This is a genomic window from Kitasatospora sp. NPDC087314, assembly GCF_044744365.1.
Taxonomy (GTDB): Bacteria; Actinomycetota; Actinomycetes; order Streptomycetales; family Streptomycetaceae; genus Kitasatospora.
In genome coordinates, this window is the sequence record NZ_JBIUYE010000013.1 from 1 (window position 1) to 57,671 (window position 57,671).

Sequence of the window (57,671 nt, forward strand, 5' to 3'; positions counted from 1 at the left end):
TCGGCCTCACCCACACCGACCACACCTGGACCCTCACTCCCGCCACCACATAGCACAGGGAGGGGGCTGTCCCCAGCCGGGACAGCCCCCCTTCAAGGCAAGATCTTCAGGAGCCTTCTAGACCGGGCTATTGGCGGTCTGCAAGGTTGGAGTCGGCCCCGCGCTCGCGGGGGTTGCTCCCCACGTCCGGGTCGCCACGGCGGAGGAGATCGGTCGGCCCCGCGCTCGCGGGGGTTGCTCTGGCTGGCCGACACGTGACTGTCACGTGATCCGGTCGGCCCCGCGCTCGCGGGGGTTGCTCCCGCGTCGAAGGCCGTCGCCCACGCGTCGGCGAGTCGGCCCCGCGCTCGCGGGGGTTGCTCCTGGCGGCCGCGACGGCGGAGCAGGAGGCCATCGTCGGCCCCGCGCTCGCGGGGGTTGCTCCTCGCCCTCGGCCCAGTCAGGAGCGCCGCATGAGTCGGCCCCGCGCTCGCGGGGGTTGCTCCGTCGTCGCCGAGCACACCCCGTTCGGCGGCCCGTCGGCCCCGCGCTCGCGGGGGTTGCTCCACAGTGATCTACAGCTGACCGAGGTTGAGTAGGTCGGCCCCGCGCTCGCGGGGGTTGCTCCAGGTCGCCCGTGACCACCCGCAGCATCGCCTCGTCGGCCCCGCGCTCGCGGGGGTTGCTCTCGCAATCGGATCCGCGAGCTGGCCGGGGTCAGGTCGGCCCCGCGCTCGCGGGGGTTGCTCCCGTCACGGTGGCGGTCGCCGAGTAGCCGATGGGTCGGCCCCGCGCTCGCGGGGGTTGCTCCTTGTAGGGCTACTCGTAGGGCAGCCAGCCGTCAGTCGGCCCCGCGCTCGCGGGGGTTGCTCCGTCGATTTCTTCGGTGATCCGGGCCTGCTTGCGTCGGCCCCGCGCTCGCGGGGGTTGCTCGCCCGCCCCGATGGACGCGCCAGCCCCGGCAAGTCGGCCCCGCGCTCGCGGGGGTTGCTCCCCGGTAGAGATGACCACCCCGTCTGTCGAGCAGTCGGCCCCGCGCTCGCGGGGGTTGCTCCGACCTCGCCCAGGAACAGCCGGCTGTCGCCAGGTCGGCCCCGCGCTCGCGGGGGTTGCTCCTCGTCGAGGAGCACCGGCTCGCCCCGGTTTGGGTCGGCCCCGCGCTCGCGGGGGTTGCTCCTCCGCCTCGGTCGGCACCTCGTCCGGCTCCTGGGTCGGCCCCGCGCTCGCGGGGGTTGCTCCTCCGCCTCGGTCGGCACCTCGTCCGGCTCCTGGGTCGGCCCCGCGCTCGCGGGGGTTGCTCAACGGTGCACCCTTGCACCACTTTTCCACAGGAGTCGGCCCCGCACTCGCGGGGGTTGCTCCGACCACCCAGGTGCGTCCGTCGTTGATCGTCTGTCGGCCCCGCGCTCGCGGGGGTTGCTCCGACTGACCAGCCACCCACCGTCGGAGCGCCCGGTCGGCCCCGCGCTCGCGGGGGTTGCTCCCAGTACCGGCACAACGGCGGCGTGGCCCGCATGTCGGCCCCGCGCTCGCGGGGGTTGCTCACTCGCTCGCCGGGTTGGCCCGCTCGACGGCATGTCGGCCCCGCGCTCGCGGGGGTTGCTCTGTAGCCCTCGCTATCCACCAACCCAGCCTGACGTCGGCCCCGCGCTCGCGGGGGTTGCTCCGCTTCGCAGGCGTCTGCGTCGTCACCGGCGTCGTCGGCCCCGCGCTCGCGGGGGTTGCTCCTCATGTCCGGCTCCGCTTGGGCCGGTGACCGAGTCGGCCCCGCGCTCGCGGGGGTTGCTCCGCCAGCCCCCAGTATCGCCCCCAGGCCCACCAGTCGGCCCCGCGCTCGCGGGGGTTGCTCCACGGTGCGGGTGCCACCGCTGAGGGTCCGGGTGTCGGCCCCGCGCTCGCGGGGGTTGCTCCGGGCACCGCCTCGGCCTCGGCCGGGGCGGTGGGTCGGCCCCGCGCTCGCGGGGGTTGCTCAGCGGCTACGGCCAATACCTGCTGAATCTGCTCGTCGGCCCCGCGCTCGCGGGGGTTGCTCCGGGATGACGCCGAGCGAGACGGCCGGCAGCGCGTCGGCCCCGCGCTCGCGGGGGTTGCTCCCACGCCGCGCTCTTGTCGTACTTGTGCGCCCAGTCGGCCCCGCGCTCGCGGGGGTTGCTCGGCCGACGCCGACGCCGAGCGGATCCGCAACACGTCGGCCCCGCGCTCGCGGGGGTTGCTCCAGGGCCTGAACCCGCCCGAGGCGGTGCAGGTGGTCGGCCCCGCGCTCGCGGGGGTTGCTCCAGGACACCCTGGACGGGCTGGTGAATTCCCGCGTCGGCCCCGCGCTCGCGGGGGTTGCTCCTGGGTCTGCGCCAACTTCGGGTCAGTCCAACGGTCGGCCCCGCGCTCGCGGGGGTTGCTCTCTGGGGTGGGAGAGGGTCTGGGAGAGTTGATCGTCGGCCCCGCGCTCGCGGGGGTTGCTCTGCGGATGACGTCGGCCGCCCTTTCCTTGTTCGGTCGGCCCCGCGCTCGCGGGGGTTGCTCTCTGTTCAGGCAGTGCCATGCTCTTCATGTCCAGTCGGCCCCGCGCTCGCGGGGGTTGCTCCACCCATGCCCTCAGCACGTCCGCCGCGGCCCGGTCGGCCCCGCGCTCGCGGGGGTTGCTCCGTCACGCTGACGACGTCGCCCACTCCCCTGCCGTCGGCCCCGCGCTCGCGGGGGTTGCTCCTAGCCAGCACAGCAGCAAGGGGGAACGCATGAGTCGGCCCCGCGCTCGCGGGGGTTGCTCCCCCCGAAAAAGCCACCATGACCCCGTATCAGAGTCGGCCCCGCGCTCGCGGGGGTTGCTCCCCCTGGTCAGGGCCTTGACCACCCATCTCTGAGTCGGCCCCGCGCTCGCGGGGGTTGCTCTGGATTGTGACCTATGGCCAGACGCCGAGGGTCGTCGGCCCCGCGCTCGCGGGGGTTGCTCCCGACCAGCCGGTGTAGGCCAGACGGTTCGTCAGTCGGCCCCGCGCTCGCGGGGGTTGCTCCAAGGGAGGGGCGAGTGCTCCAACACCTCATCAGTCGGCCCCACGCTCGCGGGGGTTGCTCCGCGATGCCCTCAAGGTCGACTCCGGTCAGCAGGTCGGCCCCGCGCTCGCGTGGGTTGCTCCCGCACCCGCGAGGGGTGGCAGTCCGGGCAGGGGTCGGCCCCGCGCTCGCGGGGGTTGCTCCGGATCCCAGATGAAGTGTGGGGCCGCTCCGGCGTCGACCCCGCGCTCGCGGGGGTTGCTCCCAGATCCGCCCGCACCGCACCAGGCCGATGGTGTCGGCCCCGCGCTCGCGGGGGTTGCTCCGCCTCCTGGGTCTCGGCGATCTCCTCCGCCGTGTCAGCCCCGCGCTCGCGGGGGTTGCTCGGCCTGGACGTTCAGGCGGTCCGCCTCGGAGAAGTCGGCCCCGCGCTCGCGGGGGTTGCTCCCGGTTCCCAAAGTCGTCGTGGCTGGCGCTGCCATCCCCGCGCACGCGCGGGGATGGCTCCAGCGAGAGCATGGACGTTGCCAACCAACTCCCCGTTCACGATGCTGAGGCAGCTCCCCCACAGGCTCGACGCTCTTCGGAACAGATGATAGGACAGCACCGAAGTCGCAAGTAAGCACATGCCCGCTGGCGGGCGCTGACATCGCAGCACCGGCGACTGCAAAGTCGCGGCCACCGTCGCGAAGTCGCCCGCTTTCTGGGCGGCAAGCAGGATCTCGACCACGTCGCTGACGGACTGGGGCGCGACAGAGGAGGGTGACATGCCCGCCACCCTACTTCGGCGGGAAGCCCCAGCTCGGGGCCGTCCCGCGCTCATGCCGACGGCGGGGCCCTCCGCCCCGCCCCGGGCTGCCACACTGGACGCCGTGACGCTCTACCACTTCACGAGCCGCGACAGCTGGGCCGGCATACGGACCAGTGGTCAGCTAGAACCGCGCAGCTACCAGACCTCCTCGCTCGATGGCCTCCCACTGCTGTGGCTGACCGACCGGCCCGACGGCGAGGGCACCGGAGCCGACCCGCAGCGCCTTCATGTCCGCATCGCCGTCCGTCCCGAGCGCGGCGTTCACCCCTGGCTGATCGCCAGGTTCGAGGCCTCGGTCGAGGGCCGCAACCTGGACATCGTCGGCGCCGATCCGGATTCCTGGTTCGTCACCACCCAGGTCGTACCCCGGGCACGGTGGCTGACCGCGGTTGATCACGAGACTGGCGAAGTGCTCTGGAGCAACGAGCACCCTCCCACCCTGCCTCAGGTGCCGGTCGACTGGAAGCTCACCGATTCGGACATCAAGGGGCTCGAGGACCGTTTCCGAGCGAGCCTGGCGGACCTGACCACGATGGATCTGCCAGAAGAGGACCTGTCGAAGTTACAACAGGATGGACGTTTCGACCCGTTTACGCTGCTCAGGAACCTTCCGGACCGGCTCGGGGCTCTTCGGGACAGCCGGTTGGACACCACCGAAGTCGGCCGGTATCGCACCTGGTTGTGCTGGCGTGCGCTGAACGAGGACGCTGCTCTGCTTCCCGGCTTCCACAACACTCTGCCCCAGACCTGATCCGCCACCCGTGGGTGGGCCCTGGTGTAGCTGTAGGGCTACACCAGGGCCCACCCGCCCGCGTCAGCGGCGGCTGAACAGGCGGTTGTCGTCCATGCCCTGCGCGAGCGCATCGCGTTGCCCGGCGCCGGCCAGCTCGGTCAGGCCGTGCACCGCAGCGTCCATGCGGTCCGGGGAGTCCATCCCGGCGACCCAGGTCACCATCTGCCCTTCCAGCTCCGGGTAGTGGCCGACGTGGTGGACCCGGCCCTGCTCGTACAGCTGCGCCACCGGCTCAGCCCTGAGCCTCTTGCCGACCTTGGCGTTGACCTCGACGATCAGCGGCATCAGCTGGCCGCGGGCCTCGCCTTCGCGGGCGAGCTGGTCCCATGCCTGGTTGAGGATCTGGCAGGCCATGTTGCCGCCGTAGTTCGCCTCGACCACGATCGCGTCCGCCTTCAGCGACAGCGCGAGACGGCAGGCGGTGAGGCCCCAGTCGTTGGCGCCGAGGGTGCCGGACTCGTCGGCGACGACGTAGAGGTCGTCGCCGTAGTCGAGGCCGAGGCCGACGATGCCGGTCTCGTCGTTGACGGAGCTGTCGCCGCCGGACGGGTCGACCGCGACGACCACCCGGGCCAGTTCGACGCTCGAGAACTCGACGGCGGTGATCCGGGCCGTGTCGATCCACGCCCGCCGCCACACCCCGCCCTCGACGGGGCTGGGCTTCTGCATGAACAGCGACCACCACACCCGCTCGCCGACGGCGCGCCGGATCCCGGCGAGCGCCTTCTTCCCGTACCGGGCCGGCCACAACGGCTCGCCGAGCTTCCGGCCGAGGGCGTCGTCCGGGCTGTCCGCGACGGCGGGCAGGTCGATGATCGTCCAGCCGGAGGCCGTCTCCCCCGCGAGGATGCGCCCAGCGAGATCATCTTCGTCCCAGCGCGTCTGGATAACGATGACGCTGCCGCCCGGCTCAACTCGGGTGAGGAGGACGGAAGTCCACCACTCCCAGAGGCGACGGCGCATCGCCGGCGACTGCGCGTCCGCAGCGTCCTTGATCGGGTCGTCGACGATCGCCAAGTGTGCGCCCTTGCCGGTGAGGCCGCCACCGACGCCAGCCGCGATCAGCCCGCCCTCCCGGCCCGCGATGTCGAATCTATTCGCGGCCTTCGAGCCGGGGTGCAGGGTGATGCCGAGCTGGGCGCCCCAGGTGGTGATCGCGTCCCGGATCCACCTGCCGTGGTCGTCCGCGAGGTCCGCCGAGTAGGACGCGATCATGACCCGGTGGTCAGGTCGCTGGAGCAGGTACCACAGCGGCGCCCACCGCGCGGCCCGCCGCGACTTGCCGTGCCGGGGCGGCATCGTCAGCAGCAGGCGGATCGTTTCTCCTGCCGCGATGCGACGGAACGCATCGTCGACGAGGTCGAGGTGCCGGGCCTGCATCTCCCGGCCGTCGGTGAGGACCGCGGCGAGCGAACCCGGGGAGTGGCGCAGCGCGAGGTCGCGTTCCACCGCCGCGAGCCGGGTGCGCAGTGCCGACGAGGCCTGCTCGGCGATGGCCCGGCGCCGCTCTGCGGGGAGGAGCCGGTACTGCTCGACCAGGCCGTCGGCCCCGGTCACTCCTCGTCCCGGGCGGCGGCCGGGTCGGTGAGGGCGATCAGCGCGGCCAGTTCGTCGCCGGTGGTGTCCGCCGCGACCTCGATCGGGCCGCCGTCGTGCCCGGTGATCTCCGTGCGCGCCGGCTGGTCCAGGCCGAGGAGCCGGGCCCGGCGCTCCATGATCCGCAGCGCCCGGTCGATCGCCTGAAGCTCGCCGTCGCGCACCGCCCGCCGGTAGGCGACGAGGAACAGCCGATCGAGGCGGGCGTCCTCCAGCGCGCGCAGCTCCTCGATGTCGGCCTGCGCGGCGGCGAGCCGGTGGTCGAGGGCCTGGGTGACGTCCCGGTTGACCGAGCGCACCAGGGTCTCGTCGTCCGGGCCAGGCCGCCCCTTGGAGTACAGCTCGTGCCCGTACCCGAACGGGTAGGAGATCCGATCCGAGTTCAGAGCCGGATCAGCGGCGAGCTTCCGGCCTACGGTCAGAGGGTCGGCGCCGGCAAGGCGCAGCTCGACAGCGTCGGCCCGCCGCTGAACGATCGCGGCGCGCTGGGCCCGAGTGGGGCGGGGCATGGGCGCAGGTCCTCCGTGGTGCGCCCCCGCGCCACCACCCATGATCCACCACAGGACGGCCCCGGCCAGCCACGTGCCGAGCACATCTCCCACAGCCGCGCCGAGGCCAGCGGGCGGGTCCCTTACTTACCTTACTTACCTTCCTTCCCGGCCCTTGGGCCTTCATCGGACGGCGCCTGGCCGCCCCAGCCGAACGGTTCGGTCAGGTCGCCGGTGGACTGACACTGCCGACGGCGCGTGATCGACGTCACATCAAACCCGCCCGAGGTCAGGAATCTGCAGGTACCGCCAGACACTGACCCCCTCCGACAGGCAGGAAGGGTAGATTCGGAGGTAACTTTAGCTAGAAAGTTGAGCTAAAAACCGAAAGGGGGTATCTTCGCAACCATGGAGGAGGTGCAGATGATGAATGAATCCATCCGGCCGGGTGAGACGCTGACCCGCCGACGGGTTCACGACCTGTTCGGCGGCCGGCTGCAGGGCGGGATCTCTCCGACCAAGGGGAACCGCATCCTGGTCTTCATCGACCTCGCCAAGCCCGGCAGCCCCGCCCCTGGCCTGTCGCCGGATGGCACCCTCCACTACGTAGGCGAGGGCGCGAAGGGTGACCAGCAGTTCACTCAGAGCAACAGGGCTCTCCTCCATCACAAGGAGGACGGACGACGCGTCCACGTCTTCCAGGACCGCGGCACCCGCCTCAGGGACAGCGCCGAACGTCTCTACAAGTACATCGGCGAGTTCGAGGTTGCCCCGGACAATCCCTACTACTACGCGGACGAGGTGGACCGGTACGGCCAGGCCCGTCGCATCATCAACTTCAGACTGCGCCCGGTCGGCGCCGACAACGCGCCGTTCATGGACCCGGCCAATGTCGCTCGACGCCAGCGGGAGGCCGCCCAGCGAAACAGCCCCTCAGACGACGTTCTGGGCACTCGGGCCCCCTTGCGAAACCATGAGGCCGAGCTCGTGGCAAGGTTCATCGCCTATCTCCACGCTCGCGGCCACAGGACCTCACGGATCGCGCTGCCCGTGCCGAACGAGACTGGCAGCGATCTCGTCGACCTGTTTGACGAGACCACCCAGACCATCTACGAGGTGAAGCCCTCGGCCGCCCGCATCTCGGTCCGCCACGCCATCGGACAGCTGATGGACTACCGCTGGCGACAGGGCGGCACCGCCTCCATGGGCATCATCCTGCCGTCCGAGCCATACCAAGACCTGCTCGACCTGTGCGCCAGCCTCTCCATCGAGGTCGTCTGGCCTGACCCGGACACCGGTTTCAGATCCAGTAAGAACTGATGCCGGAGGTGGGGACCCCCGGCATCAGACACAACCAGCCGCTCGCGTCGTTTCTCAGGCTCCGCGAGCCGGCCGCTCACCGCCCATCTCACTGAACAGGAGCAACCCCCAGTATGACCGGCTACTCCCACCTGCCGAAACCGTCGGCCAACGGGTGCTAGGCAACTCCCCCTTACGCGCGAAGCACCGAGCCGACACCGGCTCGGACAATCGAGGGTGCCCCCGAGCACACCACCATGGCCGGCTGCGGGCCGGGCAGTCGACACAGCTCCGCCTCCCTGGCGGAGATCAACACCCCTGGGGGAACGACGTGCACCACGTCCTCGAATCGCTGTGGTCCAACGCGAACGCAATGAAGTTGGCCGTGCCGGTCCTCGGCATCCTCCTGGACCTTCTGCGCCAGACCCTGGCGCAGAAGCGGAAGCGATCCGGCCGCCCGCTCCCAGGCCTCACAACAACACCGGACTCCGAGGCGGCGCAAGAGGTCGCCATCCCTGGCCCGCTGTACCCGTCGCGGCGGGTTGGCGAGCTGCACCGCGCCGCCGCGCGTCGCCGCCGCGGCCCGGCAACCCGCGAGCCGGTCGCCGAGGTCCGGATCGTGACCCAGAGCCAACGGCCACCTGCACCGAAGGGGCGTAGCGTGAACCGCCGACGCCCCGGCAATCGGCGGCCGTAGCAGCACCTAGCCCCACCAGCGGCCCGGCACCACCACGGTGCCGGGCCACTGCGCTCTCGTCACCGAGACCATGCGGATCGCGGCCGACCAGTCCGATCGGTCGAGCCGCCCGCGTGCCGCGTCAGGCGCGGGTATACGGAGCAGAGAACGCCTTGGGGAAGCAGGCATTCGCGCGGTTCAACGAGGCCGCGTCGTTGAAGGTGTGGCGAGGCACTGGCGCAGGTCCTCTGCGTCACACCCCCTTACTGACCTCGGCGTTTCAAGGTGATGGCGGTGGGAGGTCGAGGGAGAGTCCGGTCCCGGTGAGGAAGCCGTTGAGGATGTCGGAGCGGTACTGCAGTCGTTTGAGTCGGTTGCGGACGAGGGCTTCGAGCCGATCGAGGGCGACACTGGCGAGGTTCGCCAGACTTCGTTTGACGTGGGCCCACAGGTACTCGACCGCGTTCAGCTCGGGTGCGTATGCGGGCAGCACGAACACCGTCAGCCAGTCCCGCGCGTCGATGAGGTCGCGCATGGCGTGGGAGACGTGGGTGTTCAGCCGGTCCCACACCAGCACGATCGGCGCCTTGACCAGCTGGTGCATCCCGTCTATCAGCCCGATGTAGTCGTGTTCGGACAGGCTGCGGCGTTCGCCCTTGCGCCCGGTGTGGCGCCGCAGCCGGTGGCACAGGCGGGTCCGCGAGCCCGGTCGCATCGCGATCAGCCCGGCGACGGAGATCCTCCCCGAGCGGCTGCCGCTCACCTTCACGATCGGGGTGCTGCCGCGTCGTCCCCACGTGCGTCCCTTCGGCGGTCTGCGGGTAAAGCCGGCTTCGTCCTCGAAGCAGAGCCAGCCGTCGCAGGCCGCCCGGGCGCTTTTACCTCCGCCCAGGTCGCCTCCTTCCACGCGGCCACGGCCTGCTCGTCGCGTTCCGCGGCTCGCCGCGCGGGGACCTGCGGGGTGAAGCCGAGCCGGCGCATCAGACGGGTGGCCCCCGAGACGCTGTAGGAGACGCGGAACTTGCGGCCGATCAGCGTCGCCACCCGCGCGCCGGTCCACACCTGGTCCTGGTCCCAGCCGTGCACGGCCGGACCCTGTTCGAGGTATTCGGCGAGCTTCTCCCGGCACCGCGCCGACAGCTTGGCATCGCTGCCCACCCGGTCCCCGTGAGGCCAGCGCCCCGATCCCGTCCTCCCGCCAAGCCTGGTGCCACTGGTAGGCCGATTTCGCGGTCACCCGCAGCCTGCGGGCAACCTCCCTCGGCGGGACACCTTCGTCGAACAACATGGCGGCCTCCAGCCGCACCTCCTCGCGGCGCTGACGTGCCTTCGCCGTCGGCCCGCCCCCATCCGCATAGCGCATACCAACGACATAGCTCGCAAATGACCATCAGTCAGCTACACAAACAGGCCAATCACCTTGAAGCGCCGAGGTCAGTAAGTGCGCGCGCTGGGCCCCTCCCAGCCGCGTCCGGCTTTGCCCTGCCACTCGCGCCAGAGCGCCTTCAGTCGCGTGCCGACCTCCTTGCCGGTACCGATCGCGCTGAACGCCTCGTCTCTGGGCAGTTCAGGCTCCTCCATGGCCGCCGCGGCAGCAGCCGCAAGGAGCCCTTCAAGGTCGACGAACAGCGCAGCCTGGGCCCGCAGGGCCTCCAGGTACTGCTGCTTCGAGGCGAGCTTCGGCTCCGCCCACTGCGTCAGCCAGGGGAACATGGCGATGGCGGCCCGGGCCAGGTGCAGGCTGGTAGCGGCTCCTCGCCAGGTCGACAGCACGCGTTCCCGCAGACGCTTCGCCTCGTCGCGCGCCTCCCAGTCCTCACCGTCCGGCTCCTCGTCACCCTCGTCGCCGTCGGGGGCGGCGATCGGCTCGACGGGATCGGTGCGCAGCAGGTCGGCGGCGGCCTGGACCTCGTCCTGCTCCCAGCAGTCGTCGGGGTCCGGTGCCGTGTACTGCTGCAGCCGGTACAGCAGCCCGACTCCGCCGAGCGCAGGGCCGTGGGCGACATCGGGGAACCGGTAATACTCGGTCGCTCGGTGCGTCCCCGCCTGCCCGCACGACGGGTGGGGGTCGTGTGCACGGCGAAGCGGCCGCTCCCGTCGAGTCCGTGGGGGCGGGCGCTTCGCCGTGGGTCGGCTCAGCCGAGGCGGAAGAGCGCGGTGTGGGTGGTGCCGTCGTTCAGGCCGAGGGTGAAGGTCTGGCAGGTGCCGGTCCAAGCCTTGGCGGTCTTCCACACGTAGGTGTAGGTGTCGCTGGCCGTGTCGTACTGCAGGGTGCTGCCGCCTGCGGTCTGGGCGGGGACGGGGGAGCCGATGGCGGCGCCGGTGGTGCAGTCGGTCTGTTGGACGGTGGGCTGCCCGGGGGCGAGGATGCCGGGGCCGCGGTCGCCGCCGAGGCTGAACTTGATCGGGACGGACCGTCCCGCGTGGACGGTGTTGACGGCGGGTGGGTTGTCGACCGGCGCCTGGAAGCCGCTGAAGGGGTAGAGGTAGCCGTAGTGGGCGGCCGGGCCGGTCCCGGCGGGGGTGGTGACCGTGACGTCGACCGTGCCGACGGTGCTCGCGGCGGGGGCGGTCGCGGTGATCTGCGTGTCGCTGTCGACGGTGAACGAGGCGGCGGGGACGGTGCCGAAGGTGACGGCGGTGGCGCCCGTGAAGTCGGTGCCGGTGATGGTCACCGTGGTGCCGCCGGCCAGCGGTCCGTGGTCGGGGGCGAGGGCCGTGACGACGGGCGGCGGGACCTCGTAGGTGTACTGCCCGGCGGGCACGGTGCGGCCCTTGGCGGTCAGGGCGACGCCGACGGTGCCGGCCGCGTGCGGCGGGGCCGTCGCGGTGACGGTGGAGTCGGCGACCACGGTGACGGCGGTGGCGGGGGTGCCGTCGAAGGTGACGGCGGTGGTGCCGGTCAGGTGGGTGCCCGTCAGGGTGACGGTGGTGCCGCCGGCGGTGGGGCCGTGGTCGGGGGCGAGCGAGGCGACGGCGGGCGCGGCGGGTGCGAGCACCATGTCGGCCGGGTTCGCCCTCGTGGCGGTGGCGCGGATGACGGCGTTGGTCCGGGCGTCGATCACGACCATCTTGCCGGTTCCGGTGATGACGTAGAGGTGGTTGCCGTCCGGGTCGGCCAGCACCTTGTTCGGGGAGCCGGCGATCGGGATCGTGCCGGTCACGGTGGCGGTCGTGGTGTCGACCACCCCGAGGAAGCCGCCCATGCTGGTGGTGACGTAGGCGCGGGTGCCGTCCGGGCTGAGCGCGAGCGTGCCGGCGGACTGGGCGACCTTGACGCTCGCCGCGAGCGTGCCGGTGGCCACGTCGAGCACCGAGAGAGTTCCGGTGTTGGCGTTCGTCGCGTAGACCTGCGCGCCGTCGGGGCTGATCGCCAGACCGCCGATGGACCGGTTGTCGGCGGTGGGGATGCTGGTGGTGACCGTGTTCGTGGCGGTGTCGATCACCGCGACGGTCCCGTTCCCGGACACGGCCGCGTAGAGACGCTTGCCGTCGGGGGTCGGCACGAGCTGCGACGCCGTGTACGCGACGGGGACGGTCGCGGTGACCGTCAGGGTGGCGGTGTCGTACACGTCGATGCCGGTGTGGCCGGCCCTGTTGTCGGCGACGTAGGCGTGCGCGCCGTCCGGGGAGAAGGCGATGGCGCTCGGGAAGCGGCCGACCGGCAGGGTCACGGCGACCGTGTTGCTGGTGGTGTCGACCACTGACACCGAGTTGCCGAACTGGTTGCCGACCCACACCTGCGAGCCGTCCGGCGAGACCGCCACGGGGCCGGGCATGGTCCCGACCGGGACGGTGCCGACGATGCTGTCGCTCGACAGGTCGTAGGTGACCAGCGAGTTGCTGGCGTAGTCGGTCATGTAGACCAGCTGCGCCGGGCCGGCCGCATGCGCGGGTACGGCCGGCAGCACCGCGGCGATCGTGCCGAGCGCCGTAGTGGCCAGCACCGCAGCCGCACCGCGCCGAAGGCGGCGCAAACGGCCTTCAGGCGCGGTTCGGCTGTCAGAAGCCAGTGGCATAGGTTCCGCCTCTCGAAAGGGCTCTACCGGAAGCTGCTACTCCGGCTTCAACTCATGCTATTCACAACTTTCTTGATTAATCGTCAGGTGCTTGGCACTGGTCGAACAGAAGGCTTTTGCGACCGAATTCGATCGGGCCAGATCGGCGCAGGGTCCTTCGGCCGCGGCAACGCCCCCCGGGAGGTCGGGGGCGGGCGGTTCGGCCGAAATCGCGGGCCCGGCCCGGGGCAGACCGACTCGACTGATCGAGAAGGCGGTGGCCCGCCCGGATGTGTCCCAGGCGGGCCTCGACGGCGTGCGGTTCACGCGGACCGTCGGTCGCGGTCCCTTCGGGGGGTCAGGCCGAGTGGTGGCCCCTTACCTGCACCAGGGGCGGCGGCCAGCTCGCGGGAATGTCGCCGGTGCGCGGCGCGTACAGCCGCAGGGTGACGGAGAAGTTCCCCTTGGTGTCGATGGGGAGCCAGTTGGTCGCCCGCAGCTCCGTGTCGGCGATCGGGTCGGCCTGGATGTACAACGTGGTCGCCCCCGTGGCCGGGTCGGCCACGGGGGCGACGTAGTGGCCGACAGCGTAGATGTCGGCGGGGTTGGCGATGAGGAAGCTGTCGGAGTCGTAGGCGGTCAGCGACCAGAACCCGTTGACGGGCGGCAGCTGGCCGGCGGGGAAGGTGAGGGTGTAGCGGAGCGGAGCCCCGGTGTCGTCGGTCGCCGCGCCGGCGATGCTGGGGTAGAGGGCGTCTTCGGGAAGGTTGGCCCCGAGTCCGATCGCGGTGATGTAGGCGCGCTGGGTGTAGTCGGTGCCGTAGTAGCCGATGTTGGTTTTGGTGAAGGTCCAACCGTTGACCGGCTCGGAGGCCTTGTGTCGACTGATCCTGGACAGGCCGAGGTGCTTCGCCAGCTCCAGCTGGGCGTCGGAGGGGAGCTTGGAGCGGTCGTACGGGTGGACGCCCAACTCCTCGAGCATGGCGGACATGGCCGCATCCGGCGGGTTGAGCGGTGTGCGGGTCAGCAGGGCGGCGAGCTCCTCGAAGAACTCGGGGCCGGTCATCGTCACGTTGACCAGCTCGGATGGCGGCGTGCTGGGGACGTCAGGGTCGTAGACGCCGTCCGGAGGAACGTAGCTGCCGTTGTTGGGCCACGCGCTCAGTGGCAGCAGCCGCATCAGGTTCTGGTAGCCGGTGACGGTCCGGATCTCTTCTTCGCTGGTGTTGTATATCTCCGTGCGGCCGAGCAGCCAGATCGTGTTGGTCGGCATCCGCAACCGATGGACACCACTGGGGAGTTCACCCTGCCAGTCGGGTCCGGTCAGCGCGTAGGAGTAGACCTCGGCGCCGGTGGCCGGGTCGGTGACCGGCGTTGCGAGCGGCTTGATGCTGTTCGGGTCGCCGACGACGTTCGTCCACGCGTCCAGGAGCTCCATGAGCCAGTAGCGACCCTCGTCCATGACCGGCACCTCGAGCACCATCGGCTCGGCCGTCAGGTCCAGCCACGCCTGCGTGTAGAGCGTGTCGACGTTGGGTCGCACCACGTCCTTCATCTCGGGCGTGGGTGGCGCGGAGTACTGGAGGAGCTGGTTCGGCGGCGCCTGCGTCGAACCCACCTTGACGGTGTTCGTCTGCAGCCGGCGGGTCAGCTCCATCGTCACCAGCGAGTAGCCGAAGACGTACACGTCTGTTGCCGGTCCTGCCGAGTGCTGCGCGGAGTCGTGCGGTAAGGCCATGTCATCGCCCCTTCCAGGTACTTGGAGACGCCGACGTTACAGTCCGAATCCGGGCGCCTACAGAAGCAGAACAAGCCATTTGTGGAGGCCATCCTCAAGCGGAGTCTTCAAAACCTGTTAGTAGGCAAGTAAATTGACTGAGCATCAGTTCGGCGATGAGGCGATTGCGGCAGGTCTGTGACTGTGCCGGACCGGCTCAGCCCCACTGTGAAGGACTGGAGGAAGCGGACGGACACGCGTCGTGACCGGGCCGTGCGACTCGGGCGCGAACTCCTCGTGGACCTCAAGGCTGCCCTTGCCGATAACCTCATCCGCCCTGGTGAGAAGCACTCGCGAGAGTGCAGAGAAGTGCCGACCCTCGTCGGTCGAGCCGGCGCTGTGGCAGAGTCGCCATGCTCCCGGCATGATGACCGACCGTGCATCTGCGACTGGCGTACCTGGGTGTGACAAACGCGCTCGCGATCCTGCGACTTCTGCCGATGAGCGACCGCGCCAAGGACGTGGAGATCCTCGCCCTGCGCCATCAGATCACCGTGCTGGAGCGGCAGCTGAGCGGACAGCGGGTGCGGTTCGAAACGAGCGACCGGGCCTTCCTGGCAGCCCTGCTCCAGGGTCTGCCGACACAAGTGCTGCATCGGATACGGTTGCTGGTACGGCCGGACACCGTGCTGCGCTGGCACCGCGATCTGATCGCCCACCGTCACGCCACCCAGTCCCGGCCCAAGCGCGGAGGCCGACCGCGCACCGTGCGCTCCATCCGCTCCCTTGTCCTGCGCCTGGCCGCCGAAAATCCGGCATGGGGCTACCGGCGCCTGCACGGTGAACTGCTCGTCCTCGGCGTCAAGGTGGCCACATCCACCGTCTGGGAGATCCTGAAAGAGGCCGGCATCCCACCGTCACCCGAGCGCGCCCACGCTGACCGGCAGCGGCTCGGCCACCCACAGCACCAGCTTCTCGCTGGTCGTGGGCAACGGCCCGACCAACCCCGGCGGCACCTGGGCGGCCGGCACCACCTACCAGGCGGGCGACGTCGTGACCTACAACGGGGTCGGCTACCGCTGCCTCCAGGGCCACACCGCCCAGGTCGGCTGGGAGCCGCCGATCGTCCCCGCCCTGTGGCAGGCCGTGTGACCCGCAGGGCACCGGCCTGACACCGCATGAGCCGCTGCGCCGCGGTCCGTCGAGGGGGACGGATCGCGGCGCAGCCGTGTACGGGGTGCAGCCCGGGGGCGGGGGCTCAGCCCGGGTGGAAGGCGACCCGGACGGTGGCGTCGAAGGGGACGATCAGCCCGTTGCCCGTCTCCCAGGTCCAGTCGCGCGGAATGAGGAACATCCGGCCGCCGGAGTGGGCCAGTAGCCGCAGGCCCTCGTAGCGGTAGCGGAACCGCGCCCCCTGCTCGACGTCGGGCAGCAGCGTCTCCCGCACCCCGGCCCACCCCAGGTGGAGGCGTTCGGAGGTGTCGACGACGACCGCCGGACGCCGGTAGAGGTGGTGCGCGAGGTCCTCGGCGTCGGCCGTCCCCTTCTGCTGGGCGTAGCCGTCCACCGCCCAGAACGAGCAGAGCACGGTGATCGCCACGCTGATGCCGAGCGCCGCGCGCTCCCCGGTGAGCGGGTGGTCCGCGCCGGTGCGGCGCACGTACATCAGCCGCGCCAGGACCCCGAGCAGCAGCGCGCCGCCGATCAGCAGCGGGGTGCCCATGGGGCCGGCGTCGATCACCTCGAATCCGGCCAGGAAGCCGAGCACCAGGAGGGGGACGACCAGTGCGGTGACGGCCAGGCAGACCCGCCGGACCGTCCGGGCGGCGTCCCCGCGGCCCCCGGCCGCCCTGGTGACGAGGTGGTAGCCCAGCGCACCGGCCAGCGCCCCGCACAGGGCGACCCCGGCCGGGACGTAGAGCGCGGGAGAGCTGCGGAGCAACAGGTCCTGGGTGGCGAAGCCGATCGTGCCGGCGTCGATGCCGAAGTAGCTGTAGAGCGAGCTGGTGTAGGCGTAGCCGAAGAAGAAGAGCAGCGCGGTGAGGAGGGTGGTCGGGGCGACCCAGGTGGCGAGTTTGCCGATCCAGTCGGTCCAGGGCCGCGGCTCCGGCTGCTTCGGCCCGCGCCGGAGCTCCTCCTCGGCAGGGCTCAGGGGTTGCTCCCCGCGCCGGTCGGGGCACCGGTGGAGGCGCTGCTCTTCGGGCTCGCCCCGCCGCCGGGGGTCTTGCCGTTGCCGGGAGTGCTGCCGTTGCCGGAGGTGGCGCCGTTGCCGGGGGTGCTGCCGTTGCCGGGAGTGATGACCTCCACGGCACCCGCCGCCTGGATCCGCTTGCTGGACCCGTCGACGGTCACCGTGAGGCAGATCGTGCGGCTCGCGGCACCCGACGTCGGCTTCGGAAGGGTGAACGTGACCTGCTGGCCCTTGCCGTCGGTCACCGGGACCTGCCGCGAGGCGGGGGTGGCGTACGTCGAACTGCCGCAGTCGGCGACCTTGCTGATCGTGGCCTCGAAGCTGGTCTTCGACGGGAACGACAGCGTGATGAAAGCGGTTTCGTCCGAGCCCTGAACGCCGGCGGAGGGCTCGCCCGCGGTCCGGAACCCGCCCTGGTTCCCGGTGTCCTTGGTCCGCTGCCCATCGGATTGCCCGCCGCTTCCGCCCTGGCCGTTGTCGCTCTGCCGGGCCGAGCCAGAGCCGCCGCCGCCACCGCCACCGCCACCACCGCCGCCACCGCCGCCACCGCCACCGCCACAGGCCGCCAGGGCCGGAACGAGCAGGGCGGCTCCCAGCCACCGGGCCGCTCGGCGGCCCCTGCCGTATCCGATGTGCCGGGTCCCGGGCATGCCTTCTCCCATCCGCGCAGCGAGCAGGGGCCGGTCGGCCCCGCCGCAGGATACCCGTTCGCATACGGCCCGATGGGCTGCCGCGCGGACCCCGGCCGGGCCCGCCAGCCGTTCGGTGCAGCCCGGCCGGCCCACGCTCTGGCATAGAGTCGGGGCGGACGCGCCGTCAGCAGCCCGGAAGGAACCGACCAGTGAGCACGGACCCCCGCCCGGTACCGGAGTTGGGCCCCGAGGTCGTCGAACGGTGGCGGGCCGAGGAGGCCGAGCTCGTCGAGTTGCTGGCCCGGGCGCAGCGCGGCATCGGCGGCGTCGCCGCGTTCCGGCTCGGCCCCACCCCGACCGTCCTGGTCACCGACCCGGGCGCGGTGCAGCACGTGCTCGGCCGCCACCCGGACCGGTACGTCAAGCGCTCGCACCGCGCCCGGATGCTCGTCGGGGACGGCGTGCTGTCCGCCACCGGGGATGCCTGGAAGCGTCAACGGAGGCTGCTGCAGTCGCAGTTCACCGGCACCGGGATGCGACGCTACGAACAGCGGATCGCGGCGGCAGCACGCCGGACGGCGGCGCGCTGGGAGGGCCACCTCCGCACCGGGGAGACGTTCGACGTCGGCGAGGAGATGCGGCGCTTCGCCCTGGACACCGTCTGGCGCGCGCTCACCGGGCTGCCGCTGGACGACCGGACGGATCACGAACTCCGCGCGGTGGAGCGGGTGGTGGCCGCGATGCCGACACTGCCGACCAACGCGGCGGACGCCCGGGACGCGGTCGCCGGGGACCTGGCCCGGGTCGACGCCGTGGCGCATGCGGCCATCGCGGCGGCACGATCGGGCGGCCCGGTGGAGGAGCCCGGCGTGCTCCGGGTGCTGCTGGACGCGGGTGGCCAATCCCCGGACTACACCGATCGGTTGATCCGCGACGAGCTCGTCACCCTGCTCGTCGCCGGGCACGAGACCACCGCCACCACCCTCACCTGGCTCTTCCTCCTCCTCGACCGCCACCCCGAGGCGCGCGGCGCGGACCCGCAGGCCCTGGTCAGCGAGACCCTGCGGCTCTACCCCTCGGCCTGGCTGCTCCCCCGGCACGCCGTCGAGGACGACGTGATCGACGGCCACCGCATCGCCGCCGGCACCGACGTCCTGGTCTGCCCCTACCTCACCCACCGCGACCCGGCCCTGTGGCCGGACCCCGAACGCTTCGACCCCACCCGCTTCGCCGCCGGCACCCGTCCCACCCAGCTCGGTTCCTACGTCCCCTTCGGCCTCGGCGCCCGCGCCTGCCTGGGCACCCAGTTCGCCCTGCGGGAGACCACGGCGCTGCTGGAACTGCTGCTGCCACTGGGGGAATTGGAGTTCCGGTCCAAGCCGACGGGCGCCGCCTACAGCATCACCGTCCGCCCCGACGGGCCGACGCCGGCGGTGCTGCGCTAGGGCCGGACAGGCCCTATGCCGGCTCATTCGGCGGGAGGAAGTCGTCGGCCAGCTCCTCGCCGGCCAGGGCGGCGTCGACGCGGGCGTCGATGTGCGCACGGGTGACCGGGCACTCCAGGGCGCGGTCCCGGTGGCAGTCGAGCATGTGGGTCAGGACGGCCGCGGCGCGCTCCAGGCGGCGGGCGCGGGCGGTCATCTCGTCCCGCTGCGCCGCCAGCAGCGCCTTGCGTTCCGCTGCCTGCTCGCTGGCCCTCACGGCGGCCGTCCCGGCGAGCGGGATCATGCCGTCGACGTGCCAGAGCTGGACCAGGGCGAGGCGTTCCAGCGCCGCCCGGTCGTAGTGCCGCACGCGGCCGCGCCGGGCGGCCGGGGTGATCAGGCCGCGGTCCTCGCGGTGGTGGCCGTCTGCGTCCTCGGCCTGCTCGGCGTCCTGCTCGCCCCCGCCGCCGGCGTGGCGGCGGCCCAGGTCCTGAAGGCGGGCGGCAGGGGCTGACGGACCGGCCCCTCCCGCCCGGCCGCCGCACCGTGTCCGAGAACCGATGAGGCCGGCCGACCTCAGCCGGTGATGGCGCCGGGGGCGGTCAGCCGTTGCGCCAGCTCGCGCGGGCTCGGCATCGTCGCGATCTCGGCGCTGACCTCTCGCGCGGCCCGGGTCAGCGCGTCGTCGGTGAGCAACCGGTCGAGCAACGCAGGCCCGATCTCCTCGGCGCCCGCGCTGAGCCCGGCTCCCCGATCCCGTACCGCGTCCGCGGTGATGAAGCGGTCGGACCCGTCGGGCAGAACGAGCTGCGGGATGCCCGCGTCCAGCGCGCCGAGCGCGCTGCTGCTGCCGCCGTGGTGGATCGCGGCCGCGCAGGTCTCCAGCAGCGCCCGCCACGGGACCCAGCCGTACGGGCGGACGTTGTCCGGCAACGTGCCGAGCGTGCTGAGGTCGAGCTCGCCGGTCGCCAGCACGAACTCCGCGTCGACGTCGGCGGCCGCCGCGATCACCCGCTCGATCCTGGTCAGGCCGTCGGTCTTGGGCGGAACGGTGCCCAGCGTCACCGCCACGCGCGGGCGGTGGGCGGGCACGGCCAGGTCATCGGGGACCTCACCTTCGCCGTTGTAGGCGACGGGCCGCATCGAGCTGCCGTACCGCTCCTCCCCGGCCGTGCTCGGTGGCGCGAGGTCGATGGTGTCCGCCGGCTCGGGCAGCCGGTCGATTCCGTGCCGGGCGAAGGTGTCCGCCATCTCCGCGAGCATCAGCGCGCGCAGCTTCGGGGTGCGGACGAATCCCAGGTCGTGCTGGACCGCGGGCACGCCCAGGCGGGCCGCCGCGAGCAGGGCCACCGGGAACTGGTACTCGTACACCACCAGGTCCGGCCGCCACCGCGTGGCGAGCTCGACCATCTCGTCGGCCACCCGGCTGTTGACATGGGCGGCCAGCGGGACGAACGCCTCGCGATCGGCCGAATTGCTCTCGACCACCCGCCGCATCAGGTCGGGCCGCCGGGTGCGGCCGGCCTCCCTGATCTCCTTGCGCCAGTCCACGCCCGGCGCGATGGGCAGGTACGGCAGCCCGGACCCGGCGACCGGCTCGCCGCCGTCCATCGAGGCCACCGCGACCTCGTGGCCGAGCTCGCGCATCGCCCTGGCCAGCGGGACCAGCGGGAAGAGGTGGCCGAAGCCGGGTGCGCCGGCGAACAGTACTCGCATGAGGGAACCTCGTCTACTCGGGATGGGGGGATCAGGAGGCGGCCCGGTGCAGGGCGGCCTCCAGGCCGTTCAGCACGGCGTTGCAGTCGCGCTGCAGGGTGGCGGCGTCGACGGCGCTCAGCAGGTAGACCCCGAGCCAGTTCCGCGATCCCGCGGCGGGGTCGAAAGCGGGCACCGGCTGTCCCGCGGGCATGGCGAAGGCGGGTACGGCCTCGATGGTGCTGCCCGGTGACAGCAGGCTCTGCCAGTCCACGGCCTGCGGGTTCCAGACCGGCCTGGTGCGCCAGGGCACGCCGAACGCGTCGGCCGGGACGACGGCGACCGACGCGGCGGCCCGGACCCCGTCGGTGAGCATGACCTCGGGGTAGTCGACCCGCTCGCCCAGCAGTTGCCGGACCAGCATGCCGATCGGGTCGAACCCGAACACCTCGTGGACCTGCCGGGTCGTCAGCAGGCCGCCGAACCGGGCGGCGGTCTCGATGACCACCAGCTCGCCGTCCTTCATCAGCTTGAGCTCGGTGTGGGTGCCGCAGTTCTCCAGCCCGAGCGCGTCGACGGCCTGCCGCGAGACCTCCTCGATCCGGCGCTGCAGCGGCACCGGCATGACGGAGGGCGAGGTGCTGGCCACCTCGACGAAGGACGGCACGGTCGGCAGCTTGGCGGTGATGGCCAGCGGACGGTAGACGCCGTCCGCGACGATGCCCTCCACGCTCACGTAGTCGCCGTAGCCGGGCTCCTGGTACCAGCCCTCGGTGGAGCCCTGGGCGATCTCCTCGACCAGCCGGTCCCGGTCGGTGTCCGCGGCGTAGAGCTCGTTCATGCCGACCCGGCTGCCGGCCTGGAGGCCGCGCTCGATCTCGCTCCACGCGGGGGCGGCGTCCGCGGCCGAGTCGAGCACGATCTGGGCGACCGACCCGGCGCCCCAGGCCGGCTTGAGCAGCAGCGGGGGCGTGAACTCGGCCAGCGCGGCGTCCAGGTCCGCGAGGCTGTCGACCCGGCGGAACCCGGGGATCGGCACGCCGGCGGCGGCCCACGCCTCCCGCATCAGCCGCTTGTCCCTGGCCCGGACGATCCCCTCGCCGGCGCCGGCCAGGCCGAGCCGGTGCGCGGCGTGGGCGACGGCCAGCACCGCGAATTCCGAGAGCGTCAGTACCGCGTCGGCCCCGATGGCCTTCGCGTACTCCACGATCAGCTCGACCAGTTCCTCGCCGCGCGGCGCCTCGGGCACCAGCTCGATGCTGGTGCAACTGGGCCGCCATGCGTCCGCCGCGGTCGTGGGCAGTGGCGCCAGCGCGAGGACGTGCAGCTCCCCGCAGGCGGCGATCCGCGGGAAGGCGTACTCCAGCGGGGCGCCGCCCTTGACGTAGACGTACAGAATCCTGTTCAACGTGCTTTCTCCTGAAGGAAGTTCACTCGGCCCGTGTCGCGTTCGGGCGATGTCGCACCCGGCTGGTGCCACTCAGCCGGCGTCACCGGGCGGTGCGGAAGGGGCGCAGCTGCAGCAGGCTGACCCGGTCGTCCTCGATCGCCCACTCGATGTCGACCGGGGCGGCGTAGCTCTCGTCGGGCGAGAAGTGCGACTGCAACAGCCGGCTGATCAGGGCCAGTCGGCCCACGAGGTCCTTGGTCGCGGCGTCCAGGTCGGCGGTGGCGGTGCCCAGCGAGACCGTGCGGCTGCCGCCCTCCATGGTGTTGCACAGGTACTGGAGCGGGGCACCCTGACCGGAGACCACCTCGGTCACCGAGCGCGGCGAGATGTTGAGGTAGACGTTGCGGAAGTCCTGCGGGCTCAGCGGGTTGCAGGTGACCAGGACGCCCCCGACGGCGGCGCCGACCTGCTCCTGGACGATCACGCCCATGCCGCAGTGGTCCAGGGGGATGCCCGCCTGGTGCCGCAGCAGTACGGCGCGCGGTGAGAGCAGCGAGGCCCAGACCTCCCGGACCGCATCGAGGACCCCGTCGAGGGCCGCTTCGCGGGCCGCGCCGTCGACCGCTTCGTGGGCCGCGCCGTGGACCGGGCTCGTGCCGCCGACGTTCGCCACCGACTCGTAGAGTCCGGCGGCGGAGAAGCCGGGCAGGTCTTCGGCATTCGACGAGCTGCGCACGACCAGGACGGGAGCCCCGTACAGGTGCCGGTCGAGCGCGCGGTCGATCTCGGTGCGGACCGGGTCGGGCAGCGGGGTGGTGCGGATCAGCCGCTGCGCTTCGCGGCAGAGCTCCTCCAGCTGCGTGGCCTGCGGGGTCTGCGAAGTCCCGGCCAGGAGCGCGGAGTCGAGCCGGCCGAGGACGCTCCGGAGCTCCGCCGAGGAGTCGAGGAAACGCTGCTGGAGCGAGAACGGCAGCACGATCCCGCGCGGCACCTGGGTGTACTCCTTCACCAGGCGCTGGGCGGCGGCGACCAGTTCGGCCTCGTCCACGTTCTCCGGGAGGCCGAGTTGCCGGGCCAGGTAGCGCAGCAGGTTGTCCCGGGGCGGCCTGGGGGAGCGGTAGAAGCCGAGCCAGCGCGGTGAGCCGTGCTGCAGCAGATGGGTGAGTTCACCGAGGTTGGCGGCCTTGGTGCCGAACCGGACGTGGTCGCCCGCGCGCAGCTCGGACAGGGCGGTGATCGGGGTGGGCGCGAGGTCGGGCCGGTCCACGGTGACGCGTTCGGCCGGGGGCGTCGGCGGGACGCCGTCGGAATGCGGCTGCGCGGCTTCGAGGTGGAGGTCGGAGCCGTCGGCGTCGACCCGGTAGTGGACCCATCGCCCGGCCAGCCCGGCCCGCTCGATCCGGTCGACGGCCTCGGTGCCGACGGCGTTGGGGATCCGCCACCCGGCGGCCATCACGTTGATGTGGGACAGCGGCGTGGTGTGTTCGGTGTGGATGATGCCCGACACCCGGGGGATGTCCTCGGGCACCCGGGGCATCACCACGATGTCGTGCCACTCCAGCGGCTCGGGGTCGGCCCGGTACTCCGCCTCGGAGCGGAACACCCGCAGCCGCCCGTGGGCCTGCCCGTCGTTCAGGGGCACGAAGGAGGCCGTGGAGTAGAGCTCGTGGGACAGGACGCGCGGTATCTCGCTCTCCGGGATCCCGGCGACGTAGTCCTCCTGCCGGTGGTTGGCCGGCTTGAGGACCAGCGGCAGCGTCGGGTCGATGTGGTCGCGCACCCGGTGGTAGAAGAAGCGCAGCATCTCCTGGGACATGGTGTCGACGTCGACGGTCTCCAAGGACAGGAAGGCGTCGGCCGCTCGGTCTTCTCCGGTACCGCCTCCGTCACCGCTCCCGTCACCGCGCCGGGAGTGCAGGGCGAGGGTACCGAGATAGAAACGGCGATCGGGATTCCGGTAGACGTCGTCATTGAACGAATCGAGCCCGCGGGCCAGTTCGTCGAGCGACATGCCGAGTATCTCGCACCCGATGTAGCGGACGTGCAGGGTGCCGTCGGCGCTGTCGATGAAGTGGAGCACGGACTCGGCCCGGTCGAGCACGATCTTCACATAGGGATAGCCCCCGATGGTGCCGGCCAGCTGGGAAAACTCCTGGGTGGTGAGCTTTTCGCCGGTCAGGCGGGGCCGCGTGGTCGCTTTGTTGCGATCCGAACGGGTCATGCGCACAGTTCAGCCATTCGTCATCATGTACACGATCAGTGTGCAGCAGGTCAGAAGGTGGTACGGCTTCACACACACTGCCATCAAATCTGAACTTCTGACGAATAGTCATGCACCATCAGGCCACCATGAAATGTTTCAGCCACGTGAATCGCGTCAAGGAAACCTTGATGGCAGGTCATCTTGTGGCAAAGGTCACAGCAATGAAGTCTCTAAACGATCAAAAGTGATCAAAAATCGCCGGAATGTTGCTTCTTGCACGATCTCCCGGCGTAGGCCCCGGCGGATCACGCCATCGGATCGCAGCATCGGATCGCAGCATCGGGACTCGCCATCAGGACGCGCAGCGGACACGCCCCCGGTTCGGGCCGCACGCCCTGGCGTTACTGCTTGACAGGATGCGTAATACTGTAACGCGCGCGGTCCGGACGGCGGCGGAACGGACGGCGCGGCCTCCTCCCCCGGCAGCTCGGAGCACGACATGCACCCCTTCCTCGACCATCCGGGGCCGCTGGCCTTCGCGCACCGGGGTGGCGACCTCGGACACCCGGAGAACTCGCTCGCGGCCTTCGAGGCCGCCGTCGCCCTCGGGTACCGGTACCTGGAGACGGACGTGCACACCACCGCCGACGGAGTGCTGGTGGCCTTCCACGACTCCCGCCTCGACCGGGTCACCGATCGCGCCGGGGCGGTGGCGGAGCTGCCCTGGGAGACCGTCAGGCGGGCCCGGATCGGTGGCAGCGAGCCCGTGCCGCTGCTGGAGGACCTGCTCGGCGCGTTCCCCGACGCCCGCTTCAACGTCGACGTCAAGGCGGCGCCGGCCATCGGGCCGCTGGTCGAGACGATCCGCCGGACCGGCGCTTGGGACCGGGTCTGCGTCGGCGGCTTCTCCGACAGCCGGCTCGCCGCCGTCCGCGCCGCCGCGGGCCCCCGGCTGGCCACTTCGCTCGGCCCGCGTGAGGTGGCCCGGCTGCGGCTGCGCTCGCTGGCCGGGCCGCTGCCGCAGGGGCGGGGGCAGGGGCGCCGGGCGCCGTTCGCCGGGGTGTGCGCCCAGGTGCCGGAGCGGCACCTGGGCCTGCGGGTGGTCGACCGGGCCTTCGTCCGGGCCGCCCACCGCCTCGGCCTTCAGGTCCACGTCTGGACTGTGGACGATCCCACACGGATCAGGGCTCTCCTCGACCTCGGTGTGGATGGCATCATGGCCGATCGCATCGACGTCCTGCGGGACGTCCTCGGCGAGCGCGGCTGCTGGACGGACGGCAGTACCGGCTCCAGCACGGTGACGGGGACCCCATGAGCACCACGAACTCGGCGACGCACCTGCCGGACGATCAACCGACCGACCCGGCGGCCGCCGCCGCCTCTGCCGACGGCCGCGCCCTGCGCCGGATGCAGTTCGGCTGGTACGTCAACGACTGGGCCAACACCGCCTTCTCCACCACCGTCCTGACGGTGTTCCTCGGTCCCTACCTGACCACCGTCGCCAAGAACGCCGCCGACGTGTCCGGTGACGTGCACCCGCTCGGCCTGTCGATCCGCGCGGGCTCCTTCTTCCCGTACACGGTCTCCTTCTCCGTGCTGATATCGGTCGCGGCGATGCTGCTCACCGGCACGCTCGCGGACCGCACCGGCCGGCACAAGGAGCTGATGTGCGGCTTCGCCTACGTCGGCGCGATCGCCACGATGGGGATGTTCTTCCTCGACGGCGACCGCTACCTGCTCGGCGGCGCGCTGCTGGTGGTCGCCAACATCGCGTACGCGGTGTCGGTCGCGCTCTCCTACGCCTACCTCCCCGGCCTGGCCGCCCCCGACGAGCGCGACGCGGTCTCCTCCAAGGGCTGGGCGTACGGCTATGCGGGCGGCGGACTGCTGCTGATCGCCAACCTGGCGCTGTTCGAGGGTCACGACGCGCTCGGCGTGTCCTCCGGCACCGCCGTGCGGATCTGCCTGGCCTCGGCGGGCCTGTGGTGGGCGCTGTTCACGATCGTCCCGATGCTGCGACTGCCCTCCCGCGCGGGCGTCGCACCCAGCCGGGCCACGGCCTCGACCGGACAGCCCGCCGCCGGCAGCCTGCGCGAACTCGGCCGCACGCTCAGGGGCATGCGCAAGCACCCGCTCACGCTGCTCTACCTGGCCGCCTTCCTCTGCTACAACGACGGCATCCAGACCGTCGTCTCCCAGGCCTCGCTCTACGGCAGCGAGGAACTCGGCCTGGACCAGACCTCGCTGGTCGCCGCCGTCCTCCTGGTCCAGGCCCTGGCGATCGGCGGCGCCCTGCTGCTCGGCCGGCTCGCCCGGCGGTACGGCGCCAAGCGGACCATCCTCGGCTCCCTGGTCGGCTGGGTGATCACCCTCGCCCTCGGGTACGTCATGCCCGCCCACCAGCCCGTCTGGTTCTACGCCCTGGCCTGCATGATCGGCCTGGTGCTCGGCGGCAGCCAGGCGCTGTCACGCTCGCTGTTCTCCCACCTCATCCCGGCCGGTAAGGAGGCCGAGTACTTCAGCGTCTACAAGGTCAGCGACCGCGGCACCAGTTGGATGGGCCCGCTGGTCTTCGGCCTCGCGTACCAGGTCACGGGCAGCTACCGGTCGGCGATCATCTCGCTGCTGGTGTTCTTCGTGATCGGCTTCGCGGTGCTCGTGAAGGTCCCCGTCCGCCGCGCGATCGAGGCCGTCGGCAACCCGGTCCCTGAGCGGCTCTGACGGGCCGGGCCCTGCTGGTCTCGGCACCGCTCCGCTGACCGGTCGCTGACCGGTCACGAGAGCAGCAGGGCCCGGTCCCACCCGGGTGGGACGGGCGTCGTCGCGGCCAGCAGCACCAGCAGCACGCCGGCGGCGCCGTCGAGGAGCCCGGGGGTGATCGCGGCGGCCTGCTCGTGCCGGGCGGCCATGCGGTCGGCCGTGCTGGTGATCAGACGGTCGGCCAGGGCCCGGGCCGCCTGCCGGAAAGCTGGGAAGGCCGGGTCGGCCGGGTCCTGGGCGAAGCGCAGGGTGATCAGCAGCAGGCCGGCCAGGCCGTGGCAGAGGCCCGGCCGGCGGTCGATCCGCCGCACCTCGGGCGGGCGGCGCAGCGCGGCCAGCAGGGTGCCGCGGGCGAGGTCGCGCAGGGGCGCGTCGTCGAGGGCGGTGCCGGCCAGCCAGAGCGCGCGGGCGATGCCCGGACCGCCGTGGCACCAGGAGGCGGGCAGCGACGGTCCGTTGACGTTGCCGGCCGGGCCACTGTCCTGGTCCTCCTTCTCCTCGTCCTTCCTCAGGCTCCAGTCCGGCCCCCAGTCGTCGTCCCGGCGGTGCTCCAGCAGCCGCTCCACCGCCCGATGGATCGCCGCCGTCTGCCCCGGCACCTCGACGCCCGCCGACAGCGCCGACGACAGCAGGGCCAGCGGACCTGCCGGGCCGTGCGCGATCCCCGGTGACTCGCCCGGGAACGCCGCCACCCGACGGCCGAGTACGGTGAGGACGGCGCGCAGCCGCGCGACGGTGCCCGGGTCGTCCGTACGGTCGAGCAGGACCGCGCCGCTCCCGGTCAGGCCGGAGCTGAGGTCCAGCCCCTGATGGCCCTCCGGACGGACGGCGCGGTCGGCCGACCGGGCGCGGTGGTCGTCCGACCGGACAGCGGCCGGTCGCCCCAGCCGGCCGGCGGCGAAGGCGAGCCCGCCGAGGCCGCCGAGCAGCCCCGGGGATCGCAGGCGCATCCGTTCCGCGCCCCGGACGGCGGCGTCCAGGTGGCCGACGGCCATCGTGCGCCAGCCTTCACCGGGGCGGCAGAGGTCGAGCTGGTGGTAGGCGAGGGCCAGGCCCGCGCCGCCGCTGCCGAGGTCGGGCCGCACCGCGCGGGGCACCGCACGGTCCGGCAGGCCGGCGATGGTGTCGACCAGCCGCCGGGCCGCGTCGGCCGTGGGGCCGTCGAGCAGGACGGCCCAGGTCGGGTCGGAGGTTCCGGAGGAGTCGGAGGTTCCGGAGGAGTCGCCGGTCATCGGCCCCGTTCCGTGGATCGGGTGCTGTGAGGCGCCGGTGACGGCTCTCACAGCACCACGGGGGTCGGCCGTCAGTCGGCCGGGTTCAGACAGATCTCGGTCGGCGCGAAGCTGCGGTGGCCGGTGTCGCAACACATCATCGGCTCCAGCGGCTGCTCCTCGGTCTCGGGCAGCTCCTGGAGCTCCAGGACGGTGCTCTCCATGGTCATTCCCCCTTTCCGGGGCTCGGGTGGTGGTGCGGGTCCGCGGCCGGCCGGTCGACCAGCCACGATCGGGGGCCGCCGTGACGGCGGCGGAGCAGGACGTCGAGCACGCCGCCGAAGCCCACGTTGTAGGCGGCGGTGACCTCCCGCAGGGTGTCGTCGGGCACGAGGTAGCGGCCGTCCCGGCGGGCGGCGCGCAGGGCGATGCCGTGGACGAGGTCGTCGGCCCGGGCCAGGTGGCGGGCGTCCCCGGTGGCGGCGGACAGGTCGAGGAGCAACTCGGCGTTGCCCGCCAGCCCGTGGCAGGTGCCGGGCCCGAGGCGGTGGCGGTCGCGGTGCGCGGCGAGCGCGGCGCCCTCGGCGTGGGCGAGGTGGCGTTCGTGGCCCGTCTCCTGCCAGAGCCGCAGCAGGAAGGTGCCGATGCCCGAGGAGCCGTGGCACCAGTAGTTCAGGCCGGGCCGCTCGGTGCGACCGGGGCCCTTGGGCCAGTACGCGGCGCCGTCGCGCCAGTCGGTGAGCGCGCACAGGGCCTCGCCGCCGCCGAGCGCGATGTCGGTCAGCTCGGGCCGGCGCAGTTCGCGGCCGGCGGCCAGGAGGAAGGCCGCGTTGCCGGCGACCCCGTGGGCGAAGCCGTAGTGGGTGGAGCCGGCCAGTTCGGCGCGGAACTCCGGGCCGAGCGGCCAGTCCACCCCCCGACCGGCTTTCAGCAGGTGCAGCAGCCCGTCCGCGCACTCCCGGGCCCGATTGGCGAAGCGCCGGTCGCCGGTGCAGCGCCACAGGTGGAGCTGGGTGAGCCCGGCACCGGCGAGACCGTGGCACACGTCGGTGCTGCCCGAGGCGAGCGGGGTGCGCAGGGCGTAGGCGAGCGCCCGGTCGGCGAGTTGCCGGTCGTCCAGGGTGGCCGCCGCGTCGTGCAGGGCCCAGGCGGCGCCGGACCGGCCGAAGTGGAGGCCGGGCAGGATCCGGCCGGGCTCGGCAAGCCTGACGTCCAGCCAGTCGGCGGCCTCGCGCAGCACGGGCCGGGCGGTCTCGTACCCGCGGCGGACGGCCCGGGCGAGCACGGCGAGTACACCGGCCGCGCCGAGCTGCACGTTGCAGGGGTCGCCGTACGGCAGGGAGCGCGGGGCGGGCCAGAGGTACTCGGCGGAGGTGTCCATGGTGGCGGCGAGGTGGTCGAGGCCGTCCTCGATCAGGCGTCGGACGGTCGGCGGCTCGGGCGGGCGCTCGTGGGCGGCCGGGTGCGGCGTCGTCTCCCGTACGAAGTACGCCTCCGCTTGGGCCGGCGTCCAGCGTCGCGACCCGTCCGCCGTCAGGCCGGTGACCAGGGGCGCGAGGGCGCGCAGCGCGGGCCGGTCCGGGATGGCGGCGGCGAGCAGCGCGGCGAGCCGTTCACCGGTCGGCCGTACCGGGGCGCCGTCCGGGGCGAGCACCGGGCGGATCCCGGCGGCGGCGTGCAGCAGGGTCGCGCCGAGGCTGAAGCAGTCCGCCTCCGGGCCGGGCGCGGGGACGGGGCGGACCACGGGATCGTCCGGATCGCCGCCGCGGTCGTCCGGTCCGCGCGGGGCGTCCAGGTACCCGGGGTCGGTGAAGCCGCGGGTGCCGGCCGGGTACGCGGTGGAGCCGAACGGTACGGCCAGCTCCAGGTCGACCAGGACCGGCCGGTCGTCCGGGGTCATGATGACGTTGCCGGGCTTGAAGTCGCGCAGGACGAGCCCGGCGGCGTGCACCTGCCGGATCAGCCCGAGGAGTTCGCCGGCCAGCCGGAGCGCCGCCGCGACCGGGACCTGCCCGTCGCCCCGGTCCAGGTGCTCGGCGGTCCACTGCTGCAGGTTCCGGCCCGGGATCAGGTCCTCGACCAGGAAGAGGTGGCCGCCGGCCTCGAACAGCTCCCGCACCCGCGGGGTGACGCCCCGGGGCGCGAGCTCGTCCAGGACCCCCGCCTCGTGGCGCAGCCGGTCCCTGGCGTCCCGTCCCTCCGGATCGGCGCCGACGTGCGGCCGGGCCTCCTTGAGCAGGACGGTCTCGCCGCTGCGGGTGTCCTCGGCGCGGTAGACGCCGCCGCGGTTGGAGTGCCGGATCGCCTCCCTGACCAGGTACCGCCCGGCGAGCAGGACCGGCTCTCCCCGTCGGCGCGGCGCGGCGGCCGCCGGTTTCGCGCCGGTCGACGGCGTGTCGGTCAACGGCGCCTCGGTCGACGGCGTGTCGGTCGACGGCGCCTCGACGAACGGGTCCTCGGCCCACGGAGGCGGCGAGAACCAGGGGTTGCGCTCGTCCGTGCGGAGGCTCCCGTCCGGTGCCACCAGCCGGCCCTCGTAGAACCCCTCGTCATTGAGCAACCGGGGCCGCACGAAGCAGCCGTAGCGGTAGTGCACCACGCTGTCCGGCCGGTAGCGGCGGTCCGACAGGATGGCAGGACCGGGAAGTCCCAGCGTCGCCTCGGACAACTCCTCGGCGATCATGCGCAGTTGACCGTCATCGGCGGGGTAGGCGGTCAGGAACTTGCCCGACTGCGCCCGAGTGGCCCGCGTGCCCGTCAACTCGGCCGTGACCCTCGGCCCGGCGGCGAACTTGAACGCGCACCCGCGCGCGACGAGCACCCGACCGGCGCGCTCCAACACCTCCGGCGCCGACGCCACGGTCGCCGACAGGTGCAGCTTCCACCCCTGCCGCCGCAGCACGTGGCGCGGCGGAGTCACCATCCACCACGGCTCCGCGTGGTGCACGCGCCATCCGGCAACTTCATCGGACCGCGTCAGGAACTCCGCGAGAATCGACCGGTAGGGCGAGGTCACACGGCGAAGCTAGCAACGGCCGAATCACCAACACAAGACCGCTGCAAGGGATTTGATATGTCCGCTGATACGACCAGCGGACCTCGGGGCTGGTCGCTGCCCGTACCTCACCCATCACGGCCCGGCCGTGAACGGCGTGGCAGCGCAGCGGTGACCGCGCCGTCCCTCGATACTCCGGTAGACCCGTACGAGAGGACGCCGATGGAATTCCTGGTCGACATGGTGACCACTGTCCCGGACGGCACCCCCGAGGAGGCGATTGCCGGCATCCGGGCCCGGGAAGCCGATCGTGCCCGCGAACTCGCAGCCTGCGGCACCCTGTTGCGGCTCTGGCGCCCGCCGCTCGCTCCGGGCGAGTGGCGCACCTGGGGCCTGTTCAGCGCCCCCGACGAGGAGCGGCTGGAACAGGCGCTCGCCTCCATGCCCCTGCGGGTGTGGCGGCGGGACACCGTCACCCCGCTCTCCCCGCACCCCAACGACCCCGGCCCGGAAGGCACCCGATGAACGACGCAGCCGTCCTGTGTGACGTCCTCGACCGCTGGAAGACCGCCGTCGACGCCCACCGGCCCGAGCAGGTCGCCGCCTGCTTCACCGAGGACGCGATCTTCCAGGGCCTCCACCCGTACAGCGTGGGCCGCGCGGGCGTCGCCGCGTACTACGCCTCCCAGCCGCCCGGACTGACCGCCGACTACCGCGTCCTGGAGATCCGCCGACTCGCCGACGACCTCATCCTCGGGTACCTGGGCGTCGACTTCGCCTTCCCCGACCGCCCCACCCTCACCGTCAACCTCGGTGTCCTGCTGCGCCGCTCCGACGACGCCTGGTCCATCGCCCACTACCAGGTCTCGCTGCTCCCCTGACCTCCGCTGTCACATTCCATCGCCGCGATCCGTCGGGTCGGTAGGAGCAACCCGAAAGGAACACCGCCATGGAAACCCGATCGATCACCACCGAGATCCCGCTGCGCCCCCGGCTGGCCCAGGACCCCGTCCAGCTCGTCCCCGAACTGGCCGAGGTCTCGGCGGCCCTGTTCAAGGCCGCCGGCAACGGCGCGGTGCCGCGCGCCACGATCAGCCTGGTCCAGCTACGGGCCGGCCAGATCGCCGGCAGCACGTACCTGACCGTCCTGCACACCGGCTTCCTCCGCAAGGCGGGCGAGTCGGAGGAGCGCATCACCTCGGTCGCGACCTGGCAGGACTCGCCCCACTTCACCGGCCCCGAACGCGCTGCCCTGGCCCTGGTCGAGGCCACCCTCCAGCCCACCACCCGAGGCGAGCGGGTGTCCGACGAGCTCTACGCCCAGGTCGCCGAGCACTACGACGAGAAGGCGCTGACGACCCTGACCATCGCCATCGGCCAGGTCAACTTCTTCACCGCCATCGCCCTCATCGCCAAGCCCGTCCCCGGCCGTTCCTTCACCGATCCCTGGGCATGAACCCATCAGCGGCACGGCGCGGCACGGACCGAGCCCGCGCCGTGCCGCTGATGGCCCGTATCGGTCACCGTCCGCAGCCGTTCGGGGGACGCCTCTCCGCTCCCGGTGCCCCGGCCGCCCGCGGCGGGCATCCGTGAGCTCGTCGACCCTCCGCACACCAGGAGGACCGTTCCGAGGAGGCGCCATGGACGAAGAGCAGGTAGTACCGGCCCAGGACGACGCGCTCATCACGCTGAGGGAGTGGGCCACGCTCGACAGCGCCCCGGCCCTGCACCGGCTGCTGGCCGAGATCGACGGCTCCGGCCACCCCACGGCGCTGCCGCTGTCCTTCTCCGGCGTGAAGGTCCTCGGCAACGTCGTCACCGGTGACGCGACCGTCAACTTCTTCCTCGGGAAGGAGACCACCGGTTCGTTCTGGCTACTGCTGTTCGTTCCCGAGGACGACACCGGCACCCTCCTCCCGCCGCCCCACGGCGACCGGACCGACGGCACCGCCATCCTCTTCGCAAGCGCCACCAGCGTCCTCTCCCCCGGCAAGCCCGCCGGCGACCGCCGCCGCGGCTACGGCCTCCAGCCGCCGAAGGTCTTCGCCTACCCGGCCGGCGTCCTCGTCGCCGCCCGCTGCGACCTCTACGGCGGCTACACGATGCTGGGCAGCCTCGGCTTCCAGGTCACCCTGGGACGCCAACCGTAGATCCCGGACCTGCACCGGCCCGCCGAGCACGCGCTGGGAATACAAGAGGGTCGGCGAGCGCCGTCCATTCGAAGACGCCCCGCTCTACGCCGTCATGGTCCGCACCTTTCGATGACGCGGTGAGTCCGAACCGCCGAGCAGCAGCTACAGTCCCGGCACCAAGCCGCCGCAGTACGGGTCCGTGACGGTACAGCGGGCCGCCGCGCGCCCTGGGCGGATGCGGCGGCCGACGTGCGGATGGGCCGGGTCACCGGCGGCCCGACCTGAGCCGGTCACAGCACGGGTGAACCATGCCCCGCTGACATGAAGCCGTTGACTCGGTCACGGGCTCCGCGAACCAGCCGGATGATCACTTGTCAGGCAGGCCGTAGCGAGGGCCGGAGGCCGCCTGGCCGCCGAGTTCGGTCTCCGAGCGCGGCGGCCAGGGCTTCGGGCCCCTCAGTGGCGGTGGTGGTTGTCGGGTTGGGCCGGGTCGCCGGGGTGTTCCAGGCCCTCGACGAGGGTGAGGCGTCGGGCGCGCTCGTGGTCGAGCCAGCGGACGAAGGCGGCGCGGCGGGCGGCCTCCTTCAGGGCGGGGGTGGGGTCGTGGTCATCAGTGACGGTGTGGGGGGACAGGAGGGCGGCCGTCCAGGGGCCGGCGGTGACCCGTTCACCCGGTGCGGCCGCGCGGAGGGCTTCGGCGAGGGCCGCCGGGAGGGTGTCGGGGTCGGCGTCGAACTCGCCGTCGGGGAGGGCGAGTCGCCAGACCACGGCCGGCGGGCGGGTGGTCACGCTGCGGTAGTGGGCGAGGTCGGCGGCGGAGGGTTCGACGTCCGCGGTGACGGACGCGTAGACGGCCCGAACGGCCGCGCTGCCCTCGTACGCGGCGGCGGTGATGGAGCCGAGTTCGACGGCGGCCTGTTGGTCGAGGCGGGCGGGGCCGGGCGAGGAGACGGCCAACGCCCGTTCGGCGGCCACCGTCTCGCACAGGGCTTCGGTGAGAAGAACCTGCGCGACCCAGCGGGTGAGCTGGCGGTCCTCCGAACTGCCGGGCTGGGGCAGGGCGGTGGAGCGCGGGCCGGTGCGGAGGGCGGCGAGGCGGAGGTCGAGGGCGGTGCGCGGGAGGGGCCGTCCGTCGAGCAGGCCGAGGGTCATGCCTCCACCTCCAGGGCGACGGTCGGGGCGTACTGGCAGCGGCCGAACCACATGACCTTGGCCAGCGCCCAGGACGCGCCGGGGTCGGTGGACTCGGGGACGACGATCTCGAAGTCGACGGTTGTCGAGGATTCAGCCGGGACGGTGAAACCGCGGACCGGGTCGGCGATGGCCTCCCAGGTGCCCCAGGGGGAGACGAGTTGCAGCTCGCCCCGGATCTCACCCCGGGTGCGGTTGGTGAGGGTCAGGGTGAGGGTGGTGCGGCCACCGGGCGTGAGGCGGAGGGTTTCGTCGGAGACGGTGACGGAGAGGCCGGTGTCCCGGCCCGCCTCGGCCTTGGTGCCCTGGGCGGCCGTCCAGTCCTCGGGGGCGTCGCCGGGGACGGGCAGCAGGCCGGGGAGCTCGCCCACGGCGACGGTCACCACGTCCTCGATCTCCTGGCCGTCGTGGGTGATCCGGACGGCGGCGAAGTACAGGCCGGGCGCGGCCTCGGCGGGCGGGGTGAGGGTGACCGGGAAGCGCAGGTGGCCGCCGGCCTCCAGCCGGTACGGGCGGCTGCCGAGGCTCGCCGTCCAGCCCTCGGGCGGCAGGACGACGGCCGTGCCCTCGACCGCCGCGTCGCGCAGTTGCGAGGACAGCGCGACGGAGAGTTCGACCGCCTCGCCGTCCGTCCGCAGCAGGCCGGGCGAGGCGCCGACGGACACCGGCAGGTAGCCGAGCGGCGCCGGGCCCCGGTTGTGCAGCCAGTAGCGGGCGTGGACGGGCTGAGCGGGCTCGGCGACCGGGCCGAGGGCCGGCCCGCCGGGCTCGGCGACACCGGCGACACCCGCGCCGCCAGCGCCCCCGACGACACCCGCGACACCCGCGACGCCGGGGGCGGCGAGCAGGGTGGCGATCTGCGAGCCGGCGAGGTCGAGGCGCTCGGCGGCCGCACCGAGGGGCCGTTCCAGCAGGTCGGCGGGCCGCACCTCGCCCAGCCCGAGCGCCCCGCGGAGTTCCGCCGTGCGCCCGAGACCGGTCGACTCGACCAGCCGGACGGTGAGTTCGCTGCCGACCGCCGCCGCCGAGCCGTGCGCGATTGGGTTCCCGGCGGGCTTGAGCGCACCGAGCAGCACCTCGCGCTGCGGCTCGACCCGCAGCCAGGAGAGGGTGGCCGGCAGCGGGCCGTCCTGTGCCGGGACGATCCGCGCGTACAGCGGGTGGTTGAACTCCTGCCCCTGCGCGGGCAGGGTCTGGTCCCGCCAGTCACCCGGTCCGCCGACCAGCGAGTAGCTGAACTCGTGCGTCCAGTGCTGGAGTTGGAAGGAGGCTCCGTCCGGCAGGGTGCGCCGGGGCGGGTCGATCCAGACGCCGGACGGCCAGCCGGTGCAGCTGCGCATCAGGGACAGGTGCAGGGCGCCGGTGGTGTCGACCGCGAAGCCGGGCAGGCCGAAGCTGAGCAACGCGACGGTGTGGTCGGCGAGTTGGTCCACGACCTCGGACGGGCAGACGGCGCCGATCCGGGCGTCGGCGAGGTCGGCGACCAGCGCGGCCGTGTCCGTGACGACCAGGGCGGGCAGCGCCCGCAGGTCGCGCAGGTCGGCGCCGGGCTGCCAGACCTCGGCGAGCGGGGTGAGGGCGGGCACCCAGACCGCGCCGTGCGCCTTGAGGACGCTCGCGTACTCCTCACCCGCCCGCTCGATCAACTCCCGGGCGGCGTCGTTGTCTTCGGGGCCGCCGAGGACGATCCGGAAGTCGGGCAGGTTGGAGTCGACGTCCAGCCAGCCGTACCGGGCCCAGTCGGCGCCGGAGGTGGTGGCGGTGACGCCGACCCGGGCGAGGGCGACCACCAGCGGGCGGGCGTCGGCGGCCTCGTCCAGGGTCGGGACGACCACCTCGGCGACGCCCAACGCGCGCTCCCCCGACGGGGATCCGGCCGGATCACTCAGGACGGCGCGCGCGGTGGCGCCGAGGCCGAACCAGGTGTTCGCCGGGTTGTCCAGGGTCCACGGCGCCTCGGCGGAGTCGACGTCGGGCAGGGCGAAGCCACGCCCGACGACGGCGCCGGCGACCTCGCTGACCGGCAGCGCACCGGGCAGGTCGACGGGGAAACGCAGCCGCAGCAGACGGTCGGCGCCGGAGTAGTCGACGACCCGGGTGCGGCAGTCGACCCGGTCGAGGCCGCGCCACAGGGTGACGGTCTGCTCGTAGCGGATCCCGTCGACCGTGCCGCCGATCACCAGCCGCTCGCCGAGCGGGCCGGTCTCGCGGCGCACCTCGGCCGGGGCCGTGCCGGAGCCGCGCACCGGGCCGCTCGGCACCAGGTGCCAGGGGCCCTCGCCGAAGTCGGGGTGCTGCGGGTACTCCTCGTAGACCCTCAGTTCGTTGCCGATCCGGCCGCCCTGGATCAACTCCCGGTCGTGCAGCAGGTCGTGGACGGAGGTCAGGCCGCCGCCACGGGCCGGGTCGGCGGTCACCCGGTAGCGGCCGTTGGTGATCTCCACCCCCTCGGCCGTCGTCCAGGGTTCCTCCGCCGAGCCCTCCACCAGCCGCCAGGTGCGCCAGCCGAGCGCGGGGACGTCGGCGGCGAGGAAGCGCAGCGTCCCCCGGTCGACGACGCTCGGCACCGGCTCGCCCCGGTCGTCCAGGACCCGTACGGCCCGGTCCTCGGGAGGCAACGCGATGGTGACCAGGTCGGTCCGGTCGAAGGAGAGCGTGTTGGTGACCACCACGGCCGTACCCTCGCCCGCCGTGGAGATCCGCGCGGTGAGCGCGTCCAGCGCCTCGTCCCGGACGGCGGCCGCGAGGTCGTGCGCCTCGCGCCAGCCGCCGAGCAGGTCGAGGTACACCTGGTCGGACTCGGAGCCGGTGATGGCGTCGTGGTGGGCGCCGTAGGCGAGTTGGCGCCAGACCTTGTCGAGCGCGGCGGAGGGGTATGCGCCAAGGCCGTGGACGGAGGCCAGGGTGGCGAGCTTCTCGGCGTCGGCGGCGGCGACCTCGCCGGCCCGCTGGGCTTGCTTGGTGTCGATGTACGAGACGTCCTTGCCGGTGTAGACCGGGTTCATGTCGCGGGTCTGCGGGCTGGGCCGGCGGCCGGTGGCGGCGAGTTCGGCCCGGACGGCGTCGAGGAAGTCGCGCGGGGTGGCGCAGACGAAGCGCGGCCAGAGGTACTTGGCGGCCCAGGAGCGGTGGATCTCGGTGACCCACTTGTTCGGCGGGGTGTAGTCCGTCCCCACCGGCAGCAGCAGGTTCCTGGTCGCGCCCACGGGCTTGAGCTTGCGGTACAGCTCGTAGACGGCCCGTTCGGCGGTGGCGAGGTCCGGGGAGGAGTCCATCCACCAGCCGGCCGAGTAGTGGTGCGGCATGTAGTGGGTGAGCACGCCCTCGCCGGAGGGGGCGATCCACTCGAACTCGCTCGGGAACTGCATCACCCGGGCGTCGTCCTTGGCCTCGCGGAAGTTCTTCTGGATCGGGCCCCACTGGTGGAAGGGGCCGCGGGCCCAGGCGCTGCCGGTGAGCCCGGCGGCGGCGAGGTGGCCGGGGAACTGCGGATCGTGCCCGAACACGTCGAGCTGCCAGGCGGTCTGGGGATCGCCGCCGAGGATGTCGCGTTGGTAGCCGATGCCGTAGACGATGTTGCGGATGGTGGTCTCGGCGCCGGTGAGGTTGGTGTTGGGCTCGTTGTAGGTACCGCCGACGAGTTCGACCTGGCCGCGTTCCAGCAGCGTGCGCAGCGTCTCGCGGCGCTCGGGGTGCTGGTCGAAGTACGGCTTGAGGTAGTCGACTTCGGCGAGGACGAACTTGTACACCGGGTCCCGCAGCGCGAGGTCCATATGGGCGTCGACGAGTGCGAAGCCGTTGCGCTCCCAGAGCGGCCGGGTGGTGGCGTCGGCGGAGAGCAGCTCCCAGGGGGAGGTGTAGGCGGCCTGGGTGTTCCACCAGACCGGGTCGTAGTGGAAGTGGGAGACCAGGAACATCGTCCAGCCGGGTTCGGCGACCTCGACCAGGGCGTCCACCGAGGCGTCCTCCGCCCTGACGGTGACGGGCAGTTGGGCGCCCGGCTCGGCGCCGGTGAGCTCCAGTGGGACTTCGACCAGCCCCGTGCCGGTCGCCTCGCCGCGCACACCCGGGCCGCTGACGGTGATCCGGGCGGCCGGGCCGTCGAGCGTCACCCGCAGCAGCTGGCGCGGGGCGTCCTCGGGACCGGTGAAGAGGTCGGTGTTCTCGACGGCGGTGATGGTGACCGGCACGGGGAGGGTCCTTTCGGTGTCGGTACGGGGACCTACTGGCCCCAGGCCTCGAACTCGTAGATGCGGGCGGCCGGATCGGTGTTCTGGGTGGGCTTGGTGACGACCAGGCGGACGTAGCGGGCCGTGGTGGTCACCGGGTGGGTGGTGGTGCCTGCGGTGTTGCCGGTGACGTTGGCGACCGTGGTCCACGGGTCGGTGGTGTTCGAGCGGACCTGGATCGAGAAGTCGCGGGTGTTGTAGGAGGCGCTCTCGCCGCCCGCCGCCGCGTGCTTGACCACGAACTTGGACAGGCTCTTGGCCGAACCGAGGTCCACCTCGAGCCACTTGGAGCTGTCCAGGCTGCACCACTTGTCGCCGGTGCCGCCGTTGACGCTGCCGTTGACGGCCTTCGCGGGGCCTTCGTTGGCGTTGCACTGGCCGGAGGCGGTGGCCGGGCGGTTCAGCGCCAGGTTGCTGCCGGTCGCGGGCGGCGTGCCGGTCCAGCCGACGGTGGTGGAGGCGGCGGTGGAGCGGCCGTAGGTGGTGGAGACGGCCTCGACGTCGAGGGTGGTGGCGTCCTCGGTGCCGGCCCGGTCGAGGCGGCCGACGAAGTACGCGTCGTTGGGGGTCGCGCCGAGGAAGGTCCGCCCGCCGTCCGCGTTGCGCCGGTACACCTCGTAGTGGTGGACGTTGCCGCCGGGCGCCGCCGTCCAGGACAGGCGCAGCGACTGGCTGGAGCCCGCCGTCACGTCGCTCGCGCCGAGGACGGTGAGGCCGCTGGGCGCCGCCGGGGTGTGCACCGCGCCGTCGTAGACGGAGACCTGGCCGATCCGCACGTCGTAGGAGGGGTCGGAGCCGTCGGCCTGGAGGGCGATCTGGGCGATCGTGCGGCCCGCGTACGGGGACAGGTCGAGGCTGTGCCGCTCCCAACCGGTACCGGAGTTGGCGCCCAGGTCGAGCGTGGTGAAGCTGCTCGGCGCGTCGGTGAAGGAGACCGCGGCCTTGAGCTTGGTCGGCCCGGCGGCCGGGGTCTTGACCACCAGGTCCAGTTTGGTGGTCGCCGCGACCGGCAGCTTGGTCTCGTACAGCCGCACGGTGTTGGTCGCGTCCAGGGTGCCGGTGAGGCGCAGCGAGGAGCCGCCCTGGTAGGCGTCGGTGAAGTCGACGGACGGGGCGAGCCTGCTGCCGGTGGAGTTGACCACCCACCGGTAGGTCGGCGGGACGTCCTGGAGGGAGAGGTTGTTCCAGCCGCCGGTGGCGACCCGGGTGCCGGCGGAGTTGTAGAAGTCACCCTGCCCGGTGTTGAAGCTGGTGACGAAGGGCTTGGCGGTGATCGGCGAGGACTCGGCGACGTAGCCGGCCAGGCCCGGCCAGCTGTCGGAGGGGTTGACGGCGGACGGGTCGCCCTTGGCGCCGACCCAGTAGCGGGCGTCCTTGGCGTAGAAGTCGGCCCGGTCGGTGGCGGACTTCCAGGTCCATTCGGGCCGGTAGAGACCGAGCGAGGTGGTGTGCGGCTTGCCGGCCGGGAAGAGGGTGTTCCAGTCGACGCCGGTGTTGTAGCCGTTGGCCTCGGTGTCGATGCCGGAGTAGAGGTCGTACTCGCTGCGGCCGAGCTGCCGGGCCAGTGTGCGGGAGGAGTTCAGGCCGCCGGAGCTCCAGTCGAAGTTCAGGAACATCGAGTCCGAGGTGCGCTTCGAACCGTCCTGGAGGAAGGGCGAGTTGGCGGAGGTGAGGGCGTTCTGCCAGTTGACCGAACCGGAGGTGGTCATGGCGTCGTACCACATGAAGTCGGTACCGCTCTGCGCCTTGGTGTACTGCATGAGGTTGCGCACTTCGGTGGCCAGGCCCGAGTCTCCGCCGCCGGTCTCCTGGTTGATGAACCAGCCGTCGAAGCCGTAGTACTGGGCGGCCTGGGTGAGCTTGTCGGCGACGGGGTAGCGGTTGCCGGACTTCTGGACGAAGTCGCGGACCCACTGGAGCTGGCCGCCGTAGGCGCCGGGCGGGAAGAAGACGGTGCCGTAGACCTTGACGCCGTTGCGGTGGGCGGCGTCGATGACGGTCGGGTTGGGGGCGAGGATCAGGCCCTCGCCGGCCGAGCCGCCCCAGAAGACCAGTTTGTCGACGTACTGCCAGTAGCCGAAGGCGTAGTAGTTGGGGTCGGCGGAACCCTGGGAGGGGTTGTTGGAGGTGGGCCCGAAGGAGACCAGTGAGGCGATCCTGCCTTCGCCGGCCCGGGCGTTCGGGCTCGCCTTGAGGGCCGGGTCGCTGGTGCGGGGCTGGAGCGGGACACGGGAGCGGTTGAAGCGGGCGTCCGGGTCGGTGGCCGGGTCCCAGTTCAGGATGGTGTTGGGGTACCAGTACGAGGCGTAGGGCTGGCTGCCGGCGGTGGTGGCGGCCGGGGTGGCGGGCGCCTTCGGCTCGGCGTGGGCGGCGGGTGCGGCGCCCAGCGCGGCGGTCGCGAGCGCGGCGCTGAGCAGCAGGGGCATCCGTCGTGACATCAGGGGTATCCGTCGTGACATGCGGTGGCTCCGATCGAGCGGAGGAGGGTGGGGACGGGCCCGTCTGCGCGGACGGGTCCGGGTGCATGTGGCGTGGCGGTGCTCATCGGGGCGACGGTTCGCCGCTACGGCCGGCGGGTCTTCGGGGTGGCAGGCCGGCAGGGGGTGCCGGGATGAGAGCGCGCCGAGCGGGGCCCCCGCTCGGCGCCGAGGCTAAACCGGTTCAGAACCGCTGTCAACGACTCGCGCAACAACCACTCCCGCGGGCGAGTCCGCCCCCGGCGGCGAGGTGGACTCGCGCACGGTCAGCCGCGGCGTGGGCATCTGCAGGTCGCGCCCTGCCCCGGTCTCGTCGAGGGCCGCCAGCAGGCTGCGGGCGACCTGCTCGCCGAGCGCGAAGGTGTCCCGGCTGAGCGCGGTCAGCGGCGGGTGGACGATCCGGGCCAGCACGGAGTCGTCGAAGGAGACGATGGACAGTTCGCCGGGCACCGCCACGCCCATCTCCCCGGCCACGCCGAGCCCCGCGACGGCCATCACGTCGCTGTCGTAGACGATCGCGGTGGGCCTGCGGGCCCGGGAGAGCAGGGCGCGGGTGGCGGCGGCGCCCTCGGCGTCGCTGAAGTCGGTGGGCACCGAGACGGCCTCCTCCAGTCCGAGCCGGCGGGCGGCGTCGCGCAGCGCGCGGATCCGTCGCTGAGTGTGCTGGAAGTGCGGCAGGCCGGCCAGGTGGGCGATCCGGTGGTGCCCGATGGCGGCCAGGTAGTCGACGATCGAGAGCATCGCCTCCCGGTCGTCGGCCCAGATCCGCAGCGGCCCGCCGCCCCGGCCGGGCCCGCCCAGGACGACGGCGGGCAGGCCGAGTTCGTCCAGTACCGGCAGCCGCGGGTCGCGGACCTGCAGGTCGACGACGATGAAGCCGTCGACCCGGTGCTCGGAGGCCCAGCGCCGGTAGACCTCGATCTCGGCGGCGGTGTCCTCGACCACCATCAGGTGCAGCGCGACGGAGCTGGCCGAGAGCACCGCCTGGAGGCCGGAGAGCAGTTGGCTGAAGAACGGCTCGACCCCGATGGTGCGGGCCGGGCGGGCGATCACCAGGCCGACGGCGTCGGCCCGGGCGCCGCCGAGGGCGCGCGCGGCGCTGTGCGGGCGCCAGTTCATCTCCTCGGCGACCCGCAGGATCCGGGCCCTGGTCGCCTCGCTCACGCCGGGGCGGCCGTTGAGCGCGAAGGACACCGCGCCCTTGGAGACACCGGCCTGGCGCGCGATGTCGGCGATCGTCGGTCTGGCCACAGAACCCGACTCCTTCTCTTGACATCCAAGTTTAGGCCGGAGCATAGTCCCTGGCATAGCTAGACCGGTTTAGTACGTCAGGTTCTGGAACTCGGCACCACCCCCGTGACCAGCACCACCCCCGAGCTCGGCACGATCCCCCACCCATCCCCAGGACCGGGAGACCCTCATGCGAAGAATCTGGGCGGCACTGACCACGACGGCCGTCACCGCGGCCGCACTCACCGGCTGCGGACTCGGCTCCGGCGACAGCAAGAACAGCGACAGTGTGGCGAGTGCGGCCGCCACCGGCGAGGTCAAGGGCACGGTCTCGATCCAGACCTGGGCGCTCAAGCCCAAGTTCACCGATTACATGCAGGGCGTGATCGACGGCTTCAAGAAGAAGTACCCCGGCGTCGAGGTCGATTGGCTCGACCAGCCCGGCGAGGGCTACTCCGACAAGGTGCTCAGCCAGGCCGCCGCCGGCGGTCTGCCCGACGTGGTCAACCTCCCGCCGGACTTCGCCTTCCCGCTGGCGAAGAAGGACCTCCTGCTGGACGTCGCCAAGGCCGACCCCAAGCTCGCCGACGAGTACGTCGCGGGCGGCGTCGAGGCCTACCGCTACACCGGCCAGAACGGCACCTTCGGCTACCCCTGGTACCTCAACACCGATGTGAACTACTGGAACTCGGAACTCCTGACCAACAACGGACTGGACCCGAAGAAGCTCCCGGCCAGCCTCGACGACCTGATCGCCCAGGCCCGGGTGATGAAGGAGAAGTCCGGCGGCCAGACCTACCTGATGAGCCGCAAGCCGGGCCTCGGCGACCTCTACAACGCCGGCGTGAAGATCATGTCCGACGACGGCAAGTCCTTCACCTTCAACACCCCCGAGGCCGCCGCGCTGCTCGACAAGTACCGCGACGCCTTCAAGGAGGGCCTGCTGCCCAAGGACGTGCTGACCAACACCTACGTCGGCAACTCCAAGCTCTTCAACGCGGGCACGGCGGCCTGGACCACCGGCGGCGGCAACTTCATCACCAGCCTCGCCACCGACAACCCGACGCTCGCCCCGAAGATGACCTCCTCCCCGACGATGGGCGTCCCGCCGCTGTACGTGCAGGGCCTGTCCATCCCGAAGACCACCAAGAACCCGGCCGCCGCGGTCGCCCTCGCCCGCTGGGTCACCAGCCCGGAGAACCAGGCCGCGTTCTCCCACCTGACCAGCGTCTTCCCGTCCACCAAGGCCTCCGCGAACGACCCGTTCTTCAGCAAGAGCGACGGCAGCAACTCCGGCGACGCCAAGGTGGTCGCCTTCGACTCGCTCGCCAAGGCCAAGCTGATCCAGCCCGTCCAGGTCGACGACGCGATGAGCACCATCATCAACCAGCAGATCGCGCTGGCCATCAGCGGCGACGCGAGCTCCAAGCAGGCGCTGGACTCCGCCGTCGAGCAGTGCAACAAGCTGCTCAAGGGCTGACCCCACCGCCACCCCGACCGTACCGGCGACGCGGCGGGAGCCCCCCGGCCCGCCGCCCCCGGGAATGACCCGCACCACCCCCAGGAAGGCAACGGCATGACCCACCGGCGTTGGTTCACCCCCTGGCTGCTCGCCGGGCCCGCACTACTCTGGCTGGCCGTCTTCAACCTCTGGCCGGCGGTCAACACGGTGATCCTGTCCTTCACCAACGCCAAGCCCCTGGGCGGCGGGCAGTTCACCGGCCTGGAGAACTACGGGCGCCTGCTCGACGACGAACAACTCGCCGACGCCCTGCTCAACAGCATCGTCTTCATGCTGGTCTGCCTGCCCCTGCTGACCGTCCTGCCGCTGCTGCTCGCCCTCCTCGTCCAGCGGAAGATCCCCGGCATCACCTTCTTCCGCACCGCCTTCTACACCCCGGTGATCGCCTCCGCCGTCGTGGTGGCACTGATCTGGGGCTGGGTCCTGGACGACCGCGGCCTGGTCAACGGCATGCTCCAGCAGAGCGGGCTGACCGACTCCCCGGTCTCCTTCCTCACCGACCGCTGGCTGCTGCTGTTCAGCGCGATCGCCCTGACCGTCTGGAAGGGGCTCGGCTACTACATGGTCATCTACCTGTCCGCGCTGGCCAACGTCCCGCGCGAACTGCACGAGGCGGCGGCCGTCGACGGCGCCAGCCCCCTCCGCCGGTTCTGGCACGTCACCCTGCCCGGGGTACGGCCGACCATGATGCTGATCTCCGTCCTCATCTCGGTCAGCGCGCTGCGCGTCTTCTCCGAGCTGTACGTGCTCTCGCACGGGCAGGGCGGCCCCGGCGGGCGGGACATGTCGGTGGTGATGCTGATCCAGATGTACAGCCGCGGCTTCAACGGGCACCTCGGCTACGCCTCCGCGCTCAGCCTGATGCTGTTCGTCATCACCCTCGGCCCGATGCTGCTCCTGATGCGCCTGAACCGGAAGGCGGCCTGAACCCCATGACCTCCAGCCGCTCGGACACCTCGCAGCCGTCCACGACCTCAACGCCTGCCCGGGGCTCCCAGGCCTCCCGGGGCTCCCAGGTCTCTCGGGCTTCCCGGGGCTCCCGGGGCTTCAACACCCCCTCCCCCGCCCAGACCGCCGCCCGCTACCTGCTCCTGCTCCTCGTCCTGCTGCTGGTGGTCGGCCCGTTCCTCTGGCAGCTCTCCACCTCCCTCAAGGGCCCCAACGAGGACGTCTACACCCGCACCCCGAGCTTCCTGCCCGAGCAGCTGACCTTCGGCAACTACGGCAAGGTCGCCGACACCATCCCGGTCTGGACCTACGCCCTCAACTCGCTGATCGTCGCCGCCGTCTGCATCACCGGCAACGTGGTCGGCTGCACCCTGGCCGGCTACGCGCTCGCCCGGCTGCGCTTCCGCGGCGCCAAGCTCGTCCTCGGCCTCTTCCTCGCCACCCTGGTCCTCCCCGGCGAGGTCACCATCGTCTCCCAGTACGTGCTGGTGCGCAGCCTCGGCCTGGCCGACAGCCTGGCCGGCGTCGCCCTGCCCGGCGCGATCGCGATGCTCAACGTGCTGCTGATGCGCACCGCCTTCGCCGCCGTCCCACTCGAACTCGACCAGGCCGCCCTGGTCGACGGCGCCACCGTCTGGCAGCGGCTCTGGCACATCGGTCTGCCCAACGTGCGCGGCATGCTCAGCGTGATCGTCATCTTCACCTTCATCGGTGCCTGGGACGACTTCCTCTGGCCGCTGATCGTGCTCAACGACCCGCAGAAGTACACCCTCACCGTCGGACTCCAGTACCTGAACGGCACCTTCTCCGCCAACCCGCGGCTGATCGCGGCCGGCACCATGATCGCCTTCCTGCCGATCGTCGTGGTGTTCGGCATCTGCCAGCGCTTCTTCTTCAAGGGCGTCGAAGAGGGTGCCGTCAAGGGTTAGGGCTTGCCCCACGATTCCCGCCGCGCGCTGACGCGACGCGCATCCTGAGACCAGCCCTGGCCCCACCGCCCGTTCGCCCCAAACCCGTTGAGGAAGCACCCGCCCATGACCACCCCCGCACCGTGGCGCCCCCGCTTCGGCGTCAACTACACGCCCACCGCCGGCTGGTTCCACCACTGGCTCGACTTCGACCTCGACGCCGTCCGCGCCGACCTCGACTCCGTCGCCGCGCTCGGCCTGGACCACGTCCGGGTCTTCCCGCTCTGGCCGCTGTTCCAGCCCAACCGCACCCTGATCCGCCCGCGCGCCGTCGACCAGTTGGCGGCCCTGGTGGACGCGGCCGGTGAGCGCGGTCTGGACGTCGCGGTGGACGGCCTGCAGGGCCACCTGTCGAGCTTCGACTTCCTGCCCTCGTGGACCCAGACCTGGCACCGGCGGAACATCTTCACCGACCCCGAGGTCATCGACGGCCAGGCCGCCTACCTGCGCACCCTCGCCGAGACCCTGCGCGAACGGCCCAACTTCCTCGGCATGACGCTCGGCAACGAGATCAACCAGTTCTCCGGCGACCCGCACCCCGACCCCGACCGGATCACCCCGGCGCAGGCCGACGCCTGGCTGCGCCGGATGCTCGACGCCTGCGAGCAGGGCGCGCCCGACCGGCTGCACCTGCACGCCTCCTACGACGCCGCCTGGTACCTGGACGAGCACCCGTTCACCCCCTGGCACTCGGCCCGGATCGGCGCCGCCACCGCCGTGCACTCCTGGGTGTTCAACGGCACCGCCCAGCGCTACGGCGCGCACTCCACCGCCACCGCGCAGCACGCCGCCTACCTGGTCGAGCTCTCCAAGGCCTGGGCGGACGACCCGGCCCGCCCGGTCTGGCTCCAGGAGGTCGGCGCCCCCGCCCCGCACATCACCGCCGAGGACGCGGCCCGGTTCACCGGCGCCACCGTCGAGGCCGTGCTGGACTGCCCGGACCTGTGGGGCGTCACCTGGTGGTGCTCGCACGACGTGGACCGCTCGCTGGCCGACTTCCCCGAGCTGGAGTACAGCCTCGGCCTGCTCACCACCGACCGCAGGGTCAAGCCGGCCGGCGCCCGGCTGGCCGAGGCCGCCGCCGAGGCCCGCCGCTCCTGGCAGCCGCCCGCGCCGCGCACCACCGCCGTGGTGGTGGCCACCGGGGACGAGGTGACCTCGCCCAAGCGCTCGGTCTGCGGGCCCGGCGGCGCCGTCTACGAGGCGTTCATGCGCCTCGCCGAGGCGGGCGCCCGCCCGACCACCGTCCTCGCCGAGCGCGCCGAGGACCGGGCGCACCTGTCGGCGCGCGGAATCACCGAGGTGGTCCACCCGGACGACGTACGGTCCTTCTGACAACCCCTTGCCCCTGCCGTTCCCCCTCAGTCACGCAACGGAGCCTGCCGACATGCACGATGACCGCACCCTGGTCGAGTCCCGCCTCAAGCGCGTCCTGGACGAGCGCATCCGCCCGGCCGTCTACCCCGAGTCCGTCCCGCTGGAGATCGGCGTCTGGACGGCGCCCGGCGAGCCCGTGCCGGTCGCCGAGGGACTGGCCGCGCCGCGCACCCCGATCGCGGTCGGCGACGCCTGGGGCGCGCCCTGGGGCACCAGTTGGCTGACCGTGACCGGTACCGTGCCCGAGGCCTGGGCCGGGCGGACGGTCGAGGCGCTGATCGACCTCGGCTTCGACGCCAACATGCCCGGCTTCCAGTGCGAGGGCCTGGTCTACCGCCCGGACGGCACCCCGGTGAAGGGTCTCAACCCGCAGAACCAGTGGGTGCGCATCGCCGCCCCCGCGGCCGGCGGCGAGCAGGTGCTGCTGCACGTCGAGGCGGCCTCCAACCCGGTGATCCTGGACTACCACCCTTTCCTGCCCACCGAGTTGGGCGACAAGGACACCGCCGGCGACCAGCCGCAGTACAAGCTGACCCGGATGGACCTCGCCGTCTTCGACGAGACGGTCTGGCAGCTGGTGCTGGACCTGGAGGTGCTCGGCGAGCTGATGGCCGAGCTGCCGGTCGAGGGCGCCCGCCGCTGGGAGATCCTGCGCGCCGTCGAGCGGGCGCTGGACGCGGTCGACCTCCAGGACGTCAACGGCACCGCGGCCGCCGCCCGTGCGGAGCTCGCCGGGGTGCTGGCCGCGCCCGCCGTGCCGTCCGCGCACCGGATCAGCGCGATCGGCCACGCGCACATCGACTCCGCCTGGCTCTGGCCGCTGCGCGAGACCGTCCGCAAGGTGGCCCGCACCACCGCCAACATGACCGCGCTGCTGGAGGACGAGCCGGACTTCCTCTACACCATGTCCCAGGCGCAGCAGTTCGCCTGGATCAAGGAGCACCGCCCCGAGGTGTACGCCCGGGTGCGGAAGGCGGTGGCGGAGGGGCGGTTCGTCCCGGCCGGCGGCATGTGGGTGGAGTCCGACACCAACATGCCGAGCTCCGAGGCGATGGCACGCCAGTTCGTGCACGGCAAGCGGTTCTTCCTGGACGAGTTCGGGGTGGAGAACCACGAGGCCTGGCTGCCGGACACCTTCGGCTTCACCGGCGGCCTGCCGCAGATCATCCGCAACGCCGGCTCCAAGTGGCTGCTGACGCAGAAGATCTCGTGGAGCCAGATCAACAAGTTCCCGCACCACACCTTCCTCTGGGAGGGCATCGACGGGACCAGGATCTTCACCCACTTCCCGCCCGTGGACACCTACAACTGCTCCATGAAGGGCAGCGAGATCGCCCACGCGGCGAAGAACTTCAAGGACAAGGGGATGGCCCGGCACTCGCTCGCCCCGACCGGCTGGGGCGACGGCGGCGGCGGCACCACCCGCGAGATGGTCGCCAAGGCGGCCCGGATGAAGGACCTGGAGGGCTCGGCCACCGTCCGCTGGGAGCGGCCCGCCGAGTTCTTCGCCAAGGCCGAGGCCGAGTACCGGAACCCGCCGGTCTGGGTCGGCGAGCTCTACCTGGAGCTGCACCGGGCCACCCTGACCAGCCAGGCGAAGACCAAGCAGGGCAACCGGCGCAGCGAGAACCTGCTGCGCGAGGCCGAACTCTGGTGCGCCACCGCGGCGTTGCGCACCGGCGCGGCCTACCCGTACGAGCAGCTGGACCGGATCTGGAAGACCGTCCTGCTGCACCAGTTCCACGACATCCTGCCCGGCTCCTCCATCGCCTGGGTGCACCGCGAGGCCGAGGCGACGTACGCGGCGGTGGCCGCGGAGCTGGAGTCGCTGATCGGCCAGGCCCAGCAGGCCCTCGCCGGGGACGCCTCCGGCAAGCGCGAACTGGTCTTCAACGCGGCGCCGCACCCGCGCTCGGCCGTCCCGGCGGGCGGGGCCGCCCCGGCCGCCTCCGGCGCGGGCGCCTGCGAGGTGGTCGAGCGGCCGGAGGGCGGCTACCTGCTGCGCAACGGGCTGCTGGACGTGGTCGTGGACGGTGAGGGCCTGGTGGCCTCGGTGGTCGAGGTCGCGAGCGGCCGGGAGACCGTCGCCCCCGGCACCCGGGCCAACCTGCTCCAGCTGCACCCCGACTTCCCCAACATGTGGGACGCCTGGGACGTCGACGAGTTCTACCGCAACACCGTCACGGACCTGACCGCCGTGGACGCGGTGACGGCCCTCTCCGCCCCGGACCAGGCCACCGTCCGGGTGTCCCGCTCCTTCGGCTCGTCCACCGTCGTCCAGACGCTCACCCTGCGGGCGGGCGAGCAGCGGCTCGACATCGACACCGAGGTCGACTGGCACGAGACCGAGAAGTTCCTCAAGGCCGCGTTCCCGCTGGACGTCCACACCGAGCGCTACGCCGCCGAGACCCAGTTCGGCCACCTCTACCGGCCCACCCACACCAACACCAGCTGGGACGCCGCCAAGTTCGAGGCCTGCAACCACCGCTTCGTCCACCTCGACGAGCCCGGCTGGGGCGTCGCCCTGGTCACCGCCTCCACCTACGGGCACGACGTCACCCGCGCCGTGCGCGACACCGACGGCGGCACCACCACCACGGTCCGCTTCTCCCTGCTGCGCGCACCCCGCTTCCCCGACCCGAAGACCGACCAGGGCCTGCACCACTTCCGGCACGCCCTCGTCCCGGGCGCGGCGATCGGCGACGCCGTCCGCGAGGGGTACCGGATCGGCCTGCCCGAGCGGCGCGTCACCGGCAGCGCCGAGCAGGTCGCGCCGCTGGTGGAGCTGGACAACGACGCCCTGGTGGTCAGCGCGGTCAAGCTCGCCGACGACCGCAGCGGCGACCTGATCGTCCGCGTCTACGAGGCCGGCGGCGGGCGCGCCCGGGGCCGGCTCACCACCTCCTACCCGCTGGCCGGCGCCGTCCCCTGCGACCTGCTGGAGCGGCCGTGGGACGGCACCCGCGGCGAGGTCGCCCTGGAGGACGGCGGGGTGCGGCTGGCGCTGCGGCCGTTCGAGCTGGTCACGCTGCGCCTGAGCGCGGCCGGCTGACCGGGGCGGCCGACCGGGCGGGTGGGGCCGCGGGTACGCCACCCGCGGCCCCACCCGCCCTAGGGCCGTGCGCCTCGGACGCCCCACTACGCTGATCGGCGCCCCGGCCCCACCGGGCCGGGCGCCACCCCCTGCCCGCACTCGCCTGGAGCCCGCCGCGATGACCCTCACCCCGCAGCCCGCCACCACCCCGCTGTTCGCCGCCGTGGACATCGGCGGCACGAAGATCGCCGGGGCGCTGGTCGACGGCCACGGGCGGCTGCGGCACCGGCTCCAGCTGCCCACCCCGGCCCAGGAGCCGGGCGCGGCCGTGCTCGCCGTCGTGCACGAGGTGCTGGACCGGCTCGCCGGCGCCGCCGACTGGGCCGCGGTGACCGCCGTCGGGATCGGCAGCGCCGGCCCGGTCGACCTCGCCGCCGGCGCCGTCAGCCCGGTCAACATCCCCGGCTGGCGCGGCTTCCCGCTGGTCGCCGAGGTCGCCGCGCACCCGGCGGTGGCCGCCCGGGGCCTGCCCGTCCGGCTGGCCGGGGACGGCGTCGCGATGGCCGCCGCCGAACACTGGCAGGGCGCCGCCCGGGGCGCGGACAACGCGCTGTGCCTGGTGGTGTCGACGGGCGTCGGTGCCGGACTGGTGCTCGACGGCGCCGTCCGGCCCGGCCCCAGCGGCAACGCCGGCCACCTCGGCCACATCACCGTCGAGCTGGACGGCGAGCCCTGCCCGTGCGGCTCGCGCGGCTGCCTGGAAGGCCTCGCCAGCGGCACCGCGATCGCCCGCCGGGCCCTCGCCGAGGGCTGGCGCCCGAGCGGGGAGGACCGCTCGGCCCGCGCCGTCGCCGACGCCGCCGGGGCGGGCGACCCGATCGCGCTCGCCTCCTTCGACCGCGCCGCCCAGGCCCTCGCCGCCGGGATCGCCGCCACCGCGGCCCTGGTCGACCTCGACCGGGTGGTGGTCGGCGGCGGCGTCGCCACCGCCGGCGACCTGCTGTTCGCTCCGCTCGCCCGCCACCTCGACCGCTATGCCACGCTGTCCTACGTCCGCGGCCTCGACGTCCGCCGCGCCGAGCTCGGCACCGACGCCGGGCTGATCGGCGCCGCCGCGCTCTGCCGCTGACCCGCACCCTTCGGAGGCCGCGCCGTGCCGCTCCCGCCCTTCGCCCTGCTCCACAACCCGGTCCGTCCGTACGCGTGGGGCTCGCCCACCGCCATCCCCGCGCTGACCGGCACCCCGCCCACCGGCGCCCCGCAGGCCGAACTGTGGATGGGCGCACACCCGTCGGCGCCGTCCACCCTGGACGGCGCCGACGGACCACGGCCGCTGGACGAGCTGATCCGCCAGGACCCGGACGGCCTGCTCGGGCCCGGCACCGTACGGCGCTTCGGCCCGGCACTGCCGTTCCTGTTCAAGCTGCTGGCCGCCGACCGGGCGCTCTCCCTCCAGGTTCACCCGACCCGGGCACAGGCCGCAGCCGGGTACGCGGACGAGGAGGCCCGCGGCATTCCACTCGACGTGCCCCGGCGGATCTACCGGGACCGCGAGCACAAGCCCGAACTGATCTGCGCACTGGGCGAGTTCGATGCGCTGTGCGGTTTCCGTCCGGCCGCCGAAACGGCCCGGTTGCTGGACGCGCTCGCCGTCCCGCTGCTCGCCCCCTGGGCCGAGGCCCTGCGCGGGCGGCACCCCGCCGAGGTGCTGCCCGCGCTGCTGCGCCGGTTCCTGGCCGAGGACCGGCCCGGAACCGAACAACTCGCTGACGTCAAGCGGTCGTTGCAGCGGGTCGCGGCCGCCGGCGGCCCGTTCGCCGACGCCTGCGCCGGCTACGCCCGCGCCGCGGACGAGTACCCCGGCGACCCGGGCCTGATCGCGGCGCTGCTGCTCAACCACGTGCGACTTCGCGCGGGCCAGGCCCTGTACCTGGACGCCGGGCTGCCGCACGCCTATCTCCGGGGCCTGGGCGTGGAGTTGATGGCCAACTCGGACAACGTGCTGCGCTGCGGGCTCACCCCCAAGCACGTGGACGTCGACGGCCTGCTGGCGGTCACGTCCTTCCGCACGGGCGAACCCCGCATCCTCGCGGCGCTCCCGCGCGACCCCGTGGAGGACGAATTCCCCTCCCCCGCCGAGGAGTTCCGCCTCTCCCGGCTGCACCCCGGCGCGGCCGCCGCCCGCGTGGAGCTTCCCACCCCGCAGATCCTGCTCTGCGTCGCGGGCCGCGCCCGACTGCACGCACCCGGCTTCGCGGACCTCGACCTGCCCCCTGGCGCGTCCGCCTACCTGCGGCCGGGCGCCGGACCGGTCGGGCTGACCGGCCCGGGCGCGGAACTGTTCCGAGCCACCACCGGCGCCCCCGCTCAGGTGGGCGTCGGGCGGCCGAACAGCAGGTCGTAGCCGTCCGGGAGCTGCTCGACCACGCGGTCGACGACGTCCCTCGGGGCCAGGTCGACGAGGGTGCTGAGCACCGCCCCGATGTCCCACGGCGCGGTCGCCTCGGTCGCCCCGTCGATCCACCCGCCCACACCGCGCACGAAGCGCTCGGCGGTCAGCGGCTCGGCGGCGGGCCCGGCGTCGCGCAGGATCCCGGCGTACGTCTCGGGCAGTGCGTCGGCGAGGTCGGCCCGTGCGGTCCCGACCAGGTGCTCGCCGAGCAGTGCGAGCACGACCCGGATGGCGTGCTCCGCCTCCCCCTCGTTCCGGTACTCCCCGCGTTCGACGACGCGGGCGCAGAAGTCCTCCCGGGAGCTGGTCATCGCGTCCTCCTTCCGGTCGGCGGAATCCCGCGGGAACCGGTGGCGGTCCGCCCGACGGCCGGGAGCCGACCGCCGGTGCCGGAGGCTGATGGCCCGGTGGCAGACGGCAGGAGGCCTGCTGGGGCGGCGGCCGGCGACGGTCGGCCGGTGGCCTGCGACGGAAGGTCGGTGGCCGGAGGCGGCGGGTCCGGCCGGTTGCGCCGGCGCGGCCCGCGACCGCGGTGGGGCGTCCCGGTGCCCGTGCTGCTCAGCCTACTGCGGCGCGGCGGGAGGGAGGCCGGCCGGGCGGATCGACGCCGTTGTCGATCACGCCGCCGGCCCGCGCCCTGCCCCGCGCGGGAGGCTACCGAGGACGGGGCCCCGGCATCAGGCCGCCGAGGCCCGGCACCGTCTACGGGGCCGGTGCGGCAAGGAGGCGCTCGACCGGGCGACCGCGCGCTGCGGCGGGGTGGTGGGCGGCGCGGTGGGCGGTACCGCCACAGCCCGTACGGCGTCCGGCATAAACGCCGCGAGGAAACGTCGCTCGTTCGAGCTGAGCTTGCGCGAGCGGCCGGATTCGCGATCCCGCGCGACCACCACGGTTCTGGCCCTCATAAAGGTGAGCAGATCACGGCAGACATTCACCACGACATGTGCGGAACTCCGCCCGAGCCGTTCCACGGTCAGCCGCACCGACAATGGCTCGGGCCGGTGGTGCAACTGCTCCAGGAAATCGATCTCGTGCCGCGCGATAATGAATCCGGACGGGAAAAGGGATTCCCGGACGGCGGTCGTGTGGTGGCAGAACAGGTCGTAAATCCCCTCCTGGACGTAGCCGACCAGCCGGGCGTTGTTGATGTGCCCGTTCTCGTCGACGTCGCTCCACCGGGTGGGGCAGGACAGCACATGCACGCCCGGACGCAGCGCGCTCACTGCTGCGTCAGCCCGGCGCCGGTCTCGGCGGGGAGCAGAGCCCGCTGCAACCTGGCGTAGTAGCCGGACTGTTCGGCCGCCATCCGGGCCGCCGTCCAGCCTTCCTCGGCGGCTTCCGCCGCGGCCTGGACGACCAGGCTGTCGAGCACCGCGTCAACGGACCGGCAGAGTTCGGCGACCGCCGCGAGCCGCTCGGTGACGTCGGAAACACCGGCCACACCCCGGGCCGGGAAAGCGGCCAGCGATTCCGCCGCGAGCTGCAGGTCGTCGACGGTGTCCGGCATTTTCTCCGACATGTTGTCCGGCATGAAATTCGACATGTTTTTCTCCAGGACTCATTCCGGCCATTACGGCCCAGTAGCTAGCGTTCGAATACACCGAATCGGTGTCGGCCCCCCGACACCTTCGACGCTATCCCAGCCGACGCGGTCGACGGATGGTTTGCGGACGGCGACGGGAAACTCACTTCTATTGGAGTAGTTTGCCGGGGTACACAATATGCCCCGTCATCCGAATGCCGTCGGCAGTTCGGGTGACATCGCCGACCCGAACCCTGAAACCGGCACCCTTGCGTCGCAAATGTGCTACCAGGTTCCCCACCACCTCGCCTTGTAGAGGTGCGTCCCGCGCAGCGTCCGCGTCCCGTCCGGCCGGTGCAGCGTGATCACCGAGGTGCACCAGTCGCAGGGGCCGGTGTGGTCCGGGGCCACGGTGAGCAGCCGACCGGTGCCGGGCTCGTCGCCGATGCTCTTGACGTCCCGGACAGCTGCGGGGTCGCCCAGCCGCACGGCGGTGAAGCGGTCGTCCGCCGGGTCGTAGCGCCAGAGGTGGGTCAGGGTACTCACCCAGAACCGCCCGGGCGCGGCCAGCACCGGCGCGAGGTCGTGCCCGCCGTGGTCCGGCAGCGGCGTCGTACGGACGGCGGTCAGGGTGGGCACCGCCGGGGTGCCGCCCACCCGCAGCGCGATGAGCACGTCGTCGCCGAGCGCCCAGAGCAGGCCCGTCCGCCCGTCCCAGTGCACGCCGTGCGCGCCCGGGAGCCGGTAGGCGGCGTGTGCGGTGGCGCGCGGGCCCTGCGAGGCCGCGTACACCCGGACCCACCCACCGCCGCTCGCCGTGACCGCGACGTTGCCGTCCGGCAACAGCTCGATGCTGTGCGGATTGGCCCCCTCGCCCACGTCCGCCGCCCAGCGGGTCACGCCGGTGGCGGTCTCGACCACGGCGGCCAGCCCGCCGGAGGCGGTGGCCAGCAGGTAGCGCCGGCCCTGCCGGACCCGGCTCCTCGCCTCGTCCGGGTTCGTCCAGCTCCGCGCGGGTGCCAGGTCCGCGAGGTCGGCCGCCCGGTCGGCGCTCCAGCCCCAGACGACGGGCAGCCGCCCCGGGCCCTGGTAGGCCATCAGCTCCTCGGCGCTCTGCAGCACCAGGACACGACGGGACGCCTGGTCCACCACCACGACCGCCCACCCGGGCGACCTGGCCTGCGCACCGGTCGCCGGCACGCAGAACAGCAAGGCACACAGGCCTACCAGCGTTCTCCTCAGCACGCCCCCACCGTGCTTGCTCCCGGGCCGCTTTGCACGGCGGGGCGTCCGAACGGCCTCGCTCGGTAACGCCCGGAGACGACGTCACCGCCCCGAGGCGAGGTCACCGCCCGGAGACGACGTCCGCGACCCGGGCGATCGGCGAGGTGGTGCTCCGACCGGCCGCCTCCTGACGGTCGGCCGCGTGGTACGCCGCGTACATCGCGTGCACCCCGATCCAGCGCAGCGGCTCCGGCTCCCAGCGGCGCACGGTGTGGCCCACCCAGGGCAGCCGGGTCAGCTCGGTGTCCCGCCCGAGGACGAGGTCGCGCAGCGTCCGGCCGGCCAGGTTCGTCGTGGTGACCCCGCTGCCGACGTACCCGCCCGCCCAGCCGAGACCGCTCGCCCGGTCCAGCTCGACCGTGGCGCACCAGTCCCGGGGGACGCCCAGCACGCCCGCCCAGGCGTGGTCGATCCGGGCCTGCGCGGCGGCCGGGAAGAAACGGTTCAGGATCCCGCGCAGCTGGCGCACCGTCTCCACCTGGGTGCCGCCGTCGGAGTCCGTCCGCGAACCGAACCGGTACGGCACCCCCCGGCCGCCCAGCGCGATCCGGTCGTCGGCGGTGCGCTGCGCGTACATGTAGGCGTGCGCGAAGTCGCCCAGCACCTCGCGGCCCTGCCAGCCCGCGTCCGCCCAGAAGGCGGCGGGCAGCGGCTCGGTGGCGATCATCGCGGAGTTCATCGGCAGCCAGGTCCGCCGCTCGCCGCGCAGCCCGGCCGTGAATCCCTCGGTGGCGCGCAGCACATGATCGGCCGTCACCGTGCCGTGCGGCGTCACCGCCCGGGCGCGGCCGTACGCGGTGCCCGGCAGGATCGCGGTGACGGCCGTCCCCTCATACACCGCTACCCCGAGATCCCGGACCACCCGCGCCAACCCGCTCACCAGCCTGGCCGGTTGGATCCGCGCACCGTACGGTGTCCAGGTGCCGCCGAGGACGCCCGCGACGGCGATCCGGTCGGCGGCCTCCTTGGCGCTCAACAGCTCGACACGGCCGGGGCCGTACGCCTGCTCGGCCTCGGCGAAAGCCCGCAGCCTTTCCAACTGGGCTTTGTTCCTGGCGACTTCCAGCACCCCGCCGCGCACGATGTCGGCGTCGATCCCCTCGGCGGCGGCGGCGTCCACCACCTCGCCGACGGCCTCGTCCATCGCCCGCTGCATCGCCGCCGCCGGGTGCCACCCGTACCGCTTGGCGAACGCGCCCCGCCCCGCGAAGCCGTTGTACAGCCAGCCGCCGTTGCGCCCGGAGGCGCCGTAGCCGCAGAACCGCCGCTCCAGCAGCGCGATCCGCAGCGACGGCTCCGCCTTCTTCAGGTAGTACGCCGTCCAGAGCCCGGTGTACCCGCCGCCGACGATGCACACGTCCACGTCCGCGCTGCCTGGCAGCGGCGGTCCCGGCACCGGCACCCCACCCGCCGCGTACCAGAACGACACCTCGCCGTTGACCGCCACCGCAACCTCCCGCGCCCTCGCCGACCTGCCCGGACGCTACTCCCCGCCCCTCCGCGCGGAACACCCTCACACTGCCAAGATCCCCGCCCCCGGCCAGCCACCCTGTCAGTCCTCCAGCAGCCCCAACACCCGCGTCCAGCTGTACGCCCCCGGCACGAACTCCGCGATCCGCACCCCCATGCCCCGCAGCCTCGCCAGGCTCTCCCCGTACGCCGGATGCACCGCCTGCGCCGCGCTCAGGCACGGCTGCACCGCCACCGGGACGCCCCACCCGTACGACTCGCAGAGGATGCCGAGCGCCAACGTGTCCGAGATCCCCGCCGCCCACTTGTTGATCGTGTTGAACGTCGCCGGCGCCACGACGATCGCGTCCGGATCCGGCAACGGCCGCGGATCCCCCGGCCGCCGCCAGGCCGAGCGGACGGGATACCCCGTCCGCGCCACGATCCCCGCCTCATCGATGAACCCCATCGCCTGCGGAGTCGCCACCACCCCCACCTCCCACCCCTTCTCCTGCGCGGCGGCGATCAACTCCCCCACCCCGCCCGCCACTCCCGCCGCACACACCACGACGTACAGCACCGGCTTCCCGTCCCCACGCACTTCTGCACTCCCCTCTCGCCACCAACGCCCCACACGCCAACCGGACCACCCGTCCCGCCCCACCACGAGATCCGAGGATGAGGCCATGGGGACGCTACTACCGTTGCGAACACCCGGCATTCTGTGACGGGAGGGGCTACTTGAGGCCCTGCGCGACGCGGATGAGCTCCTGGTCCGGGAGCGGGGTCGGCCCACTGCTCGTGACGCTGAAGGTGTAGGTGCCGTCGGACCAGGTCAGCGAACGGGGGCCGTGGGACGGATTCGGGTCCGTGAAGGTCGCGGGGCGGCCGTTGACGGTGGTGGCCCGGTCTGCCGGCGGAGTGCTTGCGCCCAGGGCCTGGCGGATGACCAGGGAGGACCCGGCGCCGGGTTCGGTGCCGACCTGGTAGCCGGTGGTCCAGTCCGGTGT

At 72.6% G+C, this 57,671-nt stretch carries 43 protein-coding genes, 4 pseudogenes and 1 CRISPR repeat array (1 of these 48 running past the window's edge); of the genes and pseudogenes, 19 read left to right on the top strand and 28 right to left on the bottom strand.

Going from position 1 to position 57,671, the window contains the following annotated elements; translation table 11 throughout:
- Positions 1-151 precede the first annotated feature (151 nt).
- Positions 152-3,475: direct repeats of the CRISPR family, unit length 28 nt; unit sequence GTCGGCCCCGCGCTCGCGGGGGTTGCTC.
- Positions 3,476-3,839: 364 nt separating this feature from the next.
- Positions 3,840-4,529, top strand: a complete 690-nt coding sequence (locus ACIO5E_RS26765) for a hypothetical protein (RefSeq protein WP_400672354.1) — start codon at positions 3,840-3,842, stop codon at positions 4,527-4,529.
- 63 nt (positions 4,530-4,592) lie between these two features.
- Here the strand turns inward: ACIO5E_RS26765 and ACIO5E_RS26770 are convergent, their stop codons facing one another.
- Positions 4,593-6,128, bottom strand: coding sequence for a terminase large subunit domain-containing protein (locus ACIO5E_RS26770; RefSeq protein ID WP_400672356.1), 1,536 nt, complete (start codon positions 6,126-6,128; stop codon positions 4,593-4,595).
- Positions 6,125-6,676 carry a hypothetical protein gene (locus ACIO5E_RS26775; RefSeq protein WP_400672358.1) on the bottom strand — a complete coding sequence of 184 codons (552 nt, stop codon included), beginning with the start codon at positions 6,674-6,676 and terminating at the stop codon, positions 6,125-6,127. The genes ACIO5E_RS26770 and ACIO5E_RS26775 overlap by 4 nt, the downstream gene beginning before the upstream one ends.
- Before the next feature lie 387 nt (positions 6,677-7,063).
- On the opposite strand from ACIO5E_RS26775, the gene ACIO5E_RS26780 reads away from it, so the two are divergent.
- Positions 7,064-7,975, top strand: a complete 912-nt coding sequence (locus ACIO5E_RS26780; protein WP_400672360.1) for a hypothetical protein — start codon at positions 7,064-7,066, stop codon at positions 7,973-7,975.
- 935 nt (positions 7,976-8,910) lie between these two features.
- On the opposite strand, the gene ACIO5E_RS26785 is transcribed toward ACIO5E_RS26780, so the two are convergent.
- The 6 genes and pseudogenes from ACIO5E_RS26785 to ACIO5E_RS26810 all read right to left on the bottom strand — a co-directional run bounded on the left by ACIO5E_RS26785 (position 8,911) and on the right by ACIO5E_RS26810 (position 14,366).
- Positions 8,911-9,537 carry a transposase gene (locus ACIO5E_RS26785; protein WP_400672965.1) on the bottom strand — a complete coding sequence of 209 codons (627 nt, stop codon included), beginning with the start codon at positions 9,535-9,537 and terminating at the stop codon, positions 8,911-8,913.
- 47 nt (positions 9,538-9,584) lie between these two features.
- Positions 9,585-9,788 (bottom strand): annotated as a pseudogene (locus ACIO5E_RS26790) (winged helix-turn-helix domain-containing protein); the annotation flags it as partial.
- Between the two features lie 55 nt (positions 9,789-9,843).
- Positions 9,844-9,993, bottom strand: a pseudogene (locus tag ACIO5E_RS26795) (helix-turn-helix domain-containing protein); the annotation flags it as partial.
- Between the two features lie 71 nt (positions 9,994-10,064).
- Positions 10,065-10,844: a hypothetical protein gene (locus ACIO5E_RS26800; protein ID WP_400672363.1), complete on the bottom strand. Its 780-nt coding sequence runs from the start codon at positions 10,842-10,844 to the stop codon at positions 10,065-10,067.
- Positions 10,766-12,577: a PxKF domain-containing protein gene (locus tag ACIO5E_RS26805; RefSeq protein ID WP_400672366.1), complete on the bottom strand. Its 1,812-nt coding sequence runs from the start codon at positions 12,575-12,577 to the stop codon at positions 10,766-10,768. Before ACIO5E_RS26805 ends, ACIO5E_RS26800 begins: the two co-directional genes overlap by 79 nt.
- A gap of 409 nt (positions 12,578-12,986) precedes the next feature.
- A complete protein-coding gene (locus ACIO5E_RS26810; RefSeq protein WP_400672368.1) occupies positions 12,987-14,366 on the bottom strand; it encodes a DUF1254 domain-containing protein in 1,380 nt (459 codons plus the stop codon).
- 416 nt (positions 14,367-14,782) lie between these two features.
- Here ACIO5E_RS26810 and ACIO5E_RS26815 point away from each other — a divergent pair.
- Both ACIO5E_RS26815 and ACIO5E_RS26820 read left to right on the top strand, forming a co-directional pair.
- Positions 14,783-15,274: pseudogene (locus ACIO5E_RS26815) on the top strand (helix-turn-helix domain-containing protein); the annotation flags it as partial.
- A gap of 64 nt (positions 15,275-15,338) precedes the next feature.
- Positions 15,339-15,497: pseudogene (locus ACIO5E_RS26820) on the top strand (carbohydrate-binding protein); the annotation flags it as partial.
- Positions 15,498-15,603: 106 nt separating this feature from the next.
- Here the strand turns inward: ACIO5E_RS26820 and ACIO5E_RS26825 are convergent.
- A complete protein-coding gene (locus ACIO5E_RS26825) occupies positions 15,604-16,287 on the bottom strand; it encodes a hypothetical protein (RefSeq protein ID WP_400672371.1) in 684 nt (227 codons plus the stop codon).
- A 206-nt stretch (positions 16,288-16,493) separates the two neighbouring features.
- Positions 16,494-17,186, bottom strand: a complete 693-nt coding sequence (locus tag ACIO5E_RS26830) for a hypothetical protein (RefSeq protein ID WP_400672374.1) — start codon at positions 17,184-17,186, stop codon at positions 16,494-16,496.
- A gap of 191 nt (positions 17,187-17,377) precedes the next feature.
- Between ACIO5E_RS26830 and ACIO5E_RS26835 the strand changes: the two genes are divergently transcribed.
- Positions 17,378-18,613 (top strand): cytochrome P450, encoded by a 1,236-nt coding sequence (locus tag ACIO5E_RS26835; RefSeq protein WP_400672376.1) that lies wholly within the window; start codon positions 17,378-17,380, stop codon positions 18,611-18,613.
- Positions 18,614-18,626: 13 nt separating this feature from the next.
- Here the strand turns inward: ACIO5E_RS26835 and ACIO5E_RS26840 are convergent, their stop codons facing one another.
- Positions 18,627-18,896 (bottom strand): hypothetical protein, encoded by a 270-nt coding sequence (locus ACIO5E_RS26840; RefSeq protein ID WP_400672379.1) that lies wholly within the window; start codon positions 18,894-18,896, stop codon positions 18,627-18,629.
- 9 nt (positions 18,897-18,905) lie between these two features.
- Between ACIO5E_RS26840 and ACIO5E_RS26845 the strand changes: the two genes are divergently transcribed.
- On the top strand, positions 18,906-19,106 hold the full coding sequence (locus ACIO5E_RS26845) for a hypothetical protein (protein WP_400672382.1): 201 nt from the start codon (positions 18,906-18,908) through the stop codon (positions 19,104-19,106).
- Between the two features lie 62 nt (positions 19,107-19,168).
- On the opposite strand, the gene ACIO5E_RS26850 is transcribed toward ACIO5E_RS26845, so the two are convergent.
- From ACIO5E_RS26850 to ACIO5E_RS26860, 3 genes are all read right to left on the bottom strand, one after another.
- Positions 19,169-20,308 carry a nucleotide disphospho-sugar-binding domain-containing protein gene (locus ACIO5E_RS26850; RefSeq protein WP_400672385.1) on the bottom strand — a complete coding sequence of 380 codons (1,140 nt, stop codon included), beginning with the start codon at positions 20,306-20,308 and terminating at the stop codon, positions 19,169-19,171.
- Positions 20,309-20,339: 31 nt separating this feature from the next.
- A complete protein-coding gene (locus ACIO5E_RS26855; RefSeq protein ID WP_400672388.1) occupies positions 20,340-21,695 on the bottom strand; it encodes an acetyl-CoA carboxylase biotin carboxylase subunit family protein in 1,356 nt (451 codons plus the stop codon).
- A gap of 82 nt (positions 21,696-21,777) precedes the next feature.
- The gene (locus ACIO5E_RS26860) at positions 21,778-23,898 is read right to left on the bottom strand and encodes a PEP/pyruvate-binding domain-containing protein (protein ID WP_400672391.1); all 2,121 of its coding nucleotides are present in this window, start codon (positions 23,896-23,898) and stop codon (positions 21,778-21,780) included.
- Between the two features lie 481 nt (positions 23,899-24,379).
- Here ACIO5E_RS26860 and ACIO5E_RS26865 point away from each other — a divergent pair, with 481 nt between their 5' ends.
- Positions 24,380-25,195 (top strand): glycerophosphodiester phosphodiesterase, encoded by an 816-nt coding sequence (locus ACIO5E_RS26865; RefSeq protein WP_400672394.1) that lies wholly within the window; start codon positions 24,380-24,382, stop codon positions 25,193-25,195.
- Positions 25,192-26,601, top strand: coding sequence for an MFS transporter (locus ACIO5E_RS26870; RefSeq protein ID WP_400672396.1), 1,410 nt, complete (start codon positions 25,192-25,194; stop codon positions 26,599-26,601). Before ACIO5E_RS26865 ends, ACIO5E_RS26870 begins: the two co-directional genes overlap by 4 nt.
- Positions 26,602-26,654: 53 nt before the next feature.
- On the opposite strand, the gene ACIO5E_RS26875 is transcribed toward ACIO5E_RS26870, so the two are convergent.
- From ACIO5E_RS26875 to lanL, 3 genes are all read right to left on the bottom strand, one after another.
- A complete protein-coding gene (locus ACIO5E_RS26875; protein ID WP_400672398.1) occupies positions 26,655-27,872 on the bottom strand; it encodes a lanthionine synthetase LanC family protein in 1,218 nt (405 codons plus the stop codon).
- Positions 27,873-27,943: 71 nt separating this feature from the next.
- Entirely contained in the window at positions 27,944-28,075 is a 132-nt protein-coding gene (locus tag ACIO5E_RS26880; protein WP_400672400.1) for a hypothetical protein, read from the bottom strand.
- Between the two features lie 2 nt (positions 28,076-28,077).
- Complete coding sequence (gene lanL / locus ACIO5E_RS26885; protein WP_400672402.1) at positions 28,078-30,774, bottom strand: class IV lanthionine synthetase LanL; 2,697 nt, start codon at positions 30,772-30,774, stop codon at positions 28,078-28,080.
- 294 nt (positions 30,775-31,068) lie between these two features.
- On the opposite strand from lanL, the gene ACIO5E_RS26890 reads away from it, so the two are divergent.
- The 4 genes from ACIO5E_RS26890 (at position 31,069) to ACIO5E_RS26905 (ending at position 32,996) form a co-directional block, all read left to right on the top strand.
- On the top strand, positions 31,069-31,371 hold the full coding sequence (locus ACIO5E_RS26890; protein ID WP_400672405.1) for a muconolactone Delta-isomerase family protein: 303 nt from the start codon (positions 31,069-31,071) through the stop codon (positions 31,369-31,371).
- On the top strand, positions 31,368-31,727 hold the full coding sequence (locus ACIO5E_RS26895) for an SgcJ/EcaC family oxidoreductase (protein WP_400672407.1): 360 nt from the start codon (positions 31,368-31,370) through the stop codon (positions 31,725-31,727). Before ACIO5E_RS26890 ends, ACIO5E_RS26895 begins: the two co-directional genes overlap by 4 nt.
- Positions 31,728-31,795: 68 nt before the next feature.
- Positions 31,796-32,302, top strand: a complete 507-nt coding sequence (locus tag ACIO5E_RS26900; protein ID WP_400672410.1) for a carboxymuconolactone decarboxylase family protein — start codon at positions 31,796-31,798, stop codon at positions 32,300-32,302.
- A gap of 184 nt (positions 32,303-32,486) precedes the next feature.
- Positions 32,487-32,996: a hypothetical protein gene (locus ACIO5E_RS26905; protein ID WP_400672411.1), complete on the top strand. Its 510-nt coding sequence runs from the start codon at positions 32,487-32,489 to the stop codon at positions 32,994-32,996.
- 438 nt (positions 32,997-33,434) lie between these two features.
- Here the strand turns inward: ACIO5E_RS26905 and ACIO5E_RS26910 are convergent, their stop codons facing one another.
- The 4 genes from ACIO5E_RS26910 to ACIO5E_RS26925 form a co-directional block, all read right to left on the bottom strand.
- Positions 33,435-34,130 carry a hypothetical protein gene (locus ACIO5E_RS26910; protein WP_400672414.1) on the bottom strand — a complete coding sequence of 232 codons (696 nt, stop codon included), beginning with the start codon at positions 34,128-34,130 and terminating at the stop codon, positions 33,435-33,437.
- Positions 34,127-38,359 (bottom strand): NEW3 domain-containing protein, encoded by a 4,233-nt coding sequence (locus ACIO5E_RS26915; protein WP_400672416.1) that lies wholly within the window; start codon positions 38,357-38,359, stop codon positions 34,127-34,129. The genes ACIO5E_RS26910 and ACIO5E_RS26915 overlap by 4 nt, the downstream gene beginning before the upstream one ends.
- A gap of 32 nt (positions 38,360-38,391) precedes the next feature.
- Positions 38,392-40,836, bottom strand: coding sequence for a discoidin domain-containing protein (locus ACIO5E_RS26920; RefSeq protein WP_400672419.1), 2,445 nt, complete (start codon positions 40,834-40,836; stop codon positions 38,392-38,394).
- Between the two features lie 213 nt (positions 40,837-41,049).
- Positions 41,050-42,126: a LacI family DNA-binding transcriptional regulator gene (locus ACIO5E_RS26925; RefSeq protein WP_400672422.1), complete on the bottom strand. Its 1,077-nt coding sequence runs from the start codon at positions 42,124-42,126 to the stop codon at positions 41,050-41,052.
- A gap of 169 nt (positions 42,127-42,295) precedes the next feature.
- Between ACIO5E_RS26925 and ACIO5E_RS26930 the strand changes: the two genes are divergently transcribed.
- The 7 genes from ACIO5E_RS26930 (at position 42,296) to manA (ending at position 52,358) form a co-directional block, all read left to right on the top strand.
- Positions 42,296-43,585: an ABC transporter substrate-binding protein gene (locus tag ACIO5E_RS26930; RefSeq protein WP_400672425.1), complete on the top strand. Its 1,290-nt coding sequence runs from the start codon at positions 42,296-42,298 to the stop codon at positions 43,583-43,585.
- Between the two features lie 96 nt (positions 43,586-43,681).
- The gene (locus ACIO5E_RS26935) at positions 43,682-44,554 is read left to right on the top strand and encodes a sugar ABC transporter permease (protein WP_280684061.1); all 873 of its coding nucleotides are present in this window, start codon (positions 43,682-43,684) and stop codon (positions 44,552-44,554) included.
- 5 nt (positions 44,555-44,559) lie between these two features.
- Positions 44,560-45,504, top strand: a complete 945-nt coding sequence (locus ACIO5E_RS26940; RefSeq protein WP_400672428.1) for a carbohydrate ABC transporter permease — start codon at positions 44,560-44,562, stop codon at positions 45,502-45,504.
- Between the two features lie 105 nt (positions 45,505-45,609).
- Entirely contained in the window at positions 45,610-46,878 is a 1,269-nt protein-coding gene (locus ACIO5E_RS26945; protein WP_400672431.1) for a glycosyl hydrolase, read from the top strand.
- A gap of 52 nt (positions 46,879-46,930) precedes the next feature.
- The gene (locus ACIO5E_RS26950) at positions 46,931-49,972 is read left to right on the top strand and encodes an alpha-mannosidase (RefSeq protein WP_400672434.1); all 3,042 of its coding nucleotides are present in this window, start codon (positions 46,931-46,933) and stop codon (positions 49,970-49,972) included.
- A gap of 160 nt (positions 49,973-50,132) precedes the next feature.
- Positions 50,133-51,083, top strand: coding sequence for an ROK family protein (locus ACIO5E_RS26955; protein WP_400672437.1), 951 nt, complete (start codon positions 50,133-50,135; stop codon positions 51,081-51,083).
- Between the two features lie 24 nt (positions 51,084-51,107).
- The gene (gene manA / locus ACIO5E_RS26960) at positions 51,108-52,358 is read left to right on the top strand and encodes a mannose-6-phosphate isomerase, class I (RefSeq protein ID WP_400672439.1); all 1,251 of its coding nucleotides are present in this window, start codon (positions 51,108-51,110) and stop codon (positions 52,356-52,358) included.
- Here the strand turns inward: manA and ACIO5E_RS26965 are convergent.
- From ACIO5E_RS26965 to ACIO5E_RS26995, 7 genes are all read right to left on the bottom strand, one after another.
- Entirely contained in the window at positions 52,322-52,717 is a 396-nt protein-coding gene (locus ACIO5E_RS26965) for a DUF2267 domain-containing protein (protein ID WP_400672442.1), read from the bottom strand. The two genes, manA and ACIO5E_RS26965, sit on opposite strands and share 37 nt — an antisense overlap.
- A 366-nt stretch (positions 52,718-53,083) precedes the next feature.
- On the bottom strand, positions 53,084-53,629 hold the full coding sequence (locus ACIO5E_RS26970; RefSeq protein WP_400672444.1) for an acyl-CoA thioesterase: 546 nt from the start codon (positions 53,627-53,629) through the stop codon (positions 53,084-53,086).
- Positions 53,626-53,949: a hypothetical protein gene (locus tag ACIO5E_RS26975; RefSeq protein ID WP_400672446.1), complete on the bottom strand. Its 324-nt coding sequence runs from the start codon at positions 53,947-53,949 to the stop codon at positions 53,626-53,628. Before ACIO5E_RS26975 ends, ACIO5E_RS26970 begins: the two co-directional genes overlap by 4 nt.
- 264 nt (positions 53,950-54,213) lie before the next feature.
- On the bottom strand, positions 54,214-55,173 hold the full coding sequence (locus ACIO5E_RS26980) for a DUF6528 family protein (protein WP_400672448.1): 960 nt from the start codon (positions 55,171-55,173) through the stop codon (positions 54,214-54,216).
- Positions 55,174-55,273: 100 nt separating this feature from the next.
- Complete coding sequence (locus tag ACIO5E_RS26985; RefSeq protein WP_400672450.1) at positions 55,274-56,659, bottom strand: NAD(P)/FAD-dependent oxidoreductase; 1,386 nt, start codon at positions 56,657-56,659, stop codon at positions 55,274-55,276.
- 105 nt (positions 56,660-56,764) lie between these two features.
- Complete coding sequence (locus tag ACIO5E_RS26990) at positions 56,765-57,262, bottom strand: flavoprotein (protein ID WP_400672453.1); 498 nt, start codon at positions 57,260-57,262, stop codon at positions 56,765-56,767.
- A 136-nt stretch (positions 57,263-57,398) separates the two neighbouring features.
- Positions 57,399-57,671: the 3' portion of a hypothetical protein gene (locus ACIO5E_RS26995; RefSeq protein WP_400672455.1), read on the bottom strand. Its footprint extends 477 nt past the window's final position; only the last 273 of its 750 coding nucleotides appear in the window; its start codon lies beyond the right edge, outside the window — the gene reads right to left on this strand; its stop codon occupies positions 57,399-57,401.

Excerpts from the sequence above, each read along its gene's own strand:
- ACIO5E_RS26775 (WP_400672358.1), bottom strand. The coding sequence starts at position 6,676 with ATGCCCCGCCCCACTCGGGCCCAGCGCGCCGCGATCGTTCAGCGGCGG.
- ACIO5E_RS26780 (WP_400672360.1), top strand. The coding sequence starts at position 7,064 with ATGGAGGAGGTGCAGATGATGAATGAATCCATCCGGCCGGGTGAGACG.
- ACIO5E_RS26810 (WP_400672368.1), bottom strand. The coding sequence starts at position 14,366 with ATGGCCTTACCGCACGACTCCGCGCAGCACTCGGCAGGACCGGCAACA.
- ACIO5E_RS26830 (WP_400672374.1), bottom strand. The coding sequence starts at position 17,186 with ATGCCCGGGACCCGGCACATCGGATACGGCAGGGGCCGCCGAGCGGCC.
- ACIO5E_RS26840 (WP_400672379.1), bottom strand. The coding sequence starts at position 18,896 with ATGATCCCGCTCGCCGGGACGGCCGCCGTGAGGGCCAGCGAGCAGGCA.
- ACIO5E_RS26850 (WP_400672385.1), bottom strand. The coding sequence starts at position 20,308 with ATGCGAGTACTGTTCGCCGGCGCACCCGGCTTCGGCCACCTCTTCCCG.
- ACIO5E_RS26860 (WP_400672391.1), bottom strand. The coding sequence starts at position 23,898 with ATGACCCGTTCGGATCGCAACAAAGCGACCACGCGGCCCCGCCTGACC.
- ACIO5E_RS26865 (WP_400672394.1), top strand. The coding sequence starts at position 24,380 with ATGCACCCCTTCCTCGACCATCCGGGGCCGCTGGCCTTCGCGCACCGG.
- ACIO5E_RS26870 (WP_400672396.1), top strand. The coding sequence starts at position 25,192 with ATGAGCACCACGAACTCGGCGACGCACCTGCCGGACGATCAACCGACC.
- ACIO5E_RS26875 (WP_400672398.1), bottom strand. The coding sequence starts at position 27,872 with ATGACCGGCGACTCCTCCGGAACCTCCGACTCCTCCGGAACCTCCGAC.
- ACIO5E_RS26880 (WP_400672400.1), bottom strand. The coding sequence starts at position 28,075 with ATGGAGAGCACCGTCCTGGAGCTCCAGGAGCTGCCCGAGACCGAGGAG.
- lanL (WP_400672402.1), bottom strand. The coding sequence starts at position 30,774 with ATGGTGACTCCGCCGCGCCACGTGCTGCGGCGGCAGGGGTGGAAGCTG.
- ACIO5E_RS26890 (WP_400672405.1), top strand. The coding sequence starts at position 31,069 with ATGGAATTCCTGGTCGACATGGTGACCACTGTCCCGGACGGCACCCCC.
- ACIO5E_RS26895 (WP_400672407.1), top strand. The coding sequence starts at position 31,368 with ATGAACGACGCAGCCGTCCTGTGTGACGTCCTCGACCGCTGGAAGACC.
- ACIO5E_RS26900 (WP_400672410.1), top strand. The coding sequence starts at position 31,796 with ATGGAAACCCGATCGATCACCACCGAGATCCCGCTGCGCCCCCGGCTG.
- ACIO5E_RS26905 (WP_400672411.1), top strand. The coding sequence starts at position 32,487 with ATGGACGAAGAGCAGGTAGTACCGGCCCAGGACGACGCGCTCATCACG.
- ACIO5E_RS26910 (WP_400672414.1), bottom strand. The coding sequence starts at position 34,130 with ATGACCCTCGGCCTGCTCGACGGACGGCCCCTCCCGCGCACCGCCCTC.
- ACIO5E_RS26920 (WP_400672419.1), bottom strand. The coding sequence starts at position 40,836 with ATGTCACGACGGATGCCCCTGCTGCTCAGCGCCGCGCTCGCGACCGCC.
- ACIO5E_RS26930 (WP_400672425.1), top strand. The coding sequence starts at position 42,296 with ATGCGAAGAATCTGGGCGGCACTGACCACGACGGCCGTCACCGCGGCC.
- ACIO5E_RS26935 (WP_280684061.1), top strand. The coding sequence starts at position 43,682 with ATGACCCACCGGCGTTGGTTCACCCCCTGGCTGCTCGCCGGGCCCGCA.
- ACIO5E_RS26940 (WP_400672428.1), top strand. The coding sequence starts at position 44,560 with ATGACCTCCAGCCGCTCGGACACCTCGCAGCCGTCCACGACCTCAACG.
- ACIO5E_RS26945 (WP_400672431.1), top strand. The coding sequence starts at position 45,610 with ATGACCACCCCCGCACCGTGGCGCCCCCGCTTCGGCGTCAACTACACG.
- ACIO5E_RS26950 (WP_400672434.1), top strand. The coding sequence starts at position 46,931 with ATGCACGATGACCGCACCCTGGTCGAGTCCCGCCTCAAGCGCGTCCTG.
- ACIO5E_RS26955 (WP_400672437.1), top strand. The coding sequence starts at position 50,133 with ATGACCCTCACCCCGCAGCCCGCCACCACCCCGCTGTTCGCCGCCGTG.
- ACIO5E_RS26965 (WP_400672442.1), bottom strand. The coding sequence starts at position 52,717 with ATGACCAGCTCCCGGGAGGACTTCTGCGCCCGCGTCGTCGAACGCGGG.
- ACIO5E_RS26975 (WP_400672446.1), bottom strand. The coding sequence starts at position 53,949 with ATGTCGAATTTCATGCCGGACAACATGTCGGAGAAAATGCCGGACACC.